This is a genomic window from Mycobacteroides immunogenum, assembly GCF_001605725.1.
Lineage (GTDB): Bacteria > Actinomycetota > Actinomycetes > Mycobacteriales > Mycobacteriaceae > Mycobacterium > Mycobacterium immunogenum.
The window spans coordinates 1,201,803-1,258,481 of the sequence record NZ_CP011530.1 but is presented as its reverse complement, the minus strand read 5'-3'; the positions used below and the strand labels follow the sequence as shown (position 1 = coordinate 1,258,481).

Annotated in this window: 60 protein-coding genes and 1 tRNA gene (2 of these 61 running past the window's edge); 25 read left to right on the top strand and 36 right to left on the bottom strand. The window is 64.1% G+C overall.

Annotated features, from left to right (window positions below):
* From ABG82_RS06260 to ABG82_RS06220, 11 genes are all read right to left on the bottom strand, one after another.
* Positions 1–144, bottom strand: the 5' portion of a protein-coding gene (locus ABG82_RS06260) for a hypothetical protein (protein WP_052511109.1). The gene continues 468 nt to the left of window position 1, outside the view; the window shows 144 of its 612 coding nt (coding positions 1–144); its start codon is at positions 142–144; the stop codon falls past the left edge of the window.
* A 58-nt stretch (positions 145–202) separates the two neighbouring features.
* On the bottom strand, positions 203–601 hold the full coding sequence (locus ABG82_RS06255; protein ID WP_043079686.1) for a hypothetical protein: 399 nt from the start codon (positions 599–601) through the stop codon (positions 203–205).
* 31 nt (positions 602–632) lie between these two features.
* Positions 633–1,067 (bottom strand): hypothetical protein, encoded by a 435-nt coding sequence (locus ABG82_RS06250; protein ID WP_043079687.1) that lies wholly within the window; start codon positions 1,065–1,067, stop codon positions 633–635.
* Between the two features lie 235 nt (positions 1,068–1,302).
* Complete coding sequence (locus ABG82_RS28170; RefSeq protein WP_155772767.1) at positions 1,303–1,479, bottom strand: hypothetical protein; 177 nt, start codon at positions 1,477–1,479, stop codon at positions 1,303–1,305.
* A gap of 311 nt (positions 1,480–1,790) precedes the next feature.
* Positions 1,791–2,762: a hypothetical protein gene (locus ABG82_RS06245; RefSeq protein ID WP_043079688.1), complete on the bottom strand. Its 972-nt coding sequence runs from the start codon at positions 2,760–2,762 to the stop codon at positions 1,791–1,793.
* Positions 2,762–3,733 carry a hypothetical protein gene (locus ABG82_RS06240; protein ID WP_043079727.1) on the bottom strand — a complete coding sequence of 324 codons (972 nt, stop codon included), beginning with the start codon at positions 3,731–3,733 and terminating at the stop codon, positions 2,762–2,764. Before ABG82_RS06240 ends, ABG82_RS06245 begins: the two co-directional genes overlap by 1 nt.
* An 81-nt stretch (positions 3,734–3,814) precedes the next feature.
* Positions 3,815–4,261, bottom strand: a complete 447-nt coding sequence (locus tag ABG82_RS06235) for a hypothetical protein (protein WP_131676316.1) — start codon at positions 4,259–4,261, stop codon at positions 3,815–3,817.
* Complete coding sequence (locus ABG82_RS28165) at positions 4,258–4,407, bottom strand: hypothetical protein (protein ID WP_155772766.1); 150 nt, start codon at positions 4,405–4,407, stop codon at positions 4,258–4,260. Before ABG82_RS28165 ends, ABG82_RS06235 begins: the two co-directional genes overlap by 4 nt.
* Before the next feature lie 139 nt (positions 4,408–4,546).
* Complete coding sequence (locus ABG82_RS06230; RefSeq protein WP_043079689.1) at positions 4,547–4,759, bottom strand: helix-turn-helix domain-containing protein; 213 nt, start codon at positions 4,757–4,759, stop codon at positions 4,547–4,549.
* The gene (locus ABG82_RS06225; RefSeq protein WP_043079690.1) at positions 4,756–4,986 is read right to left on the bottom strand and encodes a hypothetical protein; all 231 of its coding nucleotides are present in this window, start codon (positions 4,984–4,986) and stop codon (positions 4,756–4,758) included. The genes ABG82_RS06230 and ABG82_RS06225 overlap by 4 nt, the downstream gene beginning before the upstream one ends.
* A gap of 69 nt (positions 4,987–5,055) precedes the next feature.
* A complete protein-coding gene (locus ABG82_RS06220; protein WP_131676318.1) occupies positions 5,056–5,331 on the bottom strand; it encodes a helix-turn-helix domain-containing protein in 276 nt (91 codons plus the stop codon).
* A gap of 180 nt (positions 5,332–5,511) precedes the next feature.
* Here ABG82_RS06220 and ABG82_RS06215 point away from each other — a divergent pair, with 180 nt between their 5' ends.
* Positions 5,512–6,228, top strand: a complete 717-nt coding sequence (locus ABG82_RS06215) for a hypothetical protein (RefSeq protein WP_052511112.1) — start codon at positions 5,512–5,514, stop codon at positions 6,226–6,228.
* Positions 6,229–6,733: 505 nt separating this feature from the next.
* Here the strand turns inward: ABG82_RS06215 and ABG82_RS06210 are convergent.
* On the bottom strand, positions 6,734–7,912 hold the full coding sequence (locus tag ABG82_RS06210; protein ID WP_043079692.1) for a tyrosine-type recombinase/integrase: 1,179 nt from the start codon (positions 7,910–7,912) through the stop codon (positions 6,734–6,736).
* Between the two features lie 828 nt (positions 7,913–8,740).
* Between ABG82_RS06210 and ABG82_RS06205 the strand changes: the two genes are divergently transcribed.
* The 4 genes from ABG82_RS06205 to ABG82_RS06190 all read left to right on the top strand — a co-directional run bounded on the left by ABG82_RS06205 (position 8,741) and on the right by ABG82_RS06190 (position 12,849).
* A complete protein-coding gene (locus tag ABG82_RS06205; RefSeq protein WP_043079693.1) occupies positions 8,741–10,582 on the top strand; it encodes a fatty acyl-AMP ligase in 1,842 nt (613 codons plus the stop codon).
* Positions 10,583–10,667: 85 nt separating this feature from the next.
* Positions 10,668–11,144, top strand: a complete 477-nt coding sequence (locus ABG82_RS06200; protein ID WP_043079694.1) for a hypothetical protein — start codon at positions 10,668–10,670, stop codon at positions 11,142–11,144.
* 2 nt (positions 11,145–11,146) lie between these two features.
* The gene (locus ABG82_RS06195) at positions 11,147–11,665 is read left to right on the top strand and encodes an ImmA/IrrE family metallo-endopeptidase (RefSeq protein ID WP_043079695.1); all 519 of its coding nucleotides are present in this window, start codon (positions 11,147–11,149) and stop codon (positions 11,663–11,665) included.
* Positions 11,662–12,849 carry an MAB_1171c family putative transporter gene (locus tag ABG82_RS06190; protein ID WP_043079696.1) on the top strand — a complete coding sequence of 396 codons (1,188 nt, stop codon included), beginning with the start codon at positions 11,662–11,664 and terminating at the stop codon, positions 12,847–12,849. Before ABG82_RS06195 ends, ABG82_RS06190 begins: the two co-directional genes overlap by 4 nt.
* Here ABG82_RS06190 and ABG82_RS06185 read toward each other — a convergent pair.
* The 7 genes from ABG82_RS06185 to ABG82_RS06155 all read right to left on the bottom strand — a co-directional run bounded on the left by ABG82_RS06185 (position 12,776) and on the right by ABG82_RS06155 (position 19,009).
* Positions 12,776–13,636 (bottom strand): sulfite exporter TauE/SafE family protein, encoded by an 861-nt coding sequence (locus ABG82_RS06185; protein ID WP_043079697.1) that lies wholly within the window; start codon positions 13,634–13,636, stop codon positions 12,776–12,778. The two genes, ABG82_RS06190 and ABG82_RS06185, sit on opposite strands and share 74 nt — an antisense overlap.
* A complete protein-coding gene (locus ABG82_RS06180) occupies positions 13,633–14,511 on the bottom strand; it encodes an alpha/beta fold hydrolase (protein ID WP_043079698.1) in 879 nt (292 codons plus the stop codon). Before ABG82_RS06180 ends, ABG82_RS06185 begins: the two co-directional genes overlap by 4 nt.
* A gap of 207 nt (positions 14,512–14,718) precedes the next feature.
* Entirely contained in the window at positions 14,719–15,663 is a 945-nt protein-coding gene (locus ABG82_RS06175; protein WP_043079699.1) for a Ppx/GppA phosphatase family protein, read from the bottom strand.
* 94 nt (positions 15,664–15,757) lie between these two features.
* A complete protein-coding gene (locus ABG82_RS06170) occupies positions 15,758–16,240 on the bottom strand; it encodes a DUF501 domain-containing protein (RefSeq protein ID WP_043079700.1) in 483 nt (160 codons plus the stop codon).
* Positions 16,237–16,878, bottom strand: coding sequence for an FtsB family cell division protein (locus ABG82_RS06165; protein WP_043079701.1), 642 nt, complete (start codon positions 16,876–16,878; stop codon positions 16,237–16,239). Before ABG82_RS06165 ends, ABG82_RS06170 begins: the two co-directional genes overlap by 4 nt.
* Before the next feature lie 23 nt (positions 16,879–16,901).
* Positions 16,902–18,194: a phosphopyruvate hydratase gene (gene eno, locus ABG82_RS06160; RefSeq protein ID WP_043079702.1), complete on the bottom strand. Its 1,293-nt coding sequence runs from the start codon at positions 18,192–18,194 to the stop codon at positions 16,902–16,904.
* A 47-nt stretch (positions 18,195–18,241) separates the two neighbouring features.
* Positions 18,242–19,009, bottom strand: coding sequence for a lytic transglycosylase domain-containing protein (locus tag ABG82_RS06155; RefSeq protein ID WP_078343505.1), 768 nt, complete (start codon positions 19,007–19,009; stop codon positions 18,242–18,244).
* Positions 19,010–19,171: 162 nt separating this feature from the next.
* Here ABG82_RS06155 and efeU (ABG82_RS06150) point away from each other — a divergent pair, with 162 nt between their 5' ends.
* Genes efeU (ABG82_RS06150) through efeB (ABG82_RS06140) form a run of 3 tightly spaced genes read left to right on the top strand, consistent with a single transcriptional unit; the run spans position 19,172 to position 22,498 of the window.
* Positions 19,172–20,065 (top strand): iron uptake transporter permease EfeU, encoded by an 894-nt coding sequence (efeU, locus tag ABG82_RS06150; RefSeq protein ID WP_043079703.1) that lies wholly within the window; start codon positions 19,172–19,174, stop codon positions 20,063–20,065.
* A complete protein-coding gene (efeO, locus tag ABG82_RS06145) occupies positions 20,062–21,213 on the top strand; it encodes an iron uptake system protein EfeO (RefSeq protein ID WP_043079704.1) in 1,152 nt (383 codons plus the stop codon). Before efeU (ABG82_RS06150) ends, efeO begins: the two co-directional genes overlap by 4 nt.
* 25 nt (positions 21,214–21,238) lie before the next feature.
* Positions 21,239–22,498, top strand: a complete 1,260-nt coding sequence (gene efeB / locus ABG82_RS06140) for an iron uptake transporter deferrochelatase/peroxidase subunit (protein ID WP_043079731.1) — start codon at positions 21,239–21,241, stop codon at positions 22,496–22,498.
* Positions 22,499–22,503: 5 nt separating this feature from the next.
* Here the strand turns inward: efeB (ABG82_RS06140) and efeB (ABG82_RS06135) are convergent, their stop codons facing one another.
* The 4 genes from efeB (ABG82_RS06135) to mfd all read right to left on the bottom strand — a co-directional run bounded on the left by efeB (ABG82_RS06135) (position 22,504) and on the right by mfd (position 30,607).
* Positions 22,504–23,730 carry an iron uptake transporter deferrochelatase/peroxidase subunit gene (gene efeB / locus ABG82_RS06135; protein ID WP_043079732.1) on the bottom strand — a complete coding sequence of 409 codons (1,227 nt, stop codon included), beginning with the start codon at positions 23,728–23,730 and terminating at the stop codon, positions 22,504–22,506.
* Positions 23,731–23,747: 17 nt separating this feature from the next.
* On the bottom strand, positions 23,748–25,799 hold the full coding sequence (efeU, locus tag ABG82_RS06130; RefSeq protein WP_043079705.1) for an iron uptake transporter permease EfeU: 2,052 nt from the start codon (positions 25,797–25,799) through the stop codon (positions 23,748–23,750).
* Positions 25,800–25,913: 114 nt separating this feature from the next.
* A complete protein-coding gene (locus ABG82_RS06125) occupies positions 25,914–26,960 on the bottom strand; it encodes a nucleoside triphosphate pyrophosphohydrolase (protein ID WP_043079706.1) in 1,047 nt (348 codons plus the stop codon).
* A complete protein-coding gene (gene mfd, locus ABG82_RS06120; protein ID WP_043079707.1) occupies positions 26,957–30,607 on the bottom strand; it encodes a transcription-repair coupling factor in 3,651 nt (1,216 codons plus the stop codon). Before mfd ends, ABG82_RS06125 begins: the two co-directional genes overlap by 4 nt.
* Positions 30,608–30,714: 107 nt before the next feature.
* On the opposite strand from mfd, the gene lysA reads away from it, so the two are divergent.
* Positions 30,715–32,061, top strand: a complete 1,347-nt coding sequence (gene lysA, locus ABG82_RS06115) for a diaminopimelate decarboxylase (RefSeq protein ID WP_043079708.1) — start codon at positions 30,715–30,717, stop codon at positions 32,059–32,061.
* A gap of 21 nt (positions 32,062–32,082) precedes the next feature.
* Here lysA and ABG82_RS06110 read toward each other — a convergent pair whose 3' ends face one another.
* The 6 genes from ABG82_RS06110 to ABG82_RS06085 form a co-directional block, all read right to left on the bottom strand.
* Positions 32,083–32,382: a hypothetical protein gene (locus ABG82_RS06110; protein WP_043079709.1), complete on the bottom strand. Its 300-nt coding sequence runs from the start codon at positions 32,380–32,382 to the stop codon at positions 32,083–32,085.
* Between the two features lie 94 nt (positions 32,383–32,476).
* Complete coding sequence (locus ABG82_RS06105; RefSeq protein WP_043079733.1) at positions 32,477–32,746, bottom strand: hypothetical protein; 270 nt, start codon at positions 32,744–32,746, stop codon at positions 32,477–32,479.
* A gap of 83 nt (positions 32,747–32,829) precedes the next feature.
* On the bottom strand, positions 32,830–33,069 hold the full coding sequence (locus ABG82_RS06100; RefSeq protein WP_043079710.1) for a hypothetical protein: 240 nt from the start codon (positions 33,067–33,069) through the stop codon (positions 32,830–32,832).
* Between the two features lie 104 nt (positions 33,070–33,173).
* Complete coding sequence (locus ABG82_RS06095) at positions 33,174–33,470, bottom strand: hypothetical protein (protein ID WP_043079711.1); 297 nt, start codon at positions 33,468–33,470, stop codon at positions 33,174–33,176.
* Positions 33,471–33,561: 91 nt separating this feature from the next.
* Entirely contained in the window at positions 33,562–33,789 is a 228-nt protein-coding gene (locus tag ABG82_RS06090) for a hypothetical protein (protein WP_043079712.1), read from the bottom strand.
* Between the two features lie 77 nt (positions 33,790–33,866).
* Positions 33,867–34,460, bottom strand: a complete 594-nt coding sequence (locus ABG82_RS06085; RefSeq protein WP_005059143.1) for a TetR/AcrR family transcriptional regulator — start codon at positions 34,458–34,460, stop codon at positions 33,867–33,869.
* Positions 34,461–34,608: 148 nt separating this feature from the next.
* On the opposite strand from ABG82_RS06085, the gene ABG82_RS06080 reads away from it, so the two are divergent.
* The 3 genes from ABG82_RS06080 to ABG82_RS06070 all read left to right on the top strand — a co-directional run bounded on the left by ABG82_RS06080 (position 34,609) and on the right by ABG82_RS06070 (position 37,337).
* A tRNA-Gln gene (locus tag ABG82_RS06080) sits at positions 34,609–34,680 on the top strand.
* 16 nt (positions 34,681–34,696) lie between these two features.
* A complete protein-coding gene (glmU, locus tag ABG82_RS06075; RefSeq protein WP_043079713.1) occupies positions 34,697–36,145 on the top strand; it encodes a bifunctional UDP-N-acetylglucosamine diphosphorylase/glucosamine-1-phosphate N-acetyltransferase GlmU in 1,449 nt (482 codons plus the stop codon).
* A 205-nt stretch (positions 36,146–36,350) separates the two neighbouring features.
* On the top strand, positions 36,351–37,337 hold the full coding sequence (locus ABG82_RS06070) for a ribose-phosphate diphosphokinase (protein WP_005059141.1): 987 nt from the start codon (positions 36,351–36,353) through the stop codon (positions 37,335–37,337).
* 21 nt (positions 37,338–37,358) lie between these two features.
* On the opposite strand, the gene ABG82_RS06065 is transcribed toward ABG82_RS06070, so the two are convergent.
* A complete protein-coding gene (locus ABG82_RS06065) occupies positions 37,359–37,703 on the bottom strand; it encodes a hypothetical protein (RefSeq protein WP_052511113.1) in 345 nt (114 codons plus the stop codon).
* Between the two features lie 151 nt (positions 37,704–37,854).
* Between ABG82_RS06065 and ABG82_RS29135 the strand changes: the two genes are divergently transcribed.
* The 6 genes from ABG82_RS29135 to ABG82_RS06040 all read left to right on the top strand — a co-directional run bounded on the left by ABG82_RS29135 (position 37,855) and on the right by ABG82_RS06040 (position 42,018).
* Positions 37,855–37,986, top strand: coding sequence for a hypothetical protein (locus ABG82_RS29135; RefSeq protein ID WP_264032104.1), 132 nt, complete (start codon positions 37,855–37,857; stop codon positions 37,984–37,986).
* On the top strand, positions 37,979–38,623 hold the full coding sequence (locus ABG82_RS06060) for an LpqN/LpqT family lipoprotein (protein ID WP_043079714.1): 645 nt from the start codon (positions 37,979–37,981) through the stop codon (positions 38,621–38,623). Before ABG82_RS29135 ends, ABG82_RS06060 begins: the two co-directional genes overlap by 8 nt.
* A gap of 51 nt (positions 38,624–38,674) precedes the next feature.
* Complete coding sequence (locus ABG82_RS06055; protein ID WP_043079715.1) at positions 38,675–39,559, top strand: oxidoreductase; 885 nt, start codon at positions 38,675–38,677, stop codon at positions 39,557–39,559.
* 153 nt (positions 39,560–39,712) lie between these two features.
* Complete coding sequence (locus ABG82_RS06050; protein WP_043079716.1) at positions 39,713–40,360, top strand: 50S ribosomal protein L25/general stress protein Ctc; 648 nt, start codon at positions 39,713–39,715, stop codon at positions 40,358–40,360.
* 14 nt (positions 40,361–40,374) lie between these two features.
* The gene (gene pth / locus ABG82_RS06045; protein WP_043079717.1) at positions 40,375–40,965 is read left to right on the top strand and encodes an aminoacyl-tRNA hydrolase; all 591 of its coding nucleotides are present in this window, start codon (positions 40,375–40,377) and stop codon (positions 40,963–40,965) included.
* Between the two features lie 30 nt (positions 40,966–40,995).
* Positions 40,996–42,018: a beta-ketoacyl-ACP synthase III gene (locus ABG82_RS06040; RefSeq protein ID WP_043079718.1), complete on the top strand. Its 1,023-nt coding sequence runs from the start codon at positions 40,996–40,998 to the stop codon at positions 42,016–42,018.
* Positions 42,019–42,143: 125 nt separating this feature from the next.
* Here ABG82_RS06040 and ABG82_RS06035 read toward each other — a convergent pair whose 3' ends face one another.
* From ABG82_RS06035 to ABG82_RS06025, 3 genes are all read right to left on the bottom strand, one after another.
* Complete coding sequence (locus ABG82_RS06035) at positions 42,144–42,530, bottom strand: hypothetical protein (RefSeq protein WP_043079719.1); 387 nt, start codon at positions 42,528–42,530, stop codon at positions 42,144–42,146.
* Positions 42,531–42,533: 3 nt separating this feature from the next.
* Positions 42,534–44,183 (bottom strand): fatty acyl-AMP ligase, encoded by a 1,650-nt coding sequence (locus ABG82_RS06030; protein WP_043079720.1) that lies wholly within the window; start codon positions 44,181–44,183, stop codon positions 42,534–42,536.
* A gap of 236 nt (positions 44,184–44,419) precedes the next feature.
* Positions 44,420–45,364, bottom strand: a complete 945-nt coding sequence (locus ABG82_RS06025; RefSeq protein WP_078343541.1) for a 4-(cytidine 5'-diphospho)-2-C-methyl-D-erythritol kinase — start codon at positions 45,362–45,364, stop codon at positions 44,420–44,422.
* Between the two features lie 266 nt (positions 45,365–45,630).
* Between ABG82_RS06025 and ABG82_RS06020 the strand changes: the two genes are divergently transcribed.
* The 3 genes from ABG82_RS06020 to ABG82_RS06015 all read left to right on the top strand — a co-directional run bounded on the left by ABG82_RS06020 (position 45,631) and on the right by ABG82_RS06015 (position 48,817).
* Positions 45,631–47,046, top strand: a complete 1,416-nt coding sequence (locus tag ABG82_RS06020) for a DUF1883 domain-containing protein (protein WP_054173097.1) — start codon at positions 45,631–45,633, stop codon at positions 47,044–47,046.
* A 668-nt stretch (positions 47,047–47,714) separates the two neighbouring features.
* Entirely contained in the window at positions 47,715–47,897 is a 183-nt protein-coding gene (locus ABG82_RS28160; RefSeq protein WP_054491372.1) for a hypothetical protein, read from the top strand.
* A gap of 14 nt (positions 47,898–47,911) precedes the next feature.
* Positions 47,912–48,817 (top strand): bifunctional helix-turn-helix transcriptional regulator/GNAT family N-acetyltransferase, encoded by a 906-nt coding sequence (locus ABG82_RS06015; RefSeq protein WP_043080181.1) that lies wholly within the window; start codon positions 47,912–47,914, stop codon positions 48,815–48,817.
* On the opposite strand, the gene ABG82_RS06010 is transcribed toward ABG82_RS06015, so the two are convergent.
* On the bottom strand, positions 48,814–49,476 hold the full coding sequence (locus ABG82_RS06010; RefSeq protein WP_043080180.1) for a TetR family transcriptional regulator: 663 nt from the start codon (positions 49,474–49,476) through the stop codon (positions 48,814–48,816). The two genes, ABG82_RS06015 and ABG82_RS06010, sit on opposite strands and share 4 nt — an antisense overlap.
* 248 nt (positions 49,477–49,724) lie before the next feature.
* Here ABG82_RS06010 and ABG82_RS06005 point away from each other — a divergent pair, with 248 nt between their 5' ends.
* The 4 genes from ABG82_RS06005 to ABG82_RS05990 are packed head-to-tail and all read left to right on the top strand — an operon-like array spanning position 49,725 to position 55,416.
* Positions 49,725–50,120 (top strand): MmpS family transport accessory protein, encoded by a 396-nt coding sequence (locus tag ABG82_RS06005; RefSeq protein WP_005118317.1) that lies wholly within the window; start codon positions 49,725–49,727, stop codon positions 50,118–50,120.
* Positions 50,117–53,062 (top strand): MMPL/RND family transporter, encoded by a 2,946-nt coding sequence (locus ABG82_RS06000; RefSeq protein WP_043080179.1) that lies wholly within the window; start codon positions 50,117–50,119, stop codon positions 53,060–53,062. Before ABG82_RS06005 ends, ABG82_RS06000 begins: the two co-directional genes overlap by 4 nt.
* 46 nt (positions 53,063–53,108) lie before the next feature.
* The gene (locus ABG82_RS05995; protein ID WP_043080178.1) at positions 53,109–53,912 is read left to right on the top strand and encodes a serine/threonine-protein kinase; all 804 of its coding nucleotides are present in this window, start codon (positions 53,109–53,111) and stop codon (positions 53,910–53,912) included.
* A 19-nt stretch (positions 53,913–53,931) separates the two neighbouring features.
* Entirely contained in the window at positions 53,932–55,416 is a 1,485-nt protein-coding gene (locus ABG82_RS05990; protein ID WP_052511132.1) for an amino acid permease, read from the top strand.
* 92 nt (positions 55,417–55,508) lie between these two features.
* Here ABG82_RS05990 and rsmA read toward each other — a convergent pair whose 3' ends face one another.
* Both rsmA and ABG82_RS05980 read right to left on the bottom strand, forming a co-directional pair.
* Positions 55,509–56,405, bottom strand: a complete 897-nt coding sequence (rsmA, locus tag ABG82_RS05985) for a 16S rRNA (adenine(1518)-N(6)/adenine(1519)-N(6))-dimethyltransferase RsmA (RefSeq protein ID WP_043080190.1) — start codon at positions 56,403–56,405, stop codon at positions 55,509–55,511.
* Positions 56,369–56,679: the final stretch of a resuscitation-promoting factor gene (locus ABG82_RS05980; protein ID WP_043080176.1), read on the bottom strand. The gene runs 817 nt beyond the window's last position; 311 of the gene's 1,128 nt are visible here — the last part of the coding sequence; its start codon lies off the right edge, out of view; it ends in the stop codon at positions 56,369–56,371. The genes rsmA and ABG82_RS05980 overlap by 37 nt, the downstream gene beginning before the upstream one ends.

Sequence of the window (56,679 nt, the reverse complement as noted above, 5' to 3'; positions counted from 1 at the left end):
GGCGGGGATGGCGAAGTCAGCCGTGACATCCGGTGCAGCAGTGTTCAGCGGCACCGTGTAGATACCACCGATGATGCGCAGGCTCTTCGGTGAGGGAAGGACGATATTCTTGGTATCGCCCGCGATTGCGTTTGGAGCGGTCATGAAGGGTTCCTTTCCGTTGAGACAGTCCGCGGGCGCGGACTTCTGAACGTCTTGTGGTTCAACCGATATGGCAGGGCACCGTCACCCAGGTGGTGATCAGGTAGCGCCCGATATCCGGCACGTCTGGGTCGTTCTGTTGAGTGGGTCCACTCACGTGCTCGGTCCATTGCACCCCGGGCTCAGAGGCCGGCATCGCCTGCAACAAGCCCTTGATGAGGATCGACACCTGCTCGGCTCGTGCCTCATCGGCGTCAAAGTAGGCAATCTCGACAAGCGCGTTGTCGGAGAAATCGTGGTCAGTGCTGCTGTTGATCAACTGCACCGTGCCGAAGCGAGCGGGATGCGTCTCCGGGACCTTGTGGGAGAACGCAACCGTGTGCCCACGGGCGGCGAGCTGAGCAGTCAGGTATGGAATGACCAACTGTGTGGCGCTGGCGGGGATGAGGGCATCAGCCATGAAGGGACCTATCTCGACTTGCGGGCAGCATCTACTCGAACAAAGCCTTGGGAGGGAGCTTCACCATGGTCGCGAAATCCAACGATGCTGCGGCCGTGGGAGCTTCGAACGCGAACGGTGCGATGTAGCCCTCCGACTTGTTCAGAACCACCTTGCTGAACACCACGTCGTAGATCAGGCTGCTCAGGTGGAGCTCCGGGGTGTTGGCAGTGAGCTCGACTCCTACTCCACCGACGATGGTCCGAAGGATGCCATCGGAATCAATGCGAGCGCGGATCGTCGGGAAGATGACTCCCTGCGGAGGAGTGAGTCCCGGTGCCCAAATGACGCTTCCCTTAGGCAATCTGGGGATGAAATCGACCATGGCGGAGACCGGCTTGATATCGGGGTGGGTGTCGGGGTCGACATAGTCGACCACCACGGAATTCACGGTGCCGGTGACGGTGAAGTACGCGAGGCTGGCCATGAGACTCCTTCAGGAACGCGAATAGACCCCTGGACGCGGCGACATCAAAGATGTCCGCGGGGGCTGACAATGTGAGATTCAGAATGAGCATCTCGAACCGATTCGGTTCCCCTGCTCTGGGCACAGCTGTGCTGTTGCGATTTCGAGTCTACAACGAACTAGAGCCAAGCACAATAGTTAATATCAAGTACTGCAATGGATCTGATGGAATCCGCACACGTGCGCTGAAGTCGCGCTAGCAGGGTCTGCGGAGCTGGTTGGCGACGAGATTGTCGAGCACCGCACGCACCGACTTCAGTTGGTCGGCGACATGTAGTAGTGCGTATGTCTGCGCGATCTCGATCTTTTGATCGTCGGTCGGCGCAGCGGCGATTGCCGCAATCTCGGCAGTTGCCTTGTCTTCGTATGACATTAGATTTCTCCTCCTAAGGATCGTGATGGGAAATTGGAGAATGACATCGGGGCACACCTCGACCACGAAGACGTGTCTCACCCTGCCTCCAGTCCCCACTCAACAGGATGACCCACAAGCGGGCTGAACTGGTTATAAATGCTCTCCACTTCAGCCTCCCCAGGGCATAGACCATCCAGGCCGGCCTGATGAAAAGGGAATGAATGAGAAGCGGACTCAACGGTCCACACGCGAATCAGGGCACAACTGTGCTAGCGCATCGTCAGTCTACAAGCGCCAGACCCACTATCCAAGAGCCTATTTCAGAAACATCAGGAAGTCGCCGGCGACTCACGCCGGCCACGCCGCCGATGCGACGAGCGCCTTGTCACAAGCTCCAGCGCCGCCACCACATCGTCATAGCTGTACAGCGGTCGCTGTGAGAGCTTCTGGTTCCGGCTGCCGTCCTCATGCTCATATGAACGCGGAGGCACCCTGGTGGCCAGCAGCTTGAAGAAGGTCGATCGCGATCCGGTGTCCGCGCCCACCAAATGCAAGGCATGCCACATTTGGTTGGCCGACAACAACTCTCCTTGGATCCTGTTATTGGTGTACGTGTACAGGTCGGCGGTCAGATACGTCTGACGACAGTGCCTACAGGTCACCTCGACGTCATCATGCTCGCCGTACAAGGGCGTCGAACACACCGTGGGCCCGGTAGCCCCCTCACCGGTGACGGTTGGGCACGCCCCCACCAATACAGACGGCGCCGGATAGATGATCCTGCGAATCCCCTTGACCGCGTGCTCCATTTCGGAATAGAAATCGTTCGCATCCGGCTCACACATCACCGCGGTGATGTGGTGCGCCAGCCAGCGCGCCATGTCCGCCGAGGAGGCCTCATACCCCGTCGGCAGCCGCCGCCATCCGGCTGGCAGCGGCCCAACGAAGCTCGGGCCCACAGATCTCATGGGAACAAAGGATATTCCGCGGTTCTCGGTGACCAACCGTGCCCACATGGAAAACGTGTTGTGGATCTGTCGGCCCAGTTTCGTCGCGCGCTGATCGCCCAGCAGGACCTTGCTTCCAGGCCCCACCCGGCCACCAGTGCCTACCCGGGTTTGTCCGACCGCCGACTCCCGCAATCTGTCGAGATACCAGGTGATCCCCGGCTCGACATTGGTGAGCCGTCCCTCGCCATCGCGAACCTTCAGCCCGATCAGCAATTGCCGCAAGTTTTTGCCGCAGTTCCAGCACAAGAACAGCTGCGCTTGGCCATAGCAATGGGTACACCGTTGATTCATCACGCCGTCCTCGAGGAGTTCAGTGCATCTCTGACCAATTGCGATCCGTGACGAACCGTCTCGGCTCGGTCTACGTGGTCGCACACCAACCCCTGGCGGTATCCGTCTGAGTCACACAGATCGCAGCGCGCAACAGCCACGCTCTTGGCGGCGCCCTCGGCGCGCAACCGCGCTATCCGCGCATCACCGGCGCGGGCCGCACGCCAGGTCTCGTGGTGCTCCCGATAGCGCCGGCAAGCCCGGCAGGGCGTGTCGGTGCCCTCGGGGTGGCGCGGACAAAATGGGGCGGGCTCCCCAACAGAAGTTCCTACGGCACGGGACGTTTCAACCCCAACCTCAACCACAACCGACCCTGTCGAGAACCCTTCTGGCAAGGGTTGCGTGAACCCTTTCATTCCGGCAGGTGAGGTAAACCCTTCCCGAAAGGAAACCGATACCCCTTCGGGAATCCCATCTCGCAAGTCTTCGGAGAAGGGTTCGGCGAAGACTTCGGGCAAGCCTTCCGACAAGCTTTCCAAGTGCCCAACGGCATCCGCGCGGGATCGCGACAACCTCCCTCTGAGCTGCACCGCCTTATCGCTGGTGCCGCTGATCATCGGCAGTTCAATGCGATTCAGCTCATCGAGCAATACTCGAGCGAGCTTCGGCGACTCCACGTGGCACAGCGCCCGCAGCGCCGACAGCATGACGTTGGGCTGCTTGTCCACCTGGTCACGTCGCATGAAAGACCGCGTCAATGTCTCGCCGGTGTCATCGTCGGTGAAGACGTAACGACGGCGCTCCAGCCGGGTGAGAGATTCCATCACATCGATATCGGTGGGTGTTCGTTCACCGTCGACAAGCGCCTTGCGCCACCGCCTCAGGTTCAGCGGTTGCACCCCAGCGTAATTAAGTGCTGGCTGCGCCAGCAGCACGATGTAGAGCAGCTTGTCCGTGACCGGCTGCGCACAGAAATCACCATCAGTGAACATCGAGAACCAAGTTTTTCCGTACTCACGCGCCACCTCCAACCGTCCTTTCTCACAGAACGCCGACGGGAACACCGCACGGCCCTAAATGCGTTCAAGCGCGACATGCGCTCGTCGCGCCAGTACGGCTGGCGCCTCATCCGGGTCTACGAATGCGGCTAACGCGCAGAGCAATTGCGCGGTCTTCGCGGGATGCCATGCCGATAGATCGGCACAGGCACCAAGGACCTCCAACGGATTTCGTTGCCGCACCGCCCGCACGATGCCCATGGCGACCGCGCCGACTTCCTCGGCATCGGTCTCGAACTCGTAGTCGACCGCGGGGTCGTCGTCAGCCGGCGGCAGTGATGTGCCGCGCAGACGGATCACGTGGCGCTGGGAGATGCCGAGCAGCTCGCCGATTTCGGCGGCCGGCTTGCCCATCCGCGTGAACTCGTGCACCGCCGCCACCCGGTCGGCGTGACTCAGCGGCATCCGATGCCCGTCCCGCACTACCAACGTAACCACCAATGGGTCGTAAGTAGCCGTCACTGAGGCTCCGCCGCGGTTTCGGCGGAACGCTCTGCGACCGCCCTGAGCTGCAGCGACGAGAAGGGGTGCGATGGGGCGATCCGGTCGGCTATCTCCCGCAACAGCATCACGTCGGGCTTCCAGGACCGGGGCGCACCGGCGTTCACCGCAGGCTCCACAGCATCGCGAAAACCGCGACAACCGGTAGCGCGAGGCCACAGGTGAAAACCCAAATATGCTGGCGCAGTTCGTAACCCGCGCATTCATGCGGATGGTGAAACACAAAGTGCCGATAGCAGTACGGGGTCACATCGCCCCCTTGGGCTCCGATGGCAGCGCCTCCAGCCAACGACGCAATTCGTCGACGGGGTAGATCGGCTTGGTGCCCACATACTTGGGACAGATGCGCCCGGCGCGGCGCTCTCGATCAAGGGTGTCCGGTGAGACGCCGACCAGTGCGGCCGCCCACTCGCGGGCGTACGCGATGCCCGGCGGATCAGATCGCAGCGGCTCCGTCATGCGACGGCCCCCGACGGGCCGTAGCCTAGTGCCCGCTTGGTCTCGTGATATGTCGCGAGCGCGGCGAGCTTGTCGACCGGACCGATCGTCGCCGGCACCGCCTTGCCAGAGCGCGCGCCAAGTTGCTGGGCGATCTCATCCAGGCGCCTCATCAGTTCCTTCAGCAATGCCATATCGGCGCCAGGATGATCCGGCTTGCTCGACTGGCAGGATCCGTGTTCATTCACGGGGACTCCCCTCGATCGGTCGTTTGTGGCTGTCGCGGTATTCGCTAAGCGCGGGCGAACGCCCGGCGGTCACACACCCTGGGCGGGCTGGGAGTCGTGTGTGGGATCGGGCACTGGGCGCCCCGGCGGGTCGGCCATCAAGACGCGGTGATCGGTTATCCCGAGTTCGGCCAATAACCGCGCGTAGAAGACGCTGCTTACCCGCGGGGCGTAACCGAGCTCGATACGGGTGATATAGGACCGGTCGACCTGCAGTGTTCGCGCAAGCTCACCCGTGGCCCTCCCCTTCAGTTCCCGAATCGTTCTACAGGCATACCCATGAATCTTGACTGTCGAGGACGGCATGTAGTCAAACCTAGTCATTGATAGTCACGCACACAATGATTTCACTTCGAGAAACATGACTAGATGATGCTAGATAACTGACGATCGACTGTGACATGGCTGTATCTGCGCATACATATGCAGGCTTAGAGTCTCGGCATGTCGCTAGACGTTTCTATATGTGACTGCCATACTCCATCTATGGCTGCCGAACGATATACATCTGCAGATCTGACCAGGATCGGCCGAGCCGTCGAGCGCGAGCGCCTTGATCGCAACTGGGGTAAGGAGGCCGCCGCCAGGATTGCGGGTATCAACTCCATTACCTGGAAGCGCGTGGAAGACGGCCTCTCCGTACGCGGCACCTCGCTGCGCGCGGTGGAAAAAGCTCTGGAATGGGAGGCGGGCACGATCGAGGAAGTCGCGGCGACGGGAGTTCCGCCGACCGCGACCGAACCGGTCGCCGAGCCCGCCGCCGAAAGCACCCCCCGGCGGGACACTCTCGAATCCGATCGGACCGAGCTCCTCGACAGATCAGCACGCGAGGCGATGTCCATCCGCTCGATCGGGTACGAACTGCTCGACCGAATCACCGCGCCCGAGAGCTACGTAGAAGTCACCGCGGGCCTGATACAGATCAGCAAGGACCGCGCCGACGTGCTGTTCCATGCGGTCGAGCTGGACACCACGCTGCGGCCGGTCTACGCCGAGGCGTACGCCGAAGCAATGATCGCGGTGCGGCAATTCACCGTGCTGCACAACAGAACCGCCAGGCCCGGCCAGCGATATGACATCGAGAGCGATCGCAGCCGCAGTCCCGACGCAGAGGACGGTGAGCTCTTAGGGCTCCGACTGCGGGGCAACGCGACCGGCGATCATCGTGAGGAGAGCGGCAACCGCCTCAGTTTCGGAAGCTGACCACTTGGTCACTGGTGCGGTATCTAGTGCGCGACTAATGGTGGCGCGTGCCAGGCGTACCCGTCGATCTGCATGACGCAACGGGAAATCGTCCTGGAAAGGTTCGTTGGGCGTAACATGCAGCACCGGCTGACTCACTTTCAGGCGAAGGTTTAGTTGGTCCCAGCGCCCCGGTGCCGCAAACACCGGGGCGCTTGCCATATCCCGCGTAACGGGACGTTCCACAATTGTTGATCGATGCGGCAAGACTGCCGAGCAACCGTCACGATAGTTTGCTGCGCGACGGGCAAGCAGTACATCGCCAGCTATCAAGATCCTACAGCTTCAACAAGATTCAACCCCCCAGCATCCCCGAGACAAAAATACCACTATTGACCAATAGCGTGTCACCCTGAACATTAATGGTCAACTACGAATGTAGTCAGTTTCATGCCCGGGGTGATGATTTCGAGTTAGACATTTCTTAGGGTTTCTTGGCAAATCTGCGTCAAAAGCGCGCCCACGGTCAATCCATAGGCAAAGATGCCTCGCCGCCGTCTGCCGGGGATTGCAGCAGGCCGTCCAACATCGCGACCGCGGCCCGCGCCTGGCTTTGATCCACGTGTACATAGCCGCGCTGGGCCTGGACCGACGAATGGCCCATGATCCTCATCCGCGTCTCTTCCGCCACTCCCGCGCCTTGCAACATAGAGGCCGCGGTGTGCCGCGCCGAATGCAGCGGAACTGACTCCATTCCCGCCCGGGCCAGCAGCTGCTTCCACGCCTGGAAGTCCTCGCGTGGAGAGACCGGCCGCCCATCGGGGTGATGCCAAACCAAGTTGTGTGGATTCGGACCGGACGCGCCGGCATGCCGCGTGCGCAAGAGCTCACGTAGGGCATCGGTGATCGGGACCGCGCGTTTCCCGGCGTGGGATTTGGGGCGCGTCCACATCAGCGCCTTGTGACAGGGCCGGTACTCGAAGCCCGCGGGCAATGTCCCGTACAGCTGCTGAAGCTGCCACGCAAAGTCGAGAACGCCGGCGTCGAGATCCACCCGGTCCCAGGTGAGCCCCAACAGCTCGCCTTGACGAGCGCCCGTCAGGAACGCCGCGGCCCACCGCGTCGCCAGCGGATCCCCATTCTCAAACGTGGTGCGCAGCAGATGCTTAACTTCGCTGGCCGACAGCGCCATCCGTTCGGCCGCGGCATGTTTGGGCTTAGCCATCCCGAGCACCACATTGCGTCCCACGACGCCTTCGCGCTGTGCGTCAGCGAGCGCCTTTTGCAGGACCTGGTGCGCCTTCTGCGCATTGCGGGTTGAAGTCTGCTGGACCACCCGGTGCATTCCCCGGATGTCTTCCGGAGTCAGTCGATCAAGACGTTTGTCCCCCAACGCGGGAACCAGATACAGCCGAATCACCTGCTCGTAGTAGCGGTAGGTGGTGGGCCGCACCTGCGGCGCGTGAATGGTCTCCAACCAATGCGTGAGCCACTGCGCCACCGTTGTCTTCGACGAGGACGGAATCCGGCCGGCCTCCACCTCGGCCCGCAGCGCGCGCAGCTTGTTCAGCGCTGTCCCCTTGTCCTTGGAGGACACCGTGCGCCGCTTTCGGCCACCATCGGGCGAGGAGATCTCCACCGCCCCGATCCACAGACCATCGGCCCGTTTGTAGAGCCCACCGTCTCCACGAGTTCGTCGCTGCATCAGGCAACCTTCACAATTGGCTACTGTAGCCGCAAGTGTAGCCTAGATTAGCGTCCGCATGCGTCAGATAGCGGCCGCTGCGGCGGCCGTGAACTGCGAATCAATCCGGGGTACGTCGTCAAGACGACATCGGCAGCGGATTTTAAGTCCGCAGTATTGGCTAACATTTTGCCCGATCCTCCCTCGTCGCCGTCACCCAGCTGTCCGGATAGTCAATCACCCTTGCCCCAGACAGATAACCGATTCATCCATAGCAGACGAAAATGGAGCCGCTAATTGGTGCCGCGCCCGAATTCATCGGCTGCCAGCTATCTTTCACCGGGCAGGTAAATCACAGAAATAGGCAACTCTGACATTGCCGATAATTCGCCATTCACAACTGAATCCCGAACGCGAAATTAGTCGCGGTTTGATGCGGCACACTCACTAATTAGTTCAGGTGAAGAATGGCCGCATGCTCCACCATGCGGCCTGGTTCGGCAAATTTCCGGCCGCCTGGGCACCGGCTCACGCGAAATGCGCAGTACGGCTGTACACCGCCGCCGGCATCCACCGCGCACGAGACCGACACGCCAGCACGACTTTCTACGATCAACGTCACACCCCCACCCGACACACCCCTGCATCACATTGAAGATTTCTAGCAGATAGTGATACCTGTTGTATGCCACCAGAATTCGCAGAACTCTGGTGTTGATTCGTCACCAGACTGCGCGATCGTCGACATTGGAAGTTGCCGCCCGCCCCTCGCACGGCGGGTCACCTGCGAGCTAAGAATCAACTTAGTTAGCGCAGGTAGTGTTTTCCATCGTGAGTCGGGAGCAGGATATGTCAGACGGAGTCGCCGTTCGCCAGAGCGGAATTGAGAACTATCTGGACGCCGCCGGCTCGATCGATCTGCCGCCCGGGACCACACTGCTCTCGAACTTCGAACGCAACATCGCCGAGTTCGCCACCACCGCCGCCTACCGTTACCTCGACTTCACGCGCGACGACGACGGCGTGGCCATCGAACTGAGCTGGGACGCGCTCAACACCCGGATGCGTGCGATCGGCGCCCGTCTGCAGCAGGTCACCGCCCGGGGTGACCGGGTCGCGATCTTGGCGCCACAAGGCCTCGACTACGTCATCGGGTTCTTCGCGGCCATCCAGGCTGGGAACATCGCGGTTCCCCTCTTCGCCCCCGAACTTCCCGGCCACACCGAACGCCTCGACGCGGTGCTCGCCGACGCCACCCCTTCGGTCATCCTCACCACCGATGCCGCCGCCGAGTCGGTCAACGCCTTCTTGCGCAAGCTGCCCCGCCAGCGGCGCCCACGAGTGATCGCCATCGACGCCGTACCCGACTCGGTGGGGGCCACCTTCACCCCCGCCGAACTCGATACCGACGACCTCGCCTATCTGCAGTACACCTCGGGCTCGACCCGCACCCCGGCCGGCGTGGAGATCACGCACCGCGCGGCCTGTACCAACGTGCTGCAGATGATCCTGGCCGGCGGCCTCGACATGGACATCCGCAGCGTGAGCTGGCTGCCGCTCTATCACGACATGGGCCTGATCATGATCCTGTTTCCCCCGTTGTGCGGCGGTCACATCACCCTGATGTCCCCGTTGGCGTTCGTACGGCGTCCCCGCCGATGGGTCAAACAGCTTGCCGCCGAATCCGCCTACGGGCGGGTGTTCGCCGCTGCCCCGAACTTCGCCTTCGAACTCGCCGCACAGCGCGGACTGCCGCCCGCCGGTGAAACCTGGGATCTGAGCAATGTCGCAGGTCTGCTCAATGGATCCGAACCGGTCACCATTTCCGCGATCGAGAAATTCACCGAGGCCTTCGCCCCGTACGGATTCCCGGCCTCCGCGATCAAGCCGTCTTACGGCATGGCGGAGGCGACGCTTTCCGTCGCCACCATCGGCATCCACGACCGCCCCAGCGTGATCCATCTGGATCGGGAACAGCTCGCCGACGACCGGGCCGTCCCCGTCTCAGCCGATGCCCCCACCGCAGTACCCCATGTCTCCTGCGGACAGGTGATTTCCAGCCAATGGCTGGTGATCGTCGACCCACAAACCGGAACCGAACTCCCCGAAGGAGAAATCGGCGAGATCTGGCTTCATGGCGACAACGTCGGCCGGGGCTACTGGGGCCGCGGCCGCGAGACCGAGGCAACGTTCCACAACCGGCTGCACGCACGACTCACACAGGCAAGCCACGCGATCGGAACCGCCGAAAACAGCCAATGGCTGCGCACCGGGGATCTCGGGGTGTATCTCAACGACAATCTGTATGTCACCGGCCGCATCAAGGACCTCGTCATCATCGACGGGCGCAACCACTACCCGCAGGACATCGAGGCGACGGCCTCAGCCTCCTCCCCCGCCGTCAGGTCGGGGTATGTCGCCGCGTTCTCCGTCGCCGCCAACCAGCTCGCGGAAGCCGCCATCGCCGACATCAGCGAGCGCCTGGTGATCGTCGCCGAACGCGCTCCGGGATCGGGCCGGGCGGAACAAGCACCCGTCATCGAGGCCATCCGGGCCGCGATCTCTCGCACGCACGCACTGCCGGTGGCCGACGTCAGGTTGGTGGCCGCGGGGGCGATCCCCCGCACCACAAGCGGCAAGCTCGCCCGCCGCGCCTGCCAAGCGGAGTACCTCGCGGGCGTATACAGCTGATCCAACCCTCAACTGTGAGTTGAATCACACCCCTAGTGGACCCCCTCGCGTTGAGGGCTGACGACATGGGTGTTTGACTTGTGTCATGGCTACCACGAGCCCGCCGGCGCCTACCCAGGACGCCAAATCCGCCGATGCGAACCTCGCTGACCGCATCAATGCGCTGTTTCAGTCGCACCGGCGGCCCGATGGGCGTATGTGGACCAACGACGAGGTGGCCAACGGCATCAAGAAGGCGAACCCCGGCATCAAGGTCGGTGGCGCGTACCTTTCGGCACTGCGCACCGGTAAGCGTGCCCGCCCGGCCATCGACCTGCTCGGCGCCCTGGCCGATTTCTTCCGCGTCCCCCTCTCGGCCCTCACCGACCCCGAGCGCACATACTCGCTCGATGAGCGCCTGGGCGCCCTGGACGAGACCACTCGGGATGAGGTGGAGCTGATCGCGTTGCGCGCGATCGGCCTGAACAAGCAGAGCCTGGAAACTGTCGCCGCCGTGCTGGATCACGTGCGGGCACTCCAGGGCCTGCCTACGGTGGACAACTCGGTCAGCAACGGGCAGTAATCATGCCGAAGATGCGTTGTGCAACAACCGATCTGAGGTCCACTCGCCAACTTCAGGCGATCCATCAACAATGCGCACGCAAGCTCTCCGACCTTGGGCTTGAGTCGCTGACCACGGTCGAGGATATCCGTGCCCGCGCCAGCCAGCTGAGCAATCGCGATATCCAGCTGGTCCCTTACTCCCTGTCGGGCAGCGGGGTACACGGACTGTTGGTGCGCACCGACGCCACCGACTATGTGGTGTACGACAGCGACACCACCACCATGCACCGTGAGCACATCATCCTGCACGAGCTGAGCCACGTGATGTGTGGACACACCGGCTCGAGCAAGCGTGAGCTCGCTGAAGTTCTTTGTCGTGAAACCTATCTGGACGATCAGGAAGTCGAGGCCGAGATGCTGGCCTCCATGATGGGACAGCGCGTCAGCCCCGATAGCCACCGGCCGATCGCCATCACGAATGCCAATCTGCGCCGGATCCTGGCATCACTGACCCTGGAAGGCGTGCCGGCGGCGCCGTGACGTCAGTTTTCGAAGACTCCGCCGCCGCGTATTCGGTCGCGGCCGTCTTCAGCTATGGCGCCGTGGTGGTTGTCGCGGCCGCCATGCTGCGCTCGCGGGTGCGGCCCCCAGCCTCTGTCGCGCTCTTGTTGTCATTCCTCTTCAAAGGAATTGCCGTCACCTTGGCCACGCCGCCTGTGTACGAGAAATTCGACAATCTGGTGGGCGTGCACAACATGGGCCGGCTTGTCCTGAATCTGTCCGGCGGTATGGCATGGACCGCATGTGTTCTCACGGTCATCACCTTCTGGGGTGAATCCGGCCCTCGCGCGGTTCAGCGCGCACGACTGTGGGTGTGGATGGCGGTGGCCATCGGCGGCGCGCTGACCCTCTGCTGGTTTGTGGCACCCACCTCCGAACTGCCCCAAGACTTCTACGCTTCGCACAGCAACAAACCCGCCTGGGTCGCGTACATGCTGATCTACTTGATCACCTACGGGCTGGGCGCACTCCTGATCATCATCAAATGCCTGCAGTACGCCCGTTTTCACGACGTGGCGTGGTTACGGCGCAGCATGCTCCTCACCGCGGCCGGGGCCACCATGTGCCTGGCATTCTGCATCATGCGAGCGCACTCGGCGATCTACGGCATCATCACCAATGACAGCTTCTCCTGGCAGCGCCTGGCCCCGCTGGCCGCCACGATCGGGCAGATCCTCATCGTGATAGGCCTTGCGGGACCGTCCTTCTCACAGTTGGTCTCCTCAGCGCGCCAGCGCATCCAAACCTACCGTTGGCACCGCCAGCTCGAACCGCTGTGGACAGCCCTATACGAGGGCAACACCCAAATCGCCCTGGCGCCGCCCAGCGCCGCGATCGGTGATCACAACTACCGGCTCTACCGCAGGATCGTCGAGATCCGCGACGGCCTGAGCGCCATTCGCCCGTACATCGCCGACGACACCTCCTCCACATCGGCTGCCCGGCAGATCCATTCGGCAATCGAACAACAACGCACCGCGCCACGGGTCGAGAAATGTTCGGGCGCCAAGATCATCGGCGAGGTTCCCGGCGCCAACCGCAAGCAAGAACTGCGCTGGCTGCTGGACGTTTCACAAGACCTCCAGCAGATCAACCGCCAACACACACCTGAGGCACCGGCGCCGGATCTGGTCTCGTCTTCCTACGCGCACGGGAACTCTTGACAGCCCGCACGATCTCGCGCACCGCGATGAACACCAGGTAGGACCCGAACACCAGTGCCAGCCAGCGCGCATTGAGCGCCAGTGCCAACAACGCCCCAAGCACCGTGCCCGGCAGCGCGAACACCGCCAAGCGAAAGCCAATCGGCGCATCGGCCGTGCCCTGCCGCAGGTGGGTGGCCGCCGCGACGAGCGCGTTGGGCAGCATCACCATCAACGACGTGCCCTCGGCGACGTGAAGCTCGGAGCCGAAGAGCACCAGCATCGCCGGCACGGTCAGTAGTCCGCCGCCCAGACCCAGCGCCGCCGACCACGCGCCCACCACGAAACCGACGACCGAGCCTATGGCGATCACCGACGGTACGTGGGACAGCACCCCGCCGGGAAGCAAGGCCTCCCCTGCCGAAGGGTCAATCCCCCCGGCACTCAACAACAATTTGGCGGCGGTGGCCAACAGCACAAACACGAACAGCGCCTTGAGAATCCACTCCGGAATGCGTGCCACCAGCTTGGCGCCCACCACCGCTCCGATCACACCACCCGCCATCAGGCCGGCACCGGCGACCACATCAACCCTCGCCCCGTGCAACGCGTAGACGGTGCTGCCCGCGATGGCGGCAGAGACATTGGGCAGCGTCGACGTTCCGTGAATAACGGCCCGGCTCAAGGTGGTAGCCCGCGCCAGGGAGGGAACGGTGATGACGCCAGTGCCACCACCGAGCAGCCCTCCCGACATGCCGCCCAGCACGCCGATACGGGCGAGAGTCCCCAATCCGGGGCGCTCGCTCATCCGGCGACCCGGAGCTTTTCGATATCGGAGAACTCGGAGAGCCGGAAGAACGCCTCGGCACGATCCAGAATCCGCTCCCGCATGGTCACCGTCTGCCCGTGGTTGCAGCCATCGAGCAAGGCGAAGTACGCCCGCGGCATCCGCACCGCCGCCTCACGAGACTCGGCCAGCCGCATCGGGTCCTCGGACCCGGCAAAGAACAGGGTGGGTGTGTCGATCTGGAGCAGGGCCTCTTCGGTGACACCCGGCTCGTCATCCCACTGGCGCAGCAGAGCCGCTAATCCGCGCTGCCCCAGGGCCTCGATCGTGGCGCGGAATCCCGGCGTCATCCGCTGCCCACGATGCGACTCCCAACCGTCAATGAAGGCCGCGAGCCCCGATTCCTCAACCACGCGAATGGCATTCGGGAAGATCAAGACGTCTACCGCACCGCGTTGCGGGCGGTGCGAGGAACCCGCCACCACCAGAGAGGTGAGCCGCTCCGGTGCGGTGGCCGCCAGGGTGAGACCGATCCGCCCGCCCAGCGAGTAGCCGAGGTAGTGCGCCCGGCGCACGCCCAGCTGGTCCAGCACGGCGCACACATCCCGCGCTGAGGAGGCGATGGCATAGCCGCCGGGGTAATCAGGTTTCTCACTGGCGCCGTGCCCGCGCACGTCGATGGTGGTCACCCGGTACTGCTGGGACAGCTGCGCGATGTAGCCGTGCTTGGACCACACCCCCGAGTTCTGCAGACTGCCATGCACCAACACCACATCGACCACACCCGGTCGGGCGCGCCCATATGTCCGGTAGGCGACCAGGGCGCCATCCGGGTCCGATCGTCGTACGAAACCCGTCTCCGAAACACCGATCTCACGCACATCGGCCTTCGACATGGAAGTTGACACGAGGAAACCAAACCTTCCGCACCTAATCAAACATTTGCTGATCCGGGCTCGTACGCGGCGCTGCGTCTCTTCAACTAACCGTTATGAGATTGAGTTGATATCTCAACTGTCAGTTGATTTTCCTCATGCGTCAAGTCGAGGGGCACGAAGATTGTCAACTGTGACTCAGCTCACAATGGATTGAACAAGGGCGAGCTATCGCAAAGATATCGCGATGCCATCCAGGATGTCGTGCTCACTGACCACCAACTCGGTAATGCCAGCGCGCGCAGAAAACTCCCGCACCAATTCCTCGACAACAATGGATCCGCCACCGATGACATCGACACGGCCCTCATGCATGGGCCCGAGCGCCGCCCGCTCCGACCGCGGCATCGCGATCAATGCGGCCGTCACCTCGGCCAGACGACTTAGCGGCACGCGCGAGAGATGAATCGCCGCCGGGTCATACACGTCGAGACGATGCGCCAGCGCCGCCAGCGTGGTGAAGGTGCCCGCCACCCCCACCCAGGTTCGCGCGTCCTGCACCGGCACCATCTCAAACGTCCGCGCCAGCTGCGCGCGCACAGCGGCGCGTGCCGCCGCGATCTCGCCGGCGGTCGGCGGGTCCGAGTGCAGACACCGTTCCGTGAGACGCACGCAGCCGATATCGGCGGAGAAGCTGGCCTTAACGCCGCTGCTATCGCCGATCACCGTTTCGGTGGACCCACCGCCTAGATCCACCACCACGAAAGGTTCAGCCGCCGAATCCAGCTCGCCCACGGCGCCAGCAAACGACAGCGCCGCTTCTTCGGTGCCCGTGATGACTTCCGCGACAGCCCCCGGACAAACGGTGCCGAGCAACTCGGCCGTCATCGCGAAGAAGGTGTCACGGTTGGAGACGTCGCGCGCGGCAGACGTGGCGACCATGCGGACGCGCTGCACGCCAAGTGATTTCATCAGCTCCGTGTACGCGGCCAGCGCTACCCTGGTTCGCTCGATGGCCTCCGGCGCGAACTCGCCCGTCGCGTCGACGCCCTGCCCCAGCCGCACGATCCGCATCTCACGGTGCACATCGGTCAGCTGCCCGGCTTCGTCGATATCCGAGATCAACAGACGGATCGAGTTGGTGCCGCAATCCACGGCGGCGACACGGGTCACCGGACCTCCCCGGCGACCAACATGCCCAAATGTGCCCCTTTTGACGAATTTTGCGCACATTTGAGCATGCTCGCGCAGAAAAGGCGGCCGCGAATCACGCCCACACCTCGGGAAGCACACCGGGCATGGTGCCCGCAAGCGCTCGAATTGCCTCATCCCCCAACGGGTTCACCCCTGGCCCCGCGGCAAGCGAATGCCCGATCAGCACGTGTAGGCACTTAACCCTGTCCGGCATGCCGCCTGCGGTAACGGTGGTTCCCAGCGGCTCGATCGCGTCACGCTCAGCCAGATAGCTCTCGTGCGCGCGGCGATACGCGGCAGCCAAATCCTCATCGGCGGCAAGACGTTCGGTCATCTCGCGCATCAGACCGCCCGACTCCAACCGGCTGGCCGCGGCCGTGAGCGCCGGATGCGTCAGGTAGTACAGCGTGGGGAAAGGCGTGCCATCGGGCAGCCTCGGGGCCGTCTTGACGACGGCTGGCTCACCGTTGGGGCAACGGTACGAAACCTCTAGCATCCCTCGCGGTGCGCGGCCCAACTGTGCTGTGACCGCGGCGATATCGTCCTCGGCGATCACGGGCGTGGCGCCGGGGGGGCGGGCGGAACGTCGGGCGGTGCGGTAGGTATAGCCGTCGGCGAGTCCGCGATGTTGTGCCACAGGTTTGTGTACCAGGGATTGCCGTTGTCCACCGGCCCCTGACTCTGCGGCTTGGCGTCGACGGGCGTGTTCGGCAGCTGTACCTGGAAGGGCACCTCACCGGGCATCACGAAGCCCAACCGCTCACGCGCCTGCGCGGCGATGTAGGCCGGGTCGGCCAGCCGGCGCTTCTTGTCCTCGAGTGAGGCAATCTGATCGCGCAGTTGGGCTTCCGCGGCGGCGAGCTGACTCTTCTCGGCCTGCTGGGAGAAGTACGTACGCACCGGGCCAGCCACCGTCAGCGTCAGTGCACACACCACCGCCGCCAGCACTGCCGCGCGCCGCGCGGTTGACCCCAACCGCTGCTCTGATTGGTGCTCGGCACTGCGTTCGATCGATGCCGCTACCGCGCTGGACGTTCCGCCGGACTTCGCCTCCTTGGCCGGTGCCGCCGGACCGCTACGCGCCGGACCCCGGACCACCTTCTGCGCCGGGCGCTTGACCGGCGCCCGCTTACGCGCGGCCGGGGCTGGTCCCCGCGACCTACCGGACGCGGGGCGGCGCCTGGGTTCCGCCATAGCTCAGCCTCAGATCCAACCGGCTAGTTGGAGGGCTCGATCGAAAAACGCGGGAAGGCAAGGTCTCCCGCAAAGCGGGCAGCGTCCCCGAGCGTCTCCTCGATGCGCAACAGCTGGTTGTACTTGGCCACCCGCTCACTACGCGCCGGAGCACCGGTCTTGATCTGACCGCTACCCACCGCGACCGCCAGGTCGGCGATGGTGGTGTCCTCGGTCTCGCCACTGCGGTGGCTCATCATGGTCTTGTAGCCGCTGCTGTGCGCCAGCGTCACCGCATCCAGCGTCTCGGTGAGCGTGCCGATCTGATTCACCTTGACCAGCAAGGCATTCGCGGCACCGCGCTCAATACCTTCCTCGAGGCGCTCCGGGTTGGTGACGAACAGGTCGTCGCCGACCAGCTGCACCCGATCGCCGATCGCCGAGGTGAGCGCGACCCAGCCATCCCAATCATCCTCCGACAGCGGGTCCTCGATGGACACCAGCGGGTAGGCGTCGAGCAACTCGGCGTAGAACGCACCCATCTGCTCGGCGGTGCGCTTCTCCTTCTCGAAGCTGTAACCGTCTGCCGCGCTGTAGAACTCGGTGGCCGCGACGTCCAGCGCCAGGGCCACATCGGAGCCCAGCTTCAGGCCTGTTGCCTCGATGGCGGTGCTGATCAGGTCCAACGCGGCCCGGGTTCCCGCGACGTCGGGGGCGAACCCGCCCTCGTCACCGAGACCGGTGGCCAGCCCCTGCTTCTTCAACACCGACTTGAGCGAGTGGTACACCTCGGTGCCCCAGCGCAGCGATTCCTTGAAGCTCGGCGCGCCGATCGGCGCCACCATGAACTCCTGCACATCCACCCCGGTGTCGGCGTGCGCGCCGCCGTTGAGGATGTTCATCATCGGCACGGGCAGGATGTGCGCGTTGGGGCCGCCCAGGTACCGGAACAGCGCCAGGCCGGCCGAGTCGGCGGCAGCCTTGGCGACCGCGAGCGAGACCCCGAGGATCGCGTTGGCGCCCAGGCGCGACTTGTCCGGGGTGCCGTCCAGATCCAGCAGCGCCTGATCGATGAGGCGCTGATCATCGGCGCTCTCGCCGATGATGGCCGGAGCGATCTCGTCCAGCACGGCGTTCACCGCCTTGGTCACACCCTTGCCGCCATACCGGGCACCGCCGTCACGCAGCTCCACGGCCTCATGCTCACCGGTGGACGCGCCGGAGGGAACGGCCGCCCGTGCGAACGTGCCGTCGGTCAAGACAACCTCGACCTCGACGGTCGGGTTGCCGCGTGAATCGAGGATCTCGCGGGCGCCTACCTGCTCAAGAATCGGCACAGTCTCTCCTTCGGGGGGTGCTCCGGTGGTCGGGTAACAGACTAGTGCTACAGCGTGGCGCCCTTGGCGTAGGCCGTAGCCCAGTCCCGGACCTGCTCGGCATACACGTCCGACATGTTGTAGGCCCAGAGCGCCTTGATCCAGCCGTCGGTGGTGCTCAGGTCGCCGCCACGCGCACACAGATATCCGGCCGCCGACAGTGCCGCGTCGTCAATGTTGTCGGGGCTCGGCTCGCCGTCACCGGCCGCGCGCACCCCGTAGATACGCCAGGTTTCGGGGATGAACTGCATGGGCCCCATCGCCCGGTCCTGATTCGCGTCGCCGTCCAGCGCGCCCTTGTCGGTGTCGGGGAGCCGCAGGTTTCCGTTGGACCCGTCCAGCCGTACCCCACGAATCGGCGGCAAAGCATCGCCATTGGGCTGCAGTTCAGCACCGTGGTAGGTGCCGTTGTGGCTCTCCACGGTGCCGATCCCGGCCAGCGTGGTCCACGCGATCTTGCAGCGCGGATTCTCCCTCTCGGCAACCTTGGCCGCATAGGCGTACGCCTCCAGCGCGATGACGGGAATACCCGTCTTCTCCGCGCGGGGTGTCGACCACTCGCGGAGCTGATCGGCGGGACGGCCCTGGATATGTGCGGGCGGTGTCGCGATATCGGGCACCGCATCACCGGTGGGTGGCGGCACCCCCTGCGGCAGTGGATTGCGGCCGCCCAGCTGCCAGGAGCAGCCCGCTGCCAGCAGAAACACCGAGATGGAGACGACGAGCACGATTCGCCCGAAGCGCGCCGAGAGGGAGCGCACAGCAAGGGACGACACGACAGAACTCCTAGACGGTGCGATGGATTGCCCTCCATCGTCGCATGAGCTGGCCACATGTCTGCGCAGCCGATGCTCTGCGGCCCTCATTTCAGGTAAGGTCAGCCGCACCTTGGCAAGCATTGGCTAGCCAAAGTCAATAGAAGGAAAAGGACCCTGCACATGCGCAGCATCGGCGTCCTGGCCGACGGGCCGACACACTTCTCGCAATACTTCAGCAGCGGCCTCATCGGGCTACGCGAAGGACTCGAATGCGGGATCGTCGTGATGATCCTGATCGCGTTCCTGGTGAAGTCCAACCGCCGCGACGCCCTGAAGTGGGTGTGGCTGGGTGTCGCCGGCGCCATCGCGATGACCTTGGCCATCTTCCTGACGATCCATTTCGGCAGTAACACCATCAGCGATCTCGGGGCCGAAGCGATCGCCGGGGTGGCCTCGCTGGTGGCTGTCGCCATCGTCACCACCATGGTGCTGTGGATGCGCACCGCGGCGGCCAGCATCGCCGGTGAGCTGCGCCACGGGATGGCTCAGGCGCTGGAGGCCGGCGCACTGGCCGTACTGACCGTCGCCTTTCTGTCGGTCGGACGCGAGGGCGTCGAGACCGCACTGTTCATGGTGGGGTACGCCAAGGCCGAAACCGCCTGGCCCCTGGCAGGACTCGTGACAGGGGTCGCCGCGGCGGCGGCCCTGTCGTACGGCATGTATCGCGGTGCGATCAAGATCAACCTGAGCAAGTTCTTCAAGTACACGGGCGCGTTCCTGGTGGTTGTCGCGGCCGGCATCCTCTCCTATGGCATCGGTGCCCTGCAGACCGTCGGATGGTTACCCGGCTTGTCGAACAAGGCCTTTGACATCACCGGCTGGTTCGACTGGAGCGCGTGGTACGGCGAGCTGCTGCGCGGAATCTTCAACATCACACCGACCCCGACGGTGCTGCAGCTGACAGGCTGGCTCATCTACCTGGTGGTTGTGCTCGGCCTGTTCCTGCGTCCGGTGGTCACCGCACCCAAGGTGGCCACCACCCCCGAAGCCCAACCCGAGAGGACCGCTGGATGAGATCACCACTCGCCTATGTTTCTGCCGCACTTGCGGTGGCCACCGGCGCGGCGCTGGCCGGCTGCACTCCCAAGGAGCCGGTACAGAGCGGCGCCGCCGGCGGCCAGGAGATCAGCGTCACCGCCACCGACTCCAGCTGCCAGGTATCCAAGACCGAGGGCACAACGGGCCCAGTCACTTTCAATGTGACCAACAACGGCTCGAAGGTCACCGAGTTCTACGTCTACGATAAGGGCGACCGCGCCCTCGGTGAGGTGGAGAACATCGGCTCGGGTATCAGCCGCAAGCTCATCGTGCAGTTCACCGAGCCCGGCACCTACCAGACCGCGTGCAAGCCCGGCATGATCGGCGACGGCATTCGTGGCGACTTCACCATTACCGGCGCCGCGGTGAAACTGGACGCTGAAGGCAAGTTCAAGGACGCCACTGACCGCTACCGCGGCTACGTGATCAGCCAGGTCGACGCCCTGAGTGAATCGGCCGCCAAGTTCGTCGAAGCGGTCAAGGCCAAGGACATCGCCTCTGCCAAGGCCCAGTACCCAACCAGCCGGGTGTATTACGAGCGGATCGAGCCAGTCGCCGAGGCCTTCCCGAATGACCTCGACCCGCGAATCGACCTGCGCGAGGCCGACCTTCAGCCCGGCGAGAAGTGGACCGGCTATCACCGGCTGGAGAAGGACCTGTGGGTGACAGGCCTGCAGCCGGACACCGACGCGATCGCCGATCAACTGCTCAAGGACATCAAGGAGCTCTCGGACGGCGTGCGGGCCAAGGACTTCGACATCAACACCACCAAGATCGCGGGCGGCGCGCAGACGCTGCTCGATGAGGTGGCCAGGACAAAGATCTCTGGTGAAGAAGAAACCTTCAGCCACACCGACCTGTGGGACTTCCAGGCCAACCTCGACGGCTCACAAAACGCCATCGCGACCGTGCGGCCGATCCTCGACGAACGCAAACCTGAACTGGGACAGGCGATCGACAAGCGATTCAAGGAAGTCGACGCTCTCTTGGGCAAGTACCGCAAGGGCGACGGATTCGTCCTGTACGACACCGTGACCCAAGACCAGCGCATCGAGCTGGCGCACGCCATTGACGCGTTGTCCAAGGAGGTCAGCGAGGTACAGGGTGTCGTCGCCGGACGATGAGCGGCTCGCGCGCAGAGAACCCGGCATGAGCAGCGGGTTCAACCGTCGCAAGCTGCTGGGCGCGGCGGGAGTCACCGCCGCCGTCGCCGGCGCCGCCGGGGCGGGAGTGTTGGGTGGCCGTGCGAGCGCGGCCGGCACCGGCCCGGTCAACGTCAAGGTCCCGTTCCGCGGCGACCATCAGGCCGGGGTCGTCACCCCGGCGCAGGACCGGATGCACTTCTGCGCCTTTGACATCATGCCCAACGCCACTCGCGGCGAGGTCCAGGCCATGCTGCGCCAGTGGACCGAGATGGCCGAGCGGATGACTCAGGGCCAGGAGACCACACCCGGCGGCGCGATAGAGGGCAATCCGTACTCACCGCCCACGGATACCGGCGAAGCCCTGGATCTGGCGGCCTCCGCTCTGACACTGACGATCGGCTTCGGGCCATCGTTTTTCCGCAAGGGCGGGGTGGACCGATTCGGTGTCGCCGACAAGCTGCCGCCACCGTTGCAGGAACTGCCGAAGTTCCGCAACGAGAAACTTGATCCGGCGCGCTGCGGCGGCGATATCTGCATCCAGGCCTGTGCCGACGACCCTCAGGTCGCGGTGCACGCGATCCGCAATCTGGCGCGCGTGGGCTTCGGCACCGTCGCGGTCAAGTGGTCGCAGCTCGGATTCGGCCGCACCTCCTCGACCAGCCGATCACAGGCGACGCCGCGAAACCTGTTCGGTTTCAAGGACGGTACCCGCAACATCAAGGCCGAGGACACCGCCAAGGTCGACGCCAGCGTCTGGGTGGCCAAGGGCGACAATCCCGATTGGATGGCGGGCGGCACCTATCTGGTCGCGCGGCGCATTCGCATGCTGATCGAAAGCTGGGACCGCACGGTCCTCACCGAACAGGAACGAGTCATCGGGCGCGCCAAGGGATCCGGCGCGCCCATCGGCCAAGGCGACGAATTCGCGGCCATCGATTTCACTGGCAAGAAACCCGACGGTGAACCGCTGCTCGATGTGGACGCGCATGTGCGGTTGGCCTCGGCCGAGGAGCTGGGCGGCATCGAAATCCTGCGCCGCGGCTACAACTTCACCGACGGATCAGACGGTTTCGGGCACCTGGATGCCGGGCTGTTCTTCATCGCCTTCATGCGCAATCCGCAGAATCAATTCATTCCCATGCAGCGCAAGCTGGCCACCTCGGACGCCCTCAACGAGTACATCCTGCACACCGGTTCGGCCATCTTCGCCTGCCCACCGGGCCTGGGCCCCAAGGAGTACTGGGGCCAGGAACTCTTCGGCTGAACCGGCTAGCCGAGTAAAGCCCTGCCGTACCAATCGTTCTCATCGGCGATACCGGGCAAGGCAAAGAAGTACCCACCACCGAACGGCTGCACGTAGTCGATCAGCGGCTCGTCGTTGAGCCGGTTCTGTACCGTCTCGAACTGGCGCTCCACATCCTGCTGGTAACAGACGAAGACGTGGCCCGACTGCATGTTGCCATTCAGATCAACGCCCAGGTCGTAGTTGTAGGAGCGACGCACCAGCCGCTGATTGTCCGTCGCGGTGGTACGCGGATTTGCCAGCCTGATGTGGGCGTCGAGCGGAATGGTCTTGCCTTCGGCATCGGTCGCGTAGTTGGGTGTGTCGAACTCGTTGTTGCCGTCCAGCGGCGCGCCACTGTCACGGCGGCGGCCGAACATGCGCTCCTGCTCGTTGATGGAGACACGGTCCCAGAACTCGACCATCATCCGGATCAATCGCACCACCATGTAGGTGCCCCCGGCGGTCCAGGCCGGTTCGCCGTCGCCGACCCACACCAGGTTCTCGGCGTCGCCGGACACCGGGTTGGCGGTGCCGTCTTTGAACCCGAGAAGATTGCGCCCGGTTCCCGACGGGCGCGGCGGCGAGTTGTATCCCTCTATGCGCCAGCGCATCTGCAGATCGCCGCGAACCGCGCGGGTGATATCGCGCAGCGCGTGATGCACGGTGTCCGGATTATGCGCGCACAGCTGCACCAGCAGATCGCCGTGTGACCATGCCGCTTCGGGAAAGTCGTTGGGAAACACCGTCATCGGCTTGAGCTTCGCGGGCTTGCGATCCGCCAGTCCGAACCGCCCATCGAACAGGCTCGCCCCGAGCGCGACCGTCACCGTCAAACCATCGGATTCGACCACGGGACCCAACACCGCGCTGTCGGCGGGCGGCTCACCGATGCCGAGCTCGGGCGGGGTGCCGCCATCGCACAGGAACCGCGCACGCGCGGTGAGCGTCTTGAACGCGGCAACCACCGCATCCTTGTTCTTCGAGGTCACGTCAAAGGCCACGTGGCACGCGAAGTTCTGTTTCTCGGCCGGCGGCGGCACCAGAATTCCCGATTGATGCGCCCCATGGAACGGATACCGGCTGGGCGGCGCGGACACCGCTGCCGCGTTCGCGTCGATCTCGGCACCCTTGACCAGCGCCGCCCCCGTGATCGCCGTGCCTGCGGCGCCTACCGCGGCGCCGCGAAGGAAATTCCTGCGATTGACATCCATGTTGCGCGACTCCTTGGTCAACGGCTCGGCGGAAGTTCGATGAGCAGCGGCACCGACGCAAGCTTCTCGAGTGCGTTGCCGAGCGCCGCGTTGACCGACTGGCGCTCCCGCAGCGGTACCTGCGCGAGGGGCCGCCAGCGGCCATCCTGCTGCGTGCCCTTGAGCGCGGCATCCAGCTCCGCAAGCCGAGAGGTGCTTTCGCCGATCAGTTTCGGCGCACGCGCGGTGACCAGCGGCGCGAACTGCCCGAGCACCGCCCGGGTGGCCTCGACGGCCGCGGCCGCCTCCTGGTATTCGGTGCCCGCACCCTGATTCGTGAAGCCCATGAGCTGGAAGCGCAGGGTGTCCTCCAGGATTTCGTGAGGCCGCTTGGTCTGGTCGGCCGGATCGGTCATCACATCCGACAGATGGGCGCGCAGCGTGTCGATGGTGGCCACCAGTTGATCGGCGACCGGAGTGAGCACCGCCGCCGGTTGGCCGTGCCACAGCCCGTACTCCAGGCGGCGTAACCCTTTGAAATCAGGGTCATCGACACCGTCCGGCAGGCCGTGGGGCAGCCCGGCGATGGCGTCTCCATAATCCTTGAAACTGCCGTAGGCGGCACCGATCCGGTTCCAGGTCAGAATCGCCGGAACCCAATCCTTCTTCGCGGCCTCGCTATTGCCGGACGCCAGATCGTTTCGCACGGTCCGGGCCTGCCCGCCCAACACACCCAACAGATCGTCGGCATAGCGCTGGTATGCCTGCATGGGAGCCTTGAGATCCTCTTCGGTCACACGCACGACCGGTTGCGGCGCGCCAGGAACCGAATCACCGCTGACTTGTTGAGCCGCCGAGTATTTGACCGGTTCACCGGCCATGAGACACGCGAACTTGTAGGTCCCGTTGGACAGCGCGGCCGTCATGGTGGCACTCGTGGACGGACCCAGCGTCTCGATCTCGGCGACCACTCCGTTGTTGGCATCGACGAGATTGATCTCACCCGTCTTGCCTGATTTGTTCTGCACGGTGAACGTTTGCAACCCGGAACGGGCCGATTTCCAGTCGTCGGCGCATCCGTCCGCGGTGACCGTCACCCGGACCCCGGCGTCGTGATTGGCGGCGGGCAGGATCGCGATGACGGCCGCGGCCAGCAGCGCGGGCACCACCACGATGACCGCCGCGACCGCGACCGGACGTTGTCCGATCACCCGTGCGAACGCGGACGGTTCCTCGTCGGCATCGGCTTCGGCCGGCGCAGGAGCCATCCGCGACACTCGCATGAACGCCGGGATGACCAGGACCAGGTATCCGACCCAGGCCAGCACCTGCAGCACCGTCATCCGGGGCGTGAGCTGTGTGATGCCGGTGATGATGGTTACCCACCACGAGTCCGCGGATATCTGTTGGCTCAGGTCGAACGCGTACCAGGAGTGTCCGGGCAGCCAGCCCGCGGTCTGCAGATCGCCGACGCCGTAGGCCAGGATGCCGGCGGCGATCACGATCAGGACGATGGCCGTACGGGTGAAGAACACCTTGAGATTCAGTCGCACCGCACGCCGGTACAGCAGCCAGCACAACGCCACGGCGATCGTCAGACCGATGGCGCCACCGATCACCGGACCGGTGGTCTCACCGGCCGCCTTGGCCGCGGTCCAGAAGAACAGCGTGGTCTCCAGACCTTCGCGGGCAACCGCCAAGAAGGCGGTCAGCGCAAGTGCACCCGCCCCCAGGACCAGGGCATGCTCGACCTTGCCGGACAGTTCGCCGGACAGATTTGCGGCCGTGCGCGACATCCAGAAGATCATCGCGGTGACCAGCCCGACCGCCAGAATGCTGAGCAGCCCGCCCACCACGTCTTGGCCGATGGCACTCAGCGAGCTCGTGGTGGAATTGAGTACCGCCGCGAAGCTCGCCGACACCGTCAACGCGCCGAGCACGCCCAGCCATATCGGCGCGGTGGCGCGGCGGCCCCGCACCGCAAGCGAGGACCGGTGAACGGCGGCAAGCAAAATGCTCACCACAAGGCCCGCTTCTAGCCCCTCGCGCAGGCCGATGAGCAGGTTCGGAATCGCGTCTGACAAGACCACGCAGATAAGGTATGGCACCCCTAATACCCTGTGCAAATACCCCGAAGGGCAATTGTCCCTGCGCGTCGGGCGTAAAGTCCCGCCCGCGGCGAGCGTAGCTAAGAAGTGCCCGAGCTAGGCGCTCTGCGACCGGTCGGAATCCGCGGCCTCGTCATGCACATCGGGCTGCTGGTCCTCGGCAGCCAGTTCGGCATCCCCGGTCGCAACGGGTTCCGCGGGGCCCCGCAACCAATGCGCGTGCCATTCTTCGGCGCTCACCTCGCGTAGATCACTGAGGTCCAGTTCGGCGGCCACATCGTCGCCGCGGCGGCCCACGAGAATGTCTTTCTCGGCACGCCGCACGGTGTCCATGAACTCCAAGGCATCGGCACGCAGCTGGTTTTCGGCGTCACCGTCAAGCTCGATACGCACCGAGAGCAACTGCGCGGGAATCAGCTCCGTGGGCAGGCCCGCGGCCGTGACGCGGCCCAGCACCTTCTGCGTCAGCGCGAGCGCCGGCTGGCTGCTAGATATGCCGTCCAGGCAGGAGTCCCGGTCCTTCTTCTCCTCGGCCTTGCGCTCTTCCCATTGAGCCAGCTGCTCTTCCAGGGAGATCGTGGCGGTATCGCCGCCGGCACCGAGGAGGACGGGAATGCGATTGCCCAACTTGTTCAGCAGCGTCTCGGCGACATCGTCGATATTGAACGGGTGCTCCGGAGCGTCCTCTGCGATGCGCGCGTGAAAGAGCACCTGCAGCAACACATCACCCAGCTCTTCGCGCAGCTCGTCGGCGTCACCGGTGCGCACCGCGTCGAACAGCTCGTACGTCTCTTCGAGCAGATACCGCCGCAACGAATCATGGGTCTGGGTGCTCTCCCACGGCCCATTTGCCCGCAGCCGATCCATCACCGCCACCGCGTCGATGAGCTTTTCGCCCTGACGCGCAGGCGGCGCGATGACCGAGGCGCCCGCCTTGATCCGGGCGCGAACCTCAGGATGGTCCGGATCGGAGGACAGCAGCGCAGGAGCATCCTCGCCGATGTACACCGGGCGCGCGGTCGACAGCGACCACGCCAGCCGAACCGGAAGTTCCTCGGTGTACTGCAGATCTCCGGCGAGCAACGTGACGGCCTCTACCGGAACCATCGACGGATGGCGCGGGTCGACGAGTATCACGGTCATTTGCTCACCTCCAGTGGAGTTATATCAACACTGCCCGCGGGACGCCCCGACAATGCGATCAGCAGATCGACGATCATGTGGACAAGCTCCAGGTCGCGAATCCGGTCCGAGCCCACCCCACCGTCGCCGGCACGCGGAATAGGAACCTGCACAACGGTAGTCGTGGCACGATACTGCGCCGCCGGATGCAAACGCTTCAGTCGCAGCTGCGCTGAATCCAGGAGTGGCAACGGTTGTATCCGAATGTTGGTGCCGACCACGGAAAGATCGGTGATGCCCATCTCGCGGCACAGCAATCGCAGTGAGGCGACGGCGACCAAGCGCTGCACCGGCAGCGGCAGCGGCCCGTAACGGTCGGTGAGTTCCTCCACGGCCGCACCGATCTGCGCAGTATCCGCGGCTGCCGCCAGCCGGCGGTATGCCTCAAGGCGCAGCCGATCGCTGCCGATGTAGTCGGTGGGCAGATGCGCGTCGACAGGCAGGTCGATACGCACCTCCTTGGGCTCTTCGACGGTCTGCACCGTCTTACCGTCCGCGGCAGCGCGATACGCCTCGACGGCCTCGCCGACAAGGCGTACGTACAGATCAAAACCGACCCCGGCGACGTGCCCGGATTGCTCGACGCCGAGCACATTGCCGGCACCGCGGATCTCCAGGTCTTTCATGGCCACGGCCATACCGGCACCCAGATCGTTGTTCTGCGCGATCGTCGACAGCCTGTCGTAGGCGGTCTCGGTAAGCGGCGTCTCGGGGGAATACAGGAAGTAGGCATAGCCGCGTTCACGGCTACGCCCCACGCGACCGCGCAGCTGGTGTAGCTGCGACAATCCGAAGATATCGGCCCGTTCCACGATCAAGGTGTTGGCGTTGGAGATGTCCAGACCGGTCTCGATGATGGTGGTGCACACCAGGATGTCGTATTCACGGTTCCAGAATCCCTGGACAGTGCGCTCCAGCATCTCCTCGGGCATTTGACCGTGTGCGACAACGACTCTGGCCTCCGGAACGAGGTCGCGTATGCGTGCGGCGGCCTTGTCGATGGTGCTCACCCGGTTGTGCACATAGAAGGCCTGACCGTCGCGCAACAACTCACGGCGCAGTGCCGCCGCCACCTGTTTGTCGTCGTGCGGACCCACATAGGTGAGCACCGGGTAGCGCTCCTCGGGCGGGGTCAGGATGGTCGACATCTCGCGGATACCGGCCAGGCTCATCTCCAGGGTGCGCGGAATCGGCGTCGCGCTCATGGTGAGAACGTCCACATGGGTGCGCAGCGCCTTGATGTGCTCCTTGTGCTCCACGCCGAACCGCTGTTCCTCATCGACGATCACCAGGCCGAGGTCTTTCCATCGCACGCCGGTCTGCAGCAGCCGGTGCGTGCCGATGACGATATCGACTGAGCCGTCGGCCATTCCCTCGACAACCAGCTTCGAGGTCGGCGGATCGGTGAAACGCGACAGGCCCGCGACCTTGACCGGGAAGCCGGCGGTGCGATTGGTGAACGTCTGCAGATGCTGGTCGGCCAATAGCGTGGTGGGCACCAGCACGGCCACCTGCTTGCCGTCCTGGACGGCCTTGAACGCCGCACGGACCGCGATTTCGGTCTTGCCGTAACCCACATCGCCGCACACCACCCGGTCCATCGGAACCGGCTTCTCCATATCCGATTTCACCTCGGTGATGGCGGTCATCTGATCGACGGTCTCGACGAATCCGAACGCGTCTTCCATCTCGCGCTGCCACGGGGTGTCCGGCGCGAAGGCGTGCCCCGGTGCGGCCTGGCGCGCCGCATACAGCGCCACCAGCTCACCCGCGATCTCGCGGACAGCCTTGCGCGCCTTGGTCTTGGTGTTGGCCCAGTCGCTGCCGCCCAACCGGCTCAGGCCGGGCGATTCACCACCCACATACCGGGACAGCTGATCCAGGGAATCCATCGGCACATACAGGCGATCACTCTGCCCACCGGCCGCTGCGCCGCGCTTACCCGACGCATACTCCAGCACCAGATATTCCCGGCGCGCTCCGCCGACAGTGCGTTCCACCATCTCGACGAATCGGCCGATGCCGTGCTGATCGTGCACAACGAGGTCACCCGCGGAAAGCGCCAGCGGATCAACCTGATTGCGGCGCTTGGCCGGTAGCCGCTTACCGTCGGTGGCCGCTACCCTGCTGCCGGTCAGATCCGTCTCGGTGACGATGACGATGTTGGAGCCCGTCAGCACCACACCGTCGGTGAGATGGCCGCGCAGCACCCCGACCACACCCTCGACAGGTTCGCCTCCAGGCTCCAACAACGTTGCCGGGGTTTCTGTTTCGGCTAGCTGCTCGATGATCCGGTGTGTGGTGCCGGCTCCGGCGGCCACCACCGCGGCCCGCCCGCCCGTCATCACGTGGGCACGCAGCATCGCGAAGATCTCTGTCGCACCCTCCTTATGGCCGCGCGAGGACGGGGACGGCCGGACCGCCAGTCCCACCGCCTGATCGTTGTCCATGCCCAGCGGGCTCAGCGACCACCACGGATGACCGCCCGCACCAGCCGCGTGCTTGACGTCGTCGAGCTCACGGAATCCTGAATCCGCCAGAGCGTCCACATCAATCGGTGCGTCGGAACCGATCGCGGCGACCGACCAGGATGCCTCCAGGAACTCCCGGCCGGTGCGCTCCAGGTCCGCCGCACGCGTCCGCACCTTCTCCGGATCGCAGATCAGCACGGGGGCGTTGGCCGGCAAGTGGTCGACGAGCATGGTGAGCTGGCCCGAGTGCAGCACGGGCAGTAACGATTCCATGCCGTCGACGCAGATGCCGTCCGCCAGCTTGGCGAGCATCTCCCCCACACCGGCACCGAGGCGGTGCTCTTCTTCATGGCCGGAAACTCCGGCCGCGGAAGCGAGTTCGGCGGCCCGCGTGCGCACCTGCTCGGTAAGCAGCAATTCACGGCAGGGCATCGCGAGCACAGAGGTGACCTCCAGCTCGGGGATCGAGCGCTGATCAGCGACGGCGAAGTAGCGCATCTCGCTGACCTCATCGCCCCAGAACTCGACACGCACCGGATGGTCGTCCGTGGGGCTGAAGACATCGAGGATGCCGCCGCGCACCGCGAACTCGCCGCGGCCGGCCACCATGTCCACCCGTGTGTAGGCGAGCTCGACCAGGCGGGCGATCAATCCGTCGAACTCCAACTCGGCGCCGACAGCGAGCTCCACCGGTTCTAGATCGAACAGTTCGGGGGACATCGGCTGCAGCAACGAACGGACCGTGGTGACCACCGCCCGCAGCGGTTCCCCCATCCGGGCGTCTTCCGGATAGGCCAGCCGGTGCAGCACCTGCAACCGCGCACCCACCGTGTCGACACCGGGTGACAACCGCTCGTGCGGAAGGGTCTCCCAGGACGGCAGCAGCGTCACCGCGTCGCCGTACACATCGCGCAGCTCGGCGGCCAGGTCTTGGGCCTCGCGGGTGGTGGCCGTCACAACCAAAACGGGCGCATCGCTCGCATCGGCCATACCCGTCACGACGAACGCGCGTGCACACGTCGGCGCGGTCAGATCGAGGCCCGTCTTGGCGGCGACAGCCGGAGCAAGAACATCGAATGCGGGGTCCCGCAAGGCTGTCCGGATCACCCCGGCGAGAGGCGGGGTAGTCACAGTCATGGTAATGCCATTCTACGGCGCCCAGATCTCGACAAAATCAGGCCCATCGCCGTCAAGGCCACGTCAAGAAACTCCGCATGCGGTCGCCACGGGAGCACGGTGGATGCATGACACTTCTGGACCTCCTGCCGTCCTTACACAATGTGGCCCGCCCACGCGTCGACCCGGCCGTATGGCCGGTCACCACACACCTGGATGAGCAGGGCCGGATGTGCGTCGGAGAGACAGTGCTCTCGGAAATCGCCGATCAATTCCACACCCCGGCGTACGTGCTCGACGAGGAGGACTTCCGCCACCGCGCCCGCCGCTACCGGCACACCCTGCGCGAGATCGAGGTCGCCTACGCCAGTAAGGCACTGCTGACCGCCGATGTCGCGCGCTGGGTGGCCCAGGAGGGTCTCTCGCTGGATGTCTGCTCCTCCGGCGAACTGGCCACGGCCCTCGCGGGCGGATTCGATCCGGAACGAATCATCATGCACGGCAATGCCAAGACCCCCGATGAGCTCAGCGATGCCGCCGCCGTCGGCGTGGGCCGGATCGTGGTGGACTCCTACACCGAGATCATGTTCCTGGCGACTCGCCTCAAGAAACGCCAGCGCGTGCTGGTGCGAGTCACCCCCGATATCGATATCCACGGGCATGCGGCGGTGACGACGGGTGTCACCGATCAGAAGTTCGGATTCCCGCTGCACGATGGACACGCCATCGAAGCCGCCCGCCGGGTGCTGGACCAGCCGCTGCTGAACCTCGTCGGCCTGCATTGCCATATCGGATCCCAGGTCACCGACTGCGCGCTGTACGGCGAGACCATCCGCCGCATGATCGCCGCGATGGCCGACATCCGCGCCAAACACGGCGTGATCCTTGGCGAGCTCAACATCGGCGGCGGTCACGGTGTCCCCTACCGTTCGGGCGACCCTGAGCTCGACCTCGCCGAGCTGCGCGACTTCATCGACGATGCCCTGGACGCCGCCTGCGCGGCGGAGCGCTTCCCGCGCCCACGTGTGGTCGTGGAGCCCGGCCGCGCCATCTCCGCGCGTGCGGGCGTGACGCTGTACCGGGTGGTGTCGGTCAAGACCCAGCCCGGCGGCCGCACCTTTGTGGCCGTGGACGGCGGCATGAGCGACAACCCCCGGGTTTCTCTGTACGGCGCGAAATACAGTGTGGCGCTGGCCAACCGGCACCCCTCTGCGCCGCCGCAGCTGGTGACCGTGGCCGGTAGACACTGCGAATCCGGCGACGAAATCGCCCGGGACGTGAACCTGCCGTCCGATGTGCGCCCGGGCGATGTGCTTGCCGTCGCGTGCACCGGTGCGTACCACCACAGCATGGCCTCGTCCTACAACCTGGTCGGCCGTCCGCCCGTGATCGCGGTCCGCGACGGACGCGTACGGGAGTTGGTGCGCCGCGAGACGATTGCCGACCTGCTCTCGCGGGACCGCGGCGCGCGTTAGGCGCGGTGTGCCCGACCCGGCCTAGAGCGCGGCACCGCTCTTGGTCGGGGCAACCGTCAGCGGAGGTGCGGGCATGTGCGCCGTGGGCGTTGAGTGGAGTTCGGCGTCCCCTGGTTCGGAGCAGACCTGCTCACCCGGCTTCGGCGCACTGCACTTTTCATGCGCCCCAGCCGGCGGGACGACTGCGGTGGGCAGCGCACACGCCGGTGCGCCCGGCGCACACGGTGGTTCCGCGTGCGATACGCCGAGCGCCAGCGGCGCACCGACGATGACGCCGGCAGCAACCAGTAGTGCCGCACGTCGGGCCAATACGAACATCATGAGCAGACGATAGGCCGGTTCGTATGGTCAAGGCACTACTTCGCAGCGAATTCACAGCAACGTTCCACCAGACATCGCGCGCACCCGATGGGCGTTAGGGGTGGTTGCGCGCCTCTCCGGGAGCGTTGATCGCCTGCCATGGCGGCATGCCGCTCTGCGGAACCTGCGGCATGACATTCGGATCCGGCCTCGAGTGCAGCTCGGCGTCCTCGTGCACCGGCGCAGGTGTAGTCGGCGCCTGGCACATGGCCGGATCGGCGCACGGCTGCTCTGCTCCCGCCACCGGAATCAGCGCAGCGGGCATAAGGACCAGTGCGGCCGCGCAAGCCGGTGGGACGACCCATCGCATCACTGTTGACGTCACGACGAACACCTCGCCTATCAATCAGCCCCAAGGCCTGATCTTAGGCGCTTTGCGCACGTCACGTAGCTTTTTGCCGGACCGGCTCACAAGTTGTCGGGCCGCACCGGAACGTCCGGGGGTTTCGGCAAGTCGGCGGGGTCGGGCCAGGACCGGAGCTCCGCGTCACCCGAGGTCACGCAAATCTCTGAACCAGTTCGCGGCTGCATGCAGTTGCCATGCCCTCCCCGGGCCGGGCCCGCGGCGAACATCGCATCGGCGTCAACAGGAACGACGACAAACAAACCCATCGCCGCCACCGCCATGGCATACCGAAGGCCAGGCATGGCGCAACACCCCTTTAATTGCTTAGATTTCCTAACAAGTCAAAATTAGGCTCATTAGGATCGGAAAGCAACCACCGAGGTGGCGCGAGCCTGGCCCCCGCCGGCTAGTGACCCATGCCGGGATTGCCGAATACCACCCACGGCGGCTGCTCGGCCTGCGGCACCTCAGGAATCACTGCCGGGTTCGGCGAGGAATGCAGTTCCGCATCGCCGGCACGGGTGCACACCATGTCGTCGGGTCCGCCATTGCAATCCTCGGGATTGGCCGGCGCCGACTGACACATGGCCGGGTCGGCGCATTGCGGCTCAGCGGCGGCAACCGGGGCCAGCGACACGGGCAATGCGCCCAGCGCGGCCGCTGCGGCGCCCACCACAGCCCATCGCACAACTATTGACGTCATGACAAACACCTCACCTTATGGTCAACCCCAACAACTTAAATTCTAGGTGATCGACGCACGTCACGCGCTGGTTCGCCCCGACCGGATCCCGTCACGGGAGCCATATGCCCGAGCCGGTACCACCCACCACAAGCCAGGGCGATGCCTGCGGAACATCGGGGATGAACTGCCGATTCGGCGTGGAATGCAATTCCGCGTTCCCCGGCTTCACGCACACGCGCGCGGTAAACGGACCGCTGCAATTATCTGCGGCCGCGACGGGCGCGCCAACAAGACCGATGGAAAGCGCGGCAGCCACACCCAAGACCAGACGAAACATCCTCACGACCCACCACCTTTACGAACCCTCTGTTAAGTCGAACGGTTCGCGGTGCGCAGATGTTCCGGCGCGAGCGGTCATTCCTCGTGCAGCTGCGGATCAGCCTCCAGATGCTTCAAACCGTGCCAACACAGGTTGACGATATGCGCCGCGACGACTTCCTTTTTGGGCTCGCGCGCGTCGAGCCACCACTGAGCCGTCATCGACACCTGACCCACCAGAGCCTGCGCATACAGCGGCGCCATCTCGGCATCCAGCCCGCGTCGCTGGAAGTCACCCGCGAGAATGCTCGACACCTGGCTGACCGCGTCGTTGAGCAGGCTCGAGTATGTGCCCGAGCTGACGCCGGGCGGCGAGTCCCGGATCAAAATCCGGAAGCCATCGGTGCGATCCTCGATATAACTCAGCAGGGCCAATGCCACCTGCTCAAGCCGCACCCGCGAGCGATAACTCGTCAGCGACGAGGTGATGCCGTCCAGCAGCACCGACATCTCACGATCCACCACCACGGCATACAGCCCCTCCTTGCCGCCGAAGTGCTCGTACACGACAGGCTTGGACACCCCGGCGCGCTGGGCGATCTCTTCGATGGAGGTGGCCTCGTACCCGCGTTCGGCGAACAGCGACCGGGCCACGTCGATCAGTTGGCGGCGACGCTCGGAGCCGGCCATCCGGACTCGCGGAGTCCGCCCCGGGCCATCCGGCCTACTAGGTACCGCCATGTGCCATCACTTTCCTACGACGCGCCGCGCGCAAGCCTGCCGAGTCGCTCGGACAAGCCTTGCTCCGTGGTCGACTACAGTCTTCATTCTGTAACAGTCCGTCGTGGTGTAATCGGCAGCACCTCTGATTTTGGTTCAGATAGTTCAGGTTCGAGTCCTGGCGACGGAGCAGTAGGGAGTAGGAAATGCCAGGCAATACCGCTGGGACCGCAGTAATCGTGCTGGCCGCGGGTGCCGGTACCCGCATGTGTTCGGATATCCCCAAGGTGCTGCATACCCTCGGTGGCCGCTCCATGCTGGCGCACTCGGTGTACGCGGCGGCCAGCGTGAATCCCGAGCATCTGGTGATCGTGCTGGGACACGACCGCGAGCGCATCGCCACCGCCGTCGACATCCTCGCCGAATCACTCGGCCGGCAGATCCAGATCGCCGTGCAGGAACAGCAACTGGGTACCGGACACGCGGTGGCCTGTGGCCTACAGGCATTGCCGGCGGACTTCGCGGGCACGGTTGTCGTCACCTCGGGTGACATCCCCTTGCTGGACGGCGACACCCTCGCGGGGCTGATCGGCAGTCATAAGAGCGAGCCCGCCGCCGCCACCCTGTTGACCACCACGCTGGCCGATCCCACTGGCTACGGGCGCATCCTGCGCACCCAGGACCGCGAGGTCGTCGCGATCGTCGAACAGACCGACGCCACCGAGAGCCAGCGCGCCATCGGCGAGGTCAACGCCGGGGTGTACGCCTTCGACGTCGAGGCACTGCACGCGGCGCTGTCGCGGCTGCGCTCCGACAACGCACAGCACGAGCTCTACCTCACCGATGCCGTCTCGATCATCCGCGAGAGCGGAAAAGTGGTGCACGCCAACCATGTTGACGACAGCGCACTGGTGGCCGGGGTCAATGATCGGGTGCAGCTCTCCGAGCTCGGTGCCGAACTGAACCGCCGGATCATCCGCCATCATCAGCGCAATGGGGTCACCATCGTCGACCCGTCGAGCACCTGGATCGATGTCGATGTCCGGATCGGTCAGGACGCCACCATCGCTCCCGGCACCCAGCTGCATTCGTCGACCGTGATCGGCGGCCATTGCCATATCGGCCCGGACACCACCCTCATCGACGTCACCGTCGGCGACTCGGCGACGGTCATCCGCACCCATGGCCAGGGCTCCACCATCGGCGCGCGATCGGTCATCGGCCCGTTCACCTACCTGCGGCCGGGCACCGTCACCGGCGAGAGCGCCAAACTGGGCGCGTTCGTGGAGGTGAAGAACTCCACGGTAGGCCGGGGCACCAAGGTGCCGCATCTGACGTATGTGGGCGACGCCGATATCGGCGAGCACAGCAACATCGGCGCCTCCAGCGTCTTCGTCAACTACGACGGAGAGACCAAGCGGCGCACCGTCATCGGCTCGCATGTGAAGACCGGTTCGGACACCATGTTCGTGGCACCGGTGACCGTGGGCGACGGCGCGTACACCGGCGCCGGGACCGTCATCCGCGAGGATGTGCCGCCGGGCGCGCTGGCGGTGTCCGCCGGTCCCCAGCGCAACATCGAGGGCTGGGTGGCACAGAAGCGCCCCGGCTCGGACGCGGCCAAGGCCGCCGAGGAAGCATCCAGAGGTTCCTGACCGCCGAGTGTGAGCGCCACGGCGCTGTTTTCGGCGAGTGTGAACGCTGCTGCTCACACTCGGCGAGAACCCGGGTTGGACATCTCACGTTCAAATTCCGGCAACCCCCTCCCAGTCTCGCCGGAAAGGTCCGTACGATTACCCCGACGGGGCGGTACCCGTCAGTAGCCCAAGACCCGACCTACCCAAGAGGACTAGCTGCGCCGTGAGCACCGACTGGACGGACAACCGCAAGAATCTGATGCTGTTCTCGGGTCGTGCGCACCCCGAGCTGGCCGAACAGGTCGCCAAGGAACTCGACGTTCAGGTGACCGCGCAGACCGCTCGCGATTTCGCCAATGGCGAGATCTTCGTGCGTTTCGAGGAGTCGGTGCGCGGCTGTGACGCGTTCGTCCTGCAATCGCATCCGGCCCCGCTGAACACGTGGCTGATGGAACAGCTGATCATGATCGACGCCCTCAAGCGCGGCAGCGCCAAGCGCATCACCGCGATCTTGCCGTTCTACCCCTACGCGCGTCAGGACAAGAAGCATCGCGGCCGCGAGCCCATCTCCGCCCGCCTGGTGGCCGATCTGTACAAGACTGCCGGCGCCGATCGCATCGTGACCGTGGATCTGCACACCGACCAGATTCAGGGATTCTTCGACGGGCCGGTGGACCACATGCGCGCCCAGTCGCTGCTCTGTGGCTACATCGCCGAGCACTACGTGAGCAACGGCGAAGATGTGGTCGTCGTGTCGCCGGACTCCGGCCGCGTGCGCGTCGCTGAGAAATGGGCCGACTCTCTGGGCGGTGTGCCGCTGGCCTTCATCCACAAGACCCGTGACCCCCGAGTACCCAACCAGGTCAAGGCCAACCGCGTCGTCGGCGATGTGACGGGCAAGACCTGTGTCATCACCGACGACATGATCGACACCGGCGGCACCATCGCCGGCGCGGTCGGGCTGCTACACGAAGCCGGCGCCAAGGACGTGGTGATCGCCGCAACCCATGGCGTGCTGTCCGACCCCGCCGCCGAGCGTCTGGCCAACTGCGGCGCCCGCGAGGTGCTGGTCACCAACACCTTGCCCATCGGCGAGGAGAAGCGGTTCCCGCAGCTGACCGTGCTGTCTATCGCACCGCTACTTGCCAGCACCATCCGCGAGGTCTTCGAGAACGGTTCGGTGACAGGGCTTTTCGACGGCAACGCCTAGCCCCGCACCGAACCGGCCGGATTAGACCTCGTCGTTGTCCGACGTCAGGACGGTTCCGCTCTCGTCTCCGGCGCACACCGCACCCGCGTTCTCGCAGCCGGCGCCGGTACCGCTAGCCGGCGACTGGGGAGCGATGTTGTCGGTATCGGTGTCCTCGGGACCCGACACATCTGAGTCGGGACCTTCATCGCCGGGATCACCCGGATTGACAGGCGCAGCGGAGATCACGGCAGCGGGAGCGAGCGGATCAGCCAGCGCGGTCGCCTCCGCGGACCCCAGTCCGACAGCACCGAAAACGACGAGACCAAGCAGGGGCAAGAAACGGTTCGCAACCGAACGGGTTCTTGAAAGTTTCACAAGTAGCATTCAGTAAAGGTACAGGGCTTTCCATGGATGTGGACATGAAAATCTGTGTGCTTTTCAACAGCCAAAACCATTGCGCCAATTGCCCGCCAAGGTTGTCGGGTCGTTCAGCCGATTCTGGCGAACGGGCGTGACAACCCATAGGGTCGGTTCCGTGACCAAAGCACCGCAAGGACCACCGCCCGTCCAGCCAGCAGGGGGTCCCAGCGTGCTACCGACAGTCGGCACCATCCACGAGGTCTTCGAGAATGATTCGGTGACAGCACTTCTCGGCCAGAATGCGTAGCGCCGCGCTGGCCGCAGCGGCCGTGACCGCGTTCGCAGTGATCGGATGCGGGAGCCAAAACCCCGCGCAACCCGCCGGTTCCTCAAGCAGCACGCCAGAATCGACGGCACCCGCCGCCAAGCCTGTATCGATGAATGAGTACCTGCAGAGTGTCGGCATCAAGGTCACCCCGGTGTCTCCGGAGAGCCCGGCCAACGTCCGGATTGACGTGCCGCTGCCGCAGGGGTGGGAGAGCCTCGGCGCACTCGACCCCGCCTATCTGATCGCCGATAAACCCAGCGACGCCGATCAAGGCCGAACCCCCAGCGCGGTGGCCTATCTCATCAAGCTGGAGGGGCCGTTGGACGCCCGCAAGATCATCACCGAGCACGGATTCGCCGACGCTCAGAACACTCAGAACTTCCAGAAGATCGCCTCATCCCTCGACGACTTCCAGGGATACCCGTCGGCCGCCATCGAAGGCACCTACGACAACCAGAACGTACGGGTACACGCATGGAACCGGGATGTCATCGTGCCCGACGGGCCACTGCACTACCTGGTGCAATTCACAGTGACGACAACCGAGGCGCAGGCCTCGGCACTATCCCCGGATGTCGCCGAGCTGACCGGTGGGCTGAAAATTACCAAGCGCTAAGGCCACTCAATCCCTCGACGGTATCGGCCCCGACCGTTAGGGTCAGCTCCCGTGACCAAGTCGACTACCACATGGACCGCCGCCGAGCTGCCGTCGTTCGAGGGCCGCACCGTCATTATCACCGGAGCCAACAGTGGACTCGGACTGGAGACCGCGCGCGAGCTGGCCCGCGTGGGCGCGCACGTCATCATGGCGGTGCGCAACACCGACAAGGGCAACGCCGCCAGGGCCTCGATCACGGGCAGCACCGAGGTGCGCCAGGTCGATGTCGCCAATCTGGCGTCGGTGCGCACCTTCGCCGACACTGTCGAGAGCGCCGACATTCTGGTGAACAACGCCGGCATCATGATGGTGCCGCAGGCCAAAACGGTCGACGGCTTCGAAAGCCAAATTGGCACAAACCATCTCGGCGCGTTCGCGCTCACCAACCTGCTGCTGCCCAAGATCACCGATCGGGTGATCGCTGTCTCCTCTGTCGCGCATCGAGCCGGCAAGATCAACCTGGACGACCTCAACTATGAACGCCGCGGGTACACCCGCGCGGGCGCCTACGGCGCCTCGAAGCTGGCCAACCTGCTGTTCACCAAGGAACTGCAGCGCCGCCTGAGCGCGGCCGGCTCCTCGGTGCGGGCGCTGACCGTCCATCCCGGTGTGGCCGCCACCGAGCTGCAGTCGCACAGCGGCAACCCGATCTTCGAACTCGCCTTGAAGACGGGCAATCTCTTCGCGCAGGATGCCGCCCACGGCGCCCTGCCCACGCTGTATGCCGTGTCCCAGGACCTGCCGGGTGACACGTATATCGGACCGGACGGGCCGTTCGAGGCCAAGGGGCATCCCAAGCCGGTGGGCCGCAGCGGCCGGGCGCAGGACGCCGCGACCGCCAAGGGCCTCTGGCAGCTGTCCGAGCAGCTCACCGGGGTCACCTTCCCTCTCTGATTGGCCTTTGGGGTTCCGGCTCGGCTACCCTGAGCAGGCTGTCACGGCGAGGGTGGGTCTTCCCACCGTTATCGACGGGATCATGGACTTCCTTCCGGAATGCCTGGATGTCCTCCCTGCGCCGTGCCTAACAAGACGCAAGGAGTTGACCAAATGTCCAAGAAGAACGCCCCCACCAGCAATAACCTCGACGTGACCGTCCGCACGGACACCGGCAAGGGTGCCTCGCGCCGCGCTCGTCGCGACGGCCAGGTTCCCGCCGTCCTGTACGGCCACGGCACCACCCCCGAGCACCTGAACCTGCCCGCCCACGACTTCGCCGCCGTGCTGCGCAACTCGGGTACCAATGCGGTGCTGACCCTGAACATCGAGGGACGCGAGCAGCTGGCCCTCACCAAGACCATCGAGATCCACCCGATCCGCCGCAACCTGGTGCACGCCGACCTGCTGGTCGTGCGCAAGGGCGAGAAGGTCACCGTCGAGGTCACCGTGCACGTCGAGGGCGACGCCGCCAGCGGCACCCTGGTGACTCAGGACGCCAACACCCTCGAGATCGAGGCCGAGGCACTGTCGATCCCCGAAAGCCTCACGGTGTCGGTTGAGGGCCTTGAGGCCGGTACCCAGATCACCGCCGGCTCGATCGAGCTGCCCAAGGGCGTCACGCTGATCTCCGACCCGGAGACGCTTGTCGTCAACGTCGTGACCGCGCCGACCGCCGCCGATCTCGAGTCCGATGGTGGCGGCGACGAGGGTGAGGCCCCGGCCGCCGACGAGGCCGCCGAAGGCGCCTCGGAAGAGTAGGCAGCGTAATACCTGTGCCGGATTTGTCCGACGATGCCGTGCTGGTGGTCGGCCTGGGTAACCCCGGGCCGACCTACGCCAAGACGCGGCACAACCTCGGATTCATGGTCGCCGATCTGTTGGCGGCCAAGGACGGCGCAACCTTTAAGCCGCACAAGAAGTCCGGCGCCGAGGCGACAACAATTCGCCTCGGCGGCCGGGCCGTCAATCTGGCCAAGCCCCGCACGTTCATGAACACCTCCGGCCCGCAGGTCGGCGCGCTGGCCAAATTCTTCTCGGTTCCCCCGGGAAACGTCATCGTCATGCACGACGAGCTGGATCTGGATTTCGGCACTGTGCGGCTCAAGCTCGGCGGCGGCGAGGGCGGCCACAACGGCCTGCGCTCCATTTCTCAGTCGCTGGGCACCAAGGACTATCTGCGGGTTCGGTTGGGCGTCGGGCGTCCGCCCGGACGCAAAGACCCGGCGGCCTTTGTGCTGGAGAACTTTGCCAAAGCGGAGACAGAGCATGTTCCACTGCTGTGTGAGCAGGGTGCGGACGCCACTGAGCTGCTGATTCGCCTTGGTCTGGAGGCAGCTCAGAATCAGGTGCATGCCTGGGGTTAGAGCCCTGGATCTGCCCGCTATGGTCTCCTCATGACCGATATCGCAGAGATCACCGGCATCAATAAGATCGGCCTGCTCAGCCTGGGGGCGTACCGCCCCGAACGCGTCGTCACTAACGACGAGATCTGCGAGCACATCGAGTCCTCGGATGAGTGGATCTACACCCGTACCGGCATCAAGACCCGCCGGTTCGCCGCCGCCGACGAATCCGCCCAGACCCTGGCCATCGAGGCCGGGCGCAAGGCGATCGCCAATGCCCTGCTTACCGGCGCTGAGATCGACGCGGTGATCGTCGCGACCAGCACCCATTATTTGCAGACGCCGGCCTCTGCCCCGGCCGTGGCCACCGCGCTGGGCGCCCAAGGGGTCCCGGCTTTCGATCTGTCCGCGGGCTGCGCCGGATTCGGGTATGCCGTGGGCGTCGCGGGTGACATGATCCGCGGCGGTAGCGCCAGCAAGGTACTGGTCATTGGCTCTGAAAAGCTCTCCCCCGCACTGGATATGACCGACCGGGGTAACTGTTTCATCTTCGGCGACGGAGCAGGGGCGGTCGTGGTCGGCGAGACCGCCGAGCAGGGCATCGGCCCGACGGTGTGGGGCAGCGATGGCAGTCAGTCCAACGCCATCCGCCAGGACATCGACTGGATGGACTTCGCGGCGGCGCCCGACCCAGAGGGCCCACGCCCCTATCTGCGCATCGAAGGCACCTCCGTATTCCGCTGGGCGGCCTTCGAAATGGGCAAGGTCGGACAGCGCGCCATGGAGGCCGCCAAGGTGGGACCCGAACAGATCGACGTCTTCGTCCCGCATCAGGCCAACACGCGCATCAACGAGCTGCTGGCCAAGAATCTGCATCTGCGTCCCGACGCGGTGATTGCCAACGACATCGAGCACACCGGCAACACCTCGGCAGCCTCCGTGCCGTTGGCCATGGAGACGCTCCTGTCGACCGGCGCGGCCAAACCGGGCGACCTGGCGCTGCTCATCGGCTACGGCGCGGGGTTGAGCTACGCCGCACAGGTGGTCAGAATGCCGCCGGTGCCGTTCGAGTAAAGCCGCAGGCTCCCCCACTTGGCTGCCCGCATCGCCATATCATCGAGCAGCATGCCGATACCGATTTCGAATTCTGTTGCAGCACTCGATTGTTGAGTAATCTTGGCATGCGCAGCGGCTGGCGCTCACAACACGATGATGTCGTGGACCTCTGAGACATAAAAGACCTTCGGATCACGCCCAGGGGCGCCGTCACCGTTCGCGCCGGTCACTACCACCCACACGTCTTCGAGCGGCCAGGCGTCGCCGAACCAAATCTCTTGCTCGATATCGGTGTCATGCCACACGATTCGCGCGTACTCGCCCCTCTCGGCATCGCTTGAGAGGACCTCGACAATCTGGCCCAGGCGGAATGCGGGGTTCGCGGCGCACGTCTGCACCGCATGCTCCCAACGCTGCTTCTCCGGCAGCGACTCAAGGCGCTGCCGGTATTTGAAAATGGTGAGCCAAAAAGCAAGAGGTGCCCCGAGCACCACCACGCCCCCAAGGACGGGCAGCAGCCACTGAAGCATCGCTTAGATGACCAGTGCCACCGAATTCGAGCGGCGTAGCTTGCCCGACGGGGTCTTCGGGATGCTGCCCGGTCCGAGAACCACCACGTTGCGGGGCCGCACATCGACCTCGGCGACCACCTCGTGCGCGACCTGCTGCTCGATGCGGCGCACCTCCTCCGGGTTCTCGAAGGCGTTGGACTCCACCACAACCGCGAAGGTCTCGCGCTGATTCTTGGGGTCCACCCCGGCCTCCAGGCGCACGGCGACGGCGCAACCGGGCCGCACCCCGTCGACGCGACCGGCGGCGCGCTCGATATCGGTCGGGTAGATGTTGCGGCCCGCCATGATGATGACGTCCTTGACGCGACCGCAGACCACGACGTGACCCTTCTCGGTCAAGTAGCCGAGGTCACCAGTGTTGTACCAACCATTTTCGTCCTGCGCGGCCAGGAAACCGCCCATGGTCACATAGCCGGGGGTCACCGACTCACCCCGCAGCTCGATGACACCAACACCGCGCGCGGGCAACACATTCAGATCCTCATCGACAACCCGCGCCTCGATACCGGGCAGCAGTGGGCCGAGGGTTGCCAAGTGGCGCAGGTTTCCGCGAGTGGCGGGCACGGCACGACGCAGGGCGGCCAGCAGATCCGCATCGACCTCGTCGACAACCAGACCGGAGGCCTCGACCTCCGAGAAGGACACGGCCAGTGCGGTTTCCGCCATACCGTAGGCAGGCACCATCGCAGAAGCCTGGAAGCCAAATGGCTTTCCGGCATCACACAAGTCGTGAACCACGGCGGGGTCGACAGGCTCGGCACCGGAGAGCACGAACCGCAGTGTCGAAAGGTCGAAGTCGCCCGGCTTGGCCTGGTTACGCAGACGCTTGGCGAACAACGAGTAGGCGAAGTTCGGGGCGGCCGTCATGGTGCCCTTGTACTTATCGATCAGCCTGCCCCACAGCAGAACATCACGCATGAAGTCCATCGGGGTGATCTTCACCAGCTCGGCGCCGAAGAACATCGGCACCGTCAGGAAGCCGACCATGCCCATGTCGTGGAACAGCGGCAGCCAGCTGACCATCACGTCGATTTCGGGCTTGTACTTGGAGGCGACGTACATGCCATGCGCATTGGCGTACAAGTTGCGGTGGGTGATCTTGACGGCCTTGGGCGATCCGGTGGAGCCGGACGTCAGCTGCATGAGTGCGACCGAGTCCTCACCGGCCTCAACGGGCTCGATCGGGTCGGCGTCCCACAGATCCTTGATGTGCACGACGATGACGCCCTTTTCCTGGAGCACCGGGGCGGCGGCGTCGAACGGGGCGGAGACGATGACGGCCTTGGCGCCGATCATGTCCACGACCTTGAGGGTGTCCTCGGCCCACACGGCGAGGTCGGTACGCGGGGTCGGCTGGTGCAGCATCGTCAGCGAGGCACCGCGCATCCACACGGCCTGAATCGCCGGGGCGATCTCCACAGGCATTCCGACCAACATGCCGATGGCGTCGTCGGGACCGAGACCGGCGGCGGCCAAGCCGCCGGCGAGCTGCTTGGCGCGCTCGTGCACCTGCTTCCAGGTGTGCCGGACTGGAGTATCGGGTTCGCCGGTGACCATGCCCTTGCTGCTAGACAGCGCGTTGGCGTACAGCTCGTCGGTAAACCTGCTCACAGTTCCTCCTGGCCTAGGCCTGCTGGGCGAGTCACGCTTCCTCACCGGATGCTCCGCCACACGGGCCGTAACGTGCGGTAGGCGCGCACAGCCCCGTTAGCAGCGGATTCATATCGTTCAGGTGACAGTCCGGATGCCTTCTTATGATCCGCTAGCATCTTAGGCTTTTCTTAATGACCGACCAAACCCACTGTGATCTTGATCTTCGGCGTGTCGCGAAGGGTGGGAGTGTCGGGTCAGCCGTCGCTGCGTCCCTGAATAACCTGCGCACCATGCACGGGGCCGCTGGCCACCCGGACGGTGCGACACACCCCCGCGCCCGCCAGTTCCGCGCTGACGGCCACCGCGTCGTCGGCCGAAGTGCACAAGAACGCGCAGGTAGGCCCCGATCCGGAGATGATTCCGGCCAGCGCACCGGCGGACTCCCCCGCCCGCAGCGTCCGCCGCAATTCGGGGTTCAAGCTGACCGCCGCGGCCTGCAGTTCGTTACCGAGCAGGGGCGCCAGTCGGCGCGCATCCCCGGCCGCGAGCGCACCCAAAAGTTCATCTGATTCGGCGAGCCGTGGCGGATCACCGTTCTCACGCAGCCGGTCGATCTCCTTGAAGACCTGAGGTGTCGACAGGCCACCGTCGGCGAAGGCGAACACCCAATGAAAGACATTGCGCGCCAAGACGGTGGCCAATTGCTCACCCCGGCCGGTGCCCAGCGCGGTACCGCCATGCAAGGCAAACGGGACATCGCTACCCAGTTGAGCGGCCAGGTGATGCAGATCGCGGCGTGGCACACCCGCATGCCAGAGCTCATTCATCGCCACCAGCACCGCAGCAGCATCGGCCGATCCACCGGCCATACCGCCCGCGACTGGGATGTCTTTATTAATGAAGATCGAGACGTCGGGGGCGCGCCCCACATGATCGGCGAAAAGCTCGGCGGCCTGCCAGGCGAGATTGCGTTCGTCGGTGGGCACCGTGCCCTCGCCCTGCCCGACCACGTCGACCGACAACACGTCGGCGTCCCGCACGGTCACATCATCGGCCAGCGAGACGGCATGAAAAACCGTGGTCAGCTCGTGATAGCCGTCGTCGCGGAGGTCGCCTACGGCGAGGTACAGATTGACCTTGCCGGGCGCCCGAACGGTCACCGCGCCGGTAGGCACCCAATCGGAGACGGTCTCGGACACGTCCCTGAGGGTACGTTCTGCGGCGCGCTGCACGCGCAATCACATGCCTGGTGTTTCTGGTGTGGGCTTTGTAGACTCGGTTTCGCAACAGCACAACTGTGCCCACATTCGGGACGGGGTGCTGTTTTTTCATATCGCCGCCCACTTCCCGGGCGTGCCCTATCTGCCCGCCTCCGCGCGACAAACCCTGACCCGCCACCTCCTTGATGCGCGGGCCATTTCCATTGCGTCATTGCGTCGATCACTAACCACAAGGAGTATTTGTCATGAAAGTTCCATACATGAACCTGGGGCAACAACCGGCGGGGACGGTTGTCGAAGTCATCATGCAAGGGGGTGAAGCATTCGTGGAAGTACTCGACGACCAAAACCTGGGCCTACTCACCAGCGGGCAAGTCCACACCTACTTCGGCGGCCCCATCAGCGGCACCTTCCAATGCACCCTGCCCACCACCGGCATCTGGTACGTCCTGGGCATCGCCACCGCAGGCCCCACCCAAGCCCAAATCTTCACCACCGCACCCACACCCAACGGCGCGCGCCTGCCCTGGGCACAAGACGCCCAACCCATCGAACTACAAAACGGCGAAGTACCAGACGGCACCGCCACCGCCGTCGACGAACCAGTTAACCCCGGGGACACGCCCAGCGATCCGCTGACCCATACGTACACGGCCAGCCAGTTCAATCAGACTGCCATCGAGGTCGGCGGCGGCCCGGGTTTCGACTTGGCACATAACGCGCAGGGCATTCGCGCCGACGAAGGAGTGCTCATCCAGGACGGCCGGATCATGTTCGGTGACGCCGCTCAAGTTGCCAGTGGACGGTACGGAGACCTTCCGTACATCAACACGCCGATGTACAAGTACCACCTGAACGAAAACGGGATGCCGATTCTGGATGGTCCACCATTACCAATTCCAGAAGCAGACATCGAGTTGGGCCGTCGGATCATCCCGATCGGCAGCACAGGGCCGAACCCTATGCCGAACGGACAAGGCCTCCTCTTCGGAGCAGTATGGGGAGACCCGGCTAAACCCGGTAAGAATGACTCGGATTTCCGCCCCGACACTCTGGTTTACGACACTCGCAGGCAAGGACCATTCACATCAGTAGCCACAATTAAAGGCCTCCGAATGGTCACCGCAATTCCGTTTGGCGACAATCAGTTGCTGATTTCCGGAGTCTCCGGCGAAGGCAGTAACGTTAGTAGAAAGTTGTTTCTGACACCGCCGCAGCAGAAGCCAGGCGACTGGAGTTTCCTGGATCAGCAACATTGGACGCGGATGCCTGGAGAATTCTTGGTAAATGACGACGCGTCCGCCGATATTGCATCATCACTCTTCCGTTTCGAGACTCCGACAGGAACCCAATATGGCCTCCTTACCCCCAATCTGGACAATAGTGGAATCGATATGCGACTATCCGCGACACCCGAGGGCCTAATGAGCGCCTTACCTCAGCATGTCGTACCAACAGGCACTATGCCGTGGACCTTTCTGTATGCGCCCACCAAAACCCAGATCACCCCACTACCTGACGGCAGTTATGACATGGCAATGACATTTAGTGCCCGACAAATCCCAGACGGGGTAGATCCAAAACAGATTGGAAGCCAAACTTATGAAAACGTTTTTGGCCACGTGATGATTTTGCCATCACAAACGATACAGGATAATTGATATGAGACACCTCACAATTCCCGCCGCCGCAACCATTCTTTTGGCCGCCACCCATCCAGGCTACGCACTTGCTGCACCAGAAGGATTCCCCGACCCAAGTCAATTCACCGAAACCACGGTCGAACACATCAAACGCAACACCCAAGCAACTATCAACTCGTTCGCAGCATTCAAAACACCAGATGGGCTCGAATGCCAATTCGTTCCTCACTCTGCGGGATGCTGGGGCCCTTCCTCGGACGCGATCCCAGGGTTCCCTCCAGATGCGCCCAACCAGTCTGGTGAAAACATGCCCTGCCTAGTCCAAGCCGTAAGCTTCGGAGGCCGGACCAACGGGACAGATGCGCCTGAACCAGGACACTTCCGCATTCAATCGCAGTGCGCAGGTACGGCGTCACCCATCCTTCCGGCGGGCCAGAAGGTAACGCTCGGAACCACCGTCTGCCTCGTCGGCGAGGCAAAACTCACTGCCTGCACGGATGGCAACCACGGCTTCGTCATTCAGCCGTCCGACTCCTGGGTGTTCTGACCAAAACACCGGCCCCACGAATGCGCCGCAATCAGGCAGCCATATCGATGACAGTGCCGGATTGGCGCATCCTCCTCAATGCCTCCTCAATGCCTCGTCAATGCCTCGTCAATGCCTCGGAAGCCTGTTAGCCGCGAAGGTGAACAGTCTCGACGGCCTCGATGTGGTCACCGCCTCCGTTCAGCTTCTCGCCCTCTGGGGCCGTCCGCTGATCGCGGTGACGACCCTTCGCGGAGACGAGCCCACCACACCCCCACCGCCGGTGGCAGCGGCGGCCTTGACGGCATCCTCGAAATCGGCTTCCACTCGAGCATTCCTCTGACTAAAGTCAGATAAATGACCGATACTCTGGTCGACGGACTGCGCAGCTTCAACCGGACTGTCACGCAACGGATAGGAGTCCTGGAGAGCGAGTACCTCGCCCGTGACCGCCCGCTCGGACAGTCGCGCGTGCTGTGGGAAATCGGGGACAACGGCTGCGATATCCGTGAGCTACGGGCTCGCCTGGGCCTGGACTCGGGATATCTCAGCCGGCTGCTGCGTGCATTGGAAGGTGCCGGGCTTGTCGAGGTGACCGTGGCCGACGGCGACACCCGGGTGCGCACCGCCCGCCTCACCGATACCGGCCGTGCCGAACTGGCCGAACTCGATCGTCGCTCCGATGATCTGGCGTATTCGATTCTTGAACCCCTCAGCCCGAAACAGCGACAACGGCTGGCCGATGCCATGGCCGAGGTCGAAAGGCTCTTCGTCGCCTCGCAAGTGCAGATTGCCATCATGGATACCCGCTCCCCCGAGGCCCGATACTGCATCCGCGCCTACTTCGAGGAGATCTCCGCCAGATTCGAAGACGGATTCGATCCGGCACTTACCCTCCCGGCCGGCGATGCCGAACTGTGCGCACCCGCCGGGCTGTTTCTGGTCGCCACCTTGCACGAGGAGCCCGTCGGCTGCGGCGGGCTCAAACTGCCACCAGCCACCGACACCGCCGAGATCAAACGGGTATGGATCTCCCCCACTGTCCGCGGCATGGGGCTCGGGAAACGCCTCCTCGACGAACTCGAGCGGCAGGCGACGGCGCGCGGCGCCCACGCGATTCGCCTGGACACCAACCAGGCGCTCACCGAGGCGATCGCCATGTACCGGTCGGCGGGTTATGCCGAGGTGGCCGCGTTCAACCAGGAAAAGTACGCACACTTCTGGTTCCAGAAGCGCCTGGATGCCCAGAACCTTTCGCCCTAGGCCCTTTTCGCCGCTCCGATACATGTCGCGGTCAGCAGCCGCGTGAGCGTACTGCCGAAATCGGTGTCCCAATCGTCCGGAATGCCCGGCTCGTCACGGACGTCGTGCTCAAGCCCCTTGGGGGGATGAGCGAACTGCCACAACATCGCGGCAAGCGCGAAGGACGACATCACGATGTCCAGTGCGCCCTCGCGATCGATCTGTGGCGCCGATTGCTCTATCGCCTCAACGATGGTCATCGCGGCCGCCTGATTTACCCGCTGCGCCTCACGAACCTGGTCGATGACCACCTCGTGTTCAAAGTGCACGTAATGACTGCCCAACAGATCGCAGAACAGCGGCGCGTCCACCAGGGCGCCCGCCAGTATCGTGCCGACCTCGACAGGCGACCGCTCCCGCGAGCCCCCCAGGGCCGTACACACCGACTCGGCCAACGCCGCCATGCCCTCCGTCGACAGCCGCAGCAGCACCTCTTTATGTGAGCTGAAGTAACGGCGTACCGCGGAGTGATGAACACCGGCACGGTTGGCCAGACCGGTGAGAGTGACCGACGCGACACCCGACTCCAGCGCCAATGCACGAGCGGCTTCCATAATCGTCGCCGCACGTTGACGCTTGTTTTCCTCGGAGCGGGCGCGCCGAAAACTCAGGGATGTCATCCCCCTCAAGATAACGCACGGCGTGTGACTTGCGGGTGCATGAACCCACTGGTAGGTTCCCCATAACGCACATGTCATGCGTTAAGAATTGAATGCTTCATGTGTTTTTGGTCAGCAGCTCACCCTGATGCCCTGCAGGTGAAGCATTGCTGCTCCGCTGGTCCGCAGTAAGCGATCTGATCTACAGCAACGGGTGAAGGGGTCCTGCGATTTTTGGCGTTCTGAAGCGGGCTTGGATCCCGGTGGTGATGGTCCTCGTCCTGGTCATCGCAGGCTTCGCGGTCTGGCGGATTCGTGGCATCTTCGGCTCGCATCAGCTGCCCACCTACGCCGGCAGCATGACCGACGACAAAAACAACTCCAAGCCCAAGCATGTCCTCTACGAAATCTTCGGCCCGCCCGGCACCATTGCCGACATCAACTACATCGACAAGGAAGGGGAGCCCCACCAAATCAACGGGGCGACGCTACCGTGGTCGATCGAGATCATCACGACCGCGCCGTCGATGACGGGCAACATCCTGGCGCAAACCCGCAACGCCGATGGATTGGGTTGCCGCATCACGGCCAATGACGAGAAAAAAGACGAGAGGTATACCAACGAGGTGAGCGCCTACGTCTACTGCTTTGTGAAGTCCGCATGAGCGGGGCGCACACAAAGGGTGAGCCCACCTTCGTGGCCAAATGGATCCGGCGCCTGTCGGTCCCCATTGTCATCGCCTGGATAGCTCTCGTCGTCATCCTGGCGCTCTCGGCACCACAGCTGGAACAGGTGGGCCAAGAGAACGCCGTTTCACTGAGCCCGTCCGACGCGCCCTCCATGAAGGCCATGAAGAACATGGGGCGGCTCTTCCAGGAGTCCGACTCCAACAGCGTCACCATGATCGTGCTCGAGGGTGACCAGCCCCTGGGGCCCGGCTCGCACAAGTTCTACGACGAGATGGTGTCGAAACTGCGTGCCGACACCAAACATGTTCAGCACGTTCAGGATTTCTGGGGTGATCCGCTCACCGAGTCCGGGGCGCAAAGCACCGACGGCAAGGCCACCTACGTCCAGGTGAACCTCTCCGGCGACATGGGTGAGACGCTCGCCAACGAATCGATCGAAGCCGTTCGCGACATCGTCAAAAAACTCACGACAGATGAACACGGCAACGCCAAGCCCATGCCCGACGGCCTCAAGGTGTACGTCACGGGCGCGGCCGCTCTCCAGGCCGATATGGGCCACGCCGGCGACAGCAGCATGCTCAAGATCACCGGGCTGACGTTCATCGTCATCATCGTGATGCTGCTGTTCTTCTATCGGTCGCTCTTCACCGTGCTCATGGTGCTCCTCATGGTGGGCATCCAGCTGGGCGCCGCACGCGGAATGATCTCGGTACTGGGCGATAACCACATCATCGGGCTATCTACCTTCGCGGTGAACCTGCTTGTGGTGCTGGTCATCGCGGCCGGAACCGACTACGCCATCTTCTTGATCGGGCGGTATCAAGAAGCACGAGCCAATGGGCTCGACAGCGAGGCCGCGTACTACGAGATGTTCCATGGCACAGCACATGTCATCTTGGGCACCGGATCGACCATCGCGGGCGCCATGTACTGCCTGAGCTTCACCCGCATGCCCTACTTCCAGACCATGGGTGTGCCCTGCGCCGTAGCGGTCCTGACGGCCGTCGCCGTCGCCCTCACCGTGGGTCCCTCGCTGATCACCATCGGCAGCAAGTTCGGACTCTTCGAACCCAAGCGCGCCATGCGCATTCGCACCTGGCGTCGTATCGGCGCGGCCATCACGCGCTGGCCCGGCCCCATCCTGGCCGCCTCGATGGCCATCGCCATCATCGGCCTGGCCGCGCTGCCCGGCTACAAGACCAGCTACGACGATAAGAAGTACATTCCGAAGGACATCCCCGCCAACCAGGGATTCCAGGCCGCCGACCGGCACTTCGATCCGGCCCGGATGAACCCGGAGATGCTGATCCTGGAGTCCGACCACGATATGCGGAATTCGGCGGACTTCTTGGTGATCGACAAGCTTGCCAAGGCCGTTTACCGGGTTCCGGGAATCGCACGCGTGCAAGCGATTACCCGCCCACAGGGCACACCGATCGAACACAGCTCCATCCCCTTCCTCATCAGTGCCCAAGGCGTCGGCCAGGTGCAGAACATGAAGCTGCTGAAAGACCGCATGGCCGATATGAAGGTCCAGGCCGACAAGATGGGCGTCATGGTGGCCACCATGAAAAAGATGCTGGCCAACATGACCGAGCTCACCGGCGTGATGCACCAGATGATCGCCGATATGCACACCCTGCAGGGCACGATCCATGACATGCGGGACAGCATCGAGAATTTCGATGACTGGTTCCGCCCCATCAAGAACTACTTCTATTGGGAGAAGCACTGCTTCGACATCCCGGTATGTCAGGCGTTCCGTTCGATCTTCGAGGTACTGGACAAGATCGACGACCTCACCGACAACATGGACGGCATGATCGTGTCCATGGAGAAGATGGACCTCATCATGCCCAAGATGGTCGAGGACATGCGGGACATGATCCCGCTCATGGAGTCCATGCAGGACATGATGCTGACGATGCACAGCACCATGGCCGGCATGTACAACCTGCAGGACGAGACCAGCAAGGACTCGACGGCCATGGGCCGGGCGTTCGATAAGGCCAAGAACGACGACTCCTTCTATCTGCCGCCCGAGATCTTCGACAACCCGGATTTCAAGCGCGGCCTCAAGATGTTCCTGTCTCCCGACGGCAAGACGCTGCGCATGATCATCTCCCACCGCGGCGATCCCACCACGCCGGAAGGGCTTTCGCACATCGAGCCGATCAAGTTGGCGGCCGTTGAAGCGGTCAAGGGCACGCCCCTCGAAGACGCCAAGATCGAACTCGGCGGTACCGCAGCGACATTCCATGACATGGCCGAGGGCGCGCGTTACGACCTGATGATCGCCGGCATCTCCGCGCTGTGCCTGATCTTCCTGATCATGCTGCTCATCACGCGCAGCTTCGTGGCCTCGCTGGTGATCGTCGGGACCGTGTTGCTCTCCCTGGGAGCATCATTCGGTCTCTCGGTCATCATCTGGCAGTACATCCTGGGCAAGGAACTGCACTGGATGGTCATGCAAATGGCAATCATCGTGCTGCTGGCGGTGGGCTCGGACTACAACCTGCTGCTGGTTTCCCGGCTTAAGGAAGAGCTGCCCGGCGGCCTGAAGACGGGCATGATCCGGGCCATGGGCGGCACCGGAAGTGTGGTCACCTCGGCCGGCCTGGTCTTCGCCTTCACCATGATGGCCATGGCCATCAGCGACCTGACCATCATCGGCCAGGTGGGCACCACGATCGGCCTTGGCCTGCTGTTCGACACCCTGGTGGTGCGGTCATTCATGACACCGGCCATCGCGACCATCCTTGGGCGCTGGTTCTGGTGGCCGCTGAATGTGCGCACCCGCCCGCTGCCGCCGCCCCGGACACCGCAACCGAATTCCGCACCGCCTCCCCCGGCGCCCGCACCCGTAGGCGCTGGACCGGATCTCGCGACCACAGAGTTTCCCCGACCGGCGTACTGAACCGAATCACTGCACCATTACCGGCGACTCGTGACACCCTCGGTGTATGCCGGTACCGGGTGATGAGTTTTGCGGCTACGTCATCGACGCTCTCGCGGGCCGTGGCGGGACAGCCCAGGTCTACCTCGCGCACCGCGTGGCGGACCGGCGTGAGGTCGCCCTGAAGATACTGGAACCGCGGCATCGAAATCCCGAAAACATCGACCGCCTACACCGTGAATTCGATTTCGCCCAACAGTTTTCACATCCGCGCATCATCACCGTCTACGAACGCGGCGAGGACTGGCTGACCATGGAGGCACTCACCGGCGGCTCGGCGAAAGACCTCGCGAGCACGGATCAGCGCTGGATCATCTCGATCAAACTGACTGTCTTACAACAGATCGCCGGGGCGCTCGACTACATCCACGAGGCGCAGGTCGTGCACTGTGACGTGAAGCCGTCGAACATCATGCGCAGGATCTCAGGCGATGCCGTACTCACCGACTTCGGCATCGCCCAGGAGCTCGCCCTGGCCGACGGGCCCCGACGACCCGTCGTGCACACCTCACTGCCCTACGCCGCACCGGAGGTGCTGCGCGGGCAACCCGTGACGGCCGCCACCGATCAATATGCGCTGGCCTGCACCGCCGTCGAGCTATTCGATGGCAAACCTCCGTTCACCGCCCGCACCATGCTCAAACTCGCAGATATGCATCTCAACGCCACGCCGTGGCCAATCTCATATCGCCATAAACACATCCCCCGAGCTTTCGATTCGATCGTCGCCAAGGCAATGTCCAAGGATCCGTTAAGCCGCTACCCGACATGTACGGAGTTCATAACACTTTTGACACACGCGATGACCTAATCCCCGGTACCGTCGCCCCATGGCGTCTCCAGCTAATTACGATGTGTCGGCCCTCACTCGGGAGGACGAGGGATATCACAAAGGCTTGAAGAACCGCCAAGTCCAAATGATCGGGATCGGCGGCGCCATCGGTACCGGCCTGTTCATGGGCGCCGGTGGCCGGCTGAATAGTGCCGGGCCCGGCTTGTTCATTGTGTACGCGATCTGTGGGTTGTTCGTCTTCTTCATGCTCCGCGCGCTCGGCGAGCTGGTGTTGCACCGCCCCTCATCTGGATCCTTCGTGTCCTACGCACGTGAATTCCTTGGCGAGAAGGCCGCATACGTTGCGGGGTGGATGTGTTTCGTCAACTGGGCCTCGACCTCGATCGTGGATGTGACCGCCGTCGCGCTGTACATGCACTACTGGGGTGCCTTCAAGGCGGTGCCGCAATGGGTCATCGCACTCATCGCCCTCATCATCGTGCTCACCATGAACATGATCAGCGTGAAACTCTTCGGCGAAATGGAATTCTGGGCGGCGCTGATCAAAGTCGTTGCACTGGTGGCTTTCCTGATCTTCGGCATCGTATTCCTGGCCGGTAGGTTCACCGTCGACGGCTCCACCACCGGTCTGTCCGTGGTCGCCGACAACGGCGGACTATTTCCGAACGGCCTGCTGGCGCTGGTGGTCATCACCTCCGGAGTGGTGTTCGCCTATGCCTCAGTGGAACTGGTGGGCACCGCGGCCGGCGAGACCGAGAACCCGGAAAAGGTGATGCCCAAGGCCATCAACGCCGTGGTGTTCCGCATCGCCATCTTCTACGTCGGGTCACTGGTACTGCTGGCGCTGTTGCTGCCGTACACCACATACAAGGCCGGGGAAAGCCCGTTCGTCACCTTCTTCGCCCGGGTCGGGGTTCCGCACGCCGGCGACGTCATGAACTTCGTGGTGCTCACCGCGGCACTGTCGAGCCTGAACGCCGGGCTGTACAGCACCGGCCGCATCTTGCGCTCGATGTCCATGAACGGCAGTGCGCCGTCCTTTCTTTCACGGATGTCATCGGGCGGCGTGCCCTACCCCGGCATTCTGCTCACCGGATCGTTCACCGTCTTGGGCGTGTTCATGAACATGGTCATCCCCGCCAAGGCCTTTGAGACCGCACTCGACGTCGCAGCCCTGGGCATCCTCGCCTCGTGGGCCACCATCGTCATCTGCCAGCTGCGCCTGTTCCAGTGGTCGCAGCGCGGGATCTTGAAGCGCGGCAAGTTTCAGATGCCCGGCGCCCCCTATACCGGGTACGCCACCGTCGTTTTCCTCATCGCGGTACTCGCCTTGATGTGTTACGAAAATTATTGGAACCTGGTGGCTATCGGCATCTTTACACCGCTGCTGATCATCGGCTGGTACCTGCAGAAGGATCGGGTGCTGCGGCTCGCACAGGAGCGGGTGGGCTACACCGGCGCCTACCCCGTGATCGCGGAGACGCCGATGATGGACGACCCACCCAACCTCGGCGACAAATAGGGCGCTCCCTAGCGCCGAGATGACATTGAGAGACACCCTCTCTCAGGAAATACGTTCGTAGATGTCATCTCGGCGAGAGATCACGGGCAGATCTAGCCGATCGCCGAACGCTCCAGCAGGCGCGCGAAATCAGCGACATCCAGCGTCTCACCGCGCCGTGCGGGGTCGATGCTTGCGGCCAGCAGCCGGCGCGCCGACTCATCACCCGAGCCCGCCCATTCGGCAAAAGCATTGCGAGATGTCTTGCGGCGCTGCGCGAACGAGATATCGATGAGATCGAAGAGTTCCTTGCGGAACCCGGCATCGGACGGCCAGGCCGCATCCGGGTGGCGATCGATGCGCACCAATCCCGAATACACCCGCGGGATCGGCCAGAAGACCGCGGGCGACACCGTGCCCAGCCGCTTCACCTTGCCGAAGTAGCGCACCTTCACGCTGGGTACCCCGTAGATCCGCGAGCCCGGCTCGGCGGTCAGACGATCGGCAACCTCAGACTGGACCATCACCAAAATGGTTTTCACCGAATCGAATTCGGTCAAGATACGCAGCAGCGCGGGTACCGCGACGTTGTACGGCAGATTCGCCACCATCGCCGTCGGCTCGCCCTGGATATCGGCGGGGGTCAGGTTCAGAACATCCTGATGAATCACCGAGAACCGGTTGAACTCGCTGTGCGAATGTTCCTTGATAGTGGCCGGCAGGCGCCGCGCCAGCACGGGGTCTACCTCGACCGCGGTCACCGCGGCACCCTTGTCGAGCAGGCCCAGCGTCAACGAGCCCAGACCGGGCCCCACCTCGATAACGTGGTCACCCTTACCCACACCCGATGCCGAAACGATCCGGCGAATGGTGTTGGCGTCATGAACGAAGTTCTGGCCCAGCGTCTTCGTCGGTCGGAAATCGAGATCCTTGGCCAGTTGTCGGATCTCGGTACGGCCGAGCAGCCTGATGGTCAGCGGGCACCAACTCTCGCGCTGCACACCGGCCAGGCGCCCCAACCCTGCGCCGACAGTGTCTTCTCCGCGATCGCGATCTGTTCCTCGCGTGTCGCGAGATCGGCGCGGGGCGCGTACTTACCGCCACCATGCGCCAGCCAAGTGCCGAAGTCGAACTGCACGCCGCCGTAGAAACCGTTGCCGGTGTTGATGGCCCAGTTGCCGCCGGCCTCGCACTGCGCCAGTGCGTCCCAAGCCCCGCCGCGCGTCACGGTGGGCACCTCGGTGCCGGGCTTGGCACCCACGCGCAGCACCGAATCGCGCGCCG

Bases quoted from the DNA above. Each gene is read 5' to 3' on its own strand.
- glmU (WP_043079713.1), top strand. From the start codon at position 34,697: ATGCCAGGCAATACCGCTGGGACCGCAGTAATCGTGCTGGCCGCGGGT.
- ABG82_RS06240 (WP_043079727.1), bottom strand. From the start codon at position 3,733: ATGTTCACTGATGGTGATTTCTGTGCGCAGCCGGTCACGGACAAGCTG.
- ABG82_RS06050 (WP_043079716.1), top strand. From the start codon at position 39,713: ATGTCCAAGAAGAACGCCCCCACCAGCAATAACCTCGACGTGACCGTC.
- ABG82_RS06185 (WP_043079697.1), bottom strand. From the start codon at position 13,636: ATGAGCGAGCGCCCCGGATTGGGGACTCTCGCCCGTATCGGCGTGCTG.
- ABG82_RS06085 (WP_005059143.1), bottom strand. From the start codon at position 34,460: ATGGCCGGCTCCGAGCGTCGCCGCCAACTGATCGACGTGGCCCGGTCG.
- efeB (WP_043079732.1), bottom strand. From the start codon at position 23,730: ATGGATGTCAATCGCAGGAATTTCCTTCGCGGCGCCGCGGTAGGCGCC.
- ABG82_RS06040 (WP_043079718.1), top strand. From the start codon at position 40,996: ATGACCGATATCGCAGAGATCACCGGCATCAATAAGATCGGCCTGCTC.
- ABG82_RS06255 (WP_043079686.1), bottom strand. From the start codon at position 601: ATGGCTGATGCCCTCATCCCCGCCAGCGCCACACAGTTGGTCATTCCA.
- ABG82_RS06000 (WP_043080179.1), top strand. From the start codon at position 50,117: ATGAGCGGGGCGCACACAAAGGGTGAGCCCACCTTCGTGGCCAAATGG.
- efeB (WP_043079731.1), top strand. From the start codon at position 21,239: ATGAGCAGCGGGTTCAACCGTCGCAAGCTGCTGGGCGCGGCGGGAGTC.
- ABG82_RS06200 (WP_043079694.1), top strand. From the start codon at position 10,668: ATGGCTACCACGAGCCCGCCGGCGCCTACCCAGGACGCCAAATCCGCC.
- ABG82_RS06215 (WP_052511112.1), top strand. From the start codon at position 5,512: ATGGCTGCCGAACGATATACATCTGCAGATCTGACCAGGATCGGCCGA.
- lysA (WP_043079708.1), top strand. From the start codon at position 30,715: ATGACACTTCTGGACCTCCTGCCGTCCTTACACAATGTGGCCCGCCCA.
- efeU (WP_043079703.1), top strand. From the start codon at position 19,172: ATGCGCAGCATCGGCGTCCTGGCCGACGGGCCGACACACTTCTCGCAA.
- ABG82_RS06230 (WP_043079689.1), bottom strand. From the start codon at position 4,759: ATGACGGAGCCGCTGCGATCTGATCCGCCGGGCATCGCGTACGCCCGC.
- ABG82_RS06220 (WP_131676318.1), bottom strand. From the start codon at position 5,331: ATGCCGTCCTCGACAGTCAAGATTCATGGGTATGCCTGTAGAACGATT.
- ABG82_RS06180 (WP_043079698.1), bottom strand. From the start codon at position 14,511: ATGTCGAAGGCCGATGTGCGTGAGATCGGTGTTTCGGAGACGGGTTTC.
- ABG82_RS06015 (WP_043080181.1), top strand. From the start codon at position 47,912: ATGACCGATACTCTGGTCGACGGACTGCGCAGCTTCAACCGGACTGTC.
- ABG82_RS06010 (WP_043080180.1), bottom strand. From the start codon at position 49,476: ATGACATCCCTGAGTTTTCGGCGCGCCCGCTCCGAGGAAAACAAGCGT.
- ABG82_RS06165 (WP_043079701.1), bottom strand. From the start codon at position 16,878: ATGGCGGAACCCAGGCGCCGCCCCGCGTCCGGTAGGTCGCGGGGACCA.
- ABG82_RS06245 (WP_043079688.1), bottom strand. From the start codon at position 2,762: ATGAATCAACGGTGTACCCATTGCTATGGCCAAGCGCAGCTGTTCTTG.
- ABG82_RS06090 (WP_043079712.1), bottom strand. From the start codon at position 33,789: ATGTTTCGTCTGGTCTTGGGTGTGGCTGCCGCGCTTTCCATCGGTCTT.
- ABG82_RS06035 (WP_043079719.1), bottom strand. From the start codon at position 42,530: ATGCTTCAGTGGCTGCTGCCCGTCCTTGGGGGCGTGGTGGTGCTCGGG.
- ABG82_RS06125 (WP_043079706.1), bottom strand. From the start codon at position 26,960: ATGACCGTGATACTCGTCGACCCGCGCCATCCGTCGATGGTTCCGGTA.
- ABG82_RS28170 (WP_155772767.1), bottom strand. From the start codon at position 1,479: ATGTCATACGAAGACAAGGCAACTGCCGAGATTGCGGCAATCGCCGCT.
- mfd (WP_043079707.1), bottom strand. From the start codon at position 30,607: ATGACTGTGACTACCCCGCCTCTCGCCGGGGTGATCCGGACAGCCTTG.
- ABG82_RS06095 (WP_043079711.1), bottom strand. From the start codon at position 33,470: ATGACGTCAATAGTTGTGCGATGGGCTGTGGTGGGCGCCGCAGCGGCC.
- ABG82_RS06100 (WP_043079710.1), bottom strand. From the start codon at position 33,069: ATGCCTGGCCTTCGGTATGCCATGGCGGTGGCGGCGATGGGTTTGTTT.
- ABG82_RS05990 (WP_052511132.1), top strand. From the start codon at position 53,932: ATGGCGTCTCCAGCTAATTACGATGTGTCGGCCCTCACTCGGGAGGAC.
- ABG82_RS06065 (WP_052511113.1), bottom strand. From the start codon at position 37,703: ATGCTACTTGTGAAACTTTCAAGAACCCGTTCGGTTGCGAACCGTTTC.
- ABG82_RS06020 (WP_054173097.1), top strand. From the start codon at position 45,631: ATGAAAGTTCCATACATGAACCTGGGGCAACAACCGGCGGGGACGGTT.
- ABG82_RS06205 (WP_043079693.1), top strand. From the start codon at position 8,741: ATGTCAGACGGAGTCGCCGTTCGCCAGAGCGGAATTGAGAACTATCTG.
- ABG82_RS06060 (WP_043079714.1), top strand. From the start codon at position 37,979: ATGCGTAGCGCCGCGCTGGCCGCAGCGGCCGTGACCGCGTTCGCAGTG.
- ABG82_RS06250 (WP_043079687.1), bottom strand. From the start codon at position 1,067: ATGGCCAGCCTCGCGTACTTCACCGTCACCGGCACCGTGAATTCCGTG.
- ABG82_RS06210 (WP_043079692.1), bottom strand. From the start codon at position 7,912: ATGCAGCGACGAACTCGTGGAGACGGTGGGCTCTACAAACGGGCCGAT.
- ABG82_RS06195 (WP_043079695.1), top strand. From the start codon at position 11,147: ATGCCGAAGATGCGTTGTGCAACAACCGATCTGAGGTCCACTCGCCAA.
- ABG82_RS06110 (WP_043079709.1), bottom strand. From the start codon at position 32,382: ATGATGTTCGTATTGGCCCGACGTGCGGCACTACTGGTTGCTGCCGGC.
- ABG82_RS06005 (WP_005118317.1), top strand. From the start codon at position 49,725: ATGGTCCTCGTCCTGGTCATCGCAGGCTTCGCGGTCTGGCGGATTCGT.
- ABG82_RS05995 (WP_043080178.1), top strand. From the start codon at position 53,109: ATGCCGGTACCGGGTGATGAGTTTTGCGGCTACGTCATCGACGCTCTC.
- efeO (WP_043079704.1), top strand. From the start codon at position 20,062: ATGAGATCACCACTCGCCTATGTTTCTGCCGCACTTGCGGTGGCCACC.